Here is a 56046-nt window from a genome sequence, read left to right as displayed (position 1 = left end):
CGACGATGAACAGGATCAGCAACGGCAACAACAGCGCGCTGGAGGCAGCACCGGTATAAACCAGCGCTACGCCCGCCAGCGCGATCGACGTGACCACCCCACCCACGATCAGCATCGGTTTGCGTCCGACGCGGTCGATGATCGTCATCGCCACCATCGTCGCGACCAGATTGGCGACGCCGATCGCCACCGCCTGCACGTCTGCCGATAGCCCAACGAACCCGCCCGCCGCGAAAATGTCGTTCAGATAATAAAGGATCGCGTTGATGCCGGACAGCTGGTTGAACAGCCCGAGGCAGATCGCCAGCAGGATCGGCTTTCGATGCGAGGCCCAGCGTAAATGGCCGGTCGCAACTGCGTCGGTCGGGGCGTCGTCGATGCCGAACCGCGCCGCCGCCGCGCTCGCCTCGTCGCCGCGGCCCGCTGCGCGCAGCCAGCGCGGGCTTTGCGGTACGCCGATCAGCAGCAGAAGGAAGGCCATCGCCGGAACTGCCGCGACGGCCAGTTTCCAGCGCCACACGATCTCGGCCGCAGCGACCTGACCGACCGCGAAATTGCTGGCGTAGGCGATCAGGATGCCCAGCACGATGTTGAACTGGAACAGCCCGACCAGGAACCCGCGGCGCGCGGGCGGGCTGATCTCGGCGATATAGACCGGCACCAGCACCGACGACGCGCCGATCGCGATGCCGCCGATGAAGCGGAACGCGGCGAAGGCAGTCAGGCTGTCGGCCAGCGCACAGCCGACAGCCGACACCACGTAGAGCAACCCGATCGCACGCAGCACGCGCAGCGTCCCGAAGCGGTCGCCCGGCGCGCCGCTGAAGATCGCCCCCGCCAACGTGCCCCACAACGCCGCCGATACCGCCGCGCCAAGACCCGCCGCGCCCAGCGCGAAATTCTCGCGCAGCGCGTCGGTCACGCCGGAGATCACCGCGGTGTCGAACCCGAACAGCAGGCCGCCCAGCGCCATCGCGGCAACGGCGCGGGTATGCGCCAAGGTTGTCATGGGGGCGTCGTCACGCCGCGCGCGACCGGTTGCGGGCGAGGAAGGCGGCGTGCGGCTCGGCATGTTGCAGCGTCGCGCCGATCGCCGCGCGCATCCGGTCGAAGGTATCGGTCAGTTCGGCGGTACTGAACTGATCGGCCAGCGGGCTGTGCCGCGCGGGAAGGTCGCCGAACCCCGCATACATGCTGAGCCAACTGGGATCCTGAAACGTATCCCATTCATGCCGCACGAATTCGCCGCCTGCGCGCCATGCGTCGAGCCGGCCTTGTAACGTGCCGGGTAATTCCATCGTCCGCATCGCATCCCAGAACCGCTCGCCGAGTCGCTTGTTCGCGGCGTAATGGAGAACCAGGAAATCGCGGATGCGCTCGAACTCCAGGACCGATTGCTGATTGTAGGTCTTGGCCAGGCGCGGGTCCATGCCGCGGTCGGGGAACAGTTTCACCAGCCGCTCCAGCCCCGACTGGATCAGGACGATGCTGGTCGATTCCAGCGGTTCGAGGAAGCCCGACGACAACCCGATGCCGACGACGTTTCCTTCCCAGAATCGCTCGCGGTGGCCGGTGGTGAAACGCAGGCGATTGGGCTCGGCGAGGACTTCGCCCTCCACATTCTCGCGCAGCACCGTTTCGGCCTCATCGTCGCTGATGAACTCGGAGCAATAGACGTGGCCGTTGCCCACCCGGTGCTGCAGCGGGATAAGCCATTGCCAGCCCGCCGCGCGCGCGGTGGCGGTGGTCATCGGCTTGTGCGGTCCGGCCGCGCGGCACGGCAACGCGATCGCGCGGTCGCACGGCAGCCACCGCCGCCAGTCGCGATACGGCACCGCCATCGCTTCGCCGAGCAACAGGCTGCGGAAGCCCGAACAATCGATCCACAGATCGCCCTCGATCCGCCCGCCGTCGGCGGTGGTCACCGCGACCACCCGGCCGTGGCCGCCGTCGCGTTCGACATGGTCGATCCGGGCGTCGATATGCGCAACGCCATTGGCCATCGACAGACGGCGCAACATCGCCGCGAATTTCGATGCGTCGAAATGGACCGCGAAGTTGAATACGCCCAGGTCGTTCACCACGCGGTCGGGCGGCGGCAGGAACAAAGATCGCTCGGCCAGCTGAGTCGCAAGGCAATAATGCGACAGCGGATGTTCGTGCCCGGCTGCGCGCAGTTTCAGCCAGTAATGATGAAATGCGACGTCGCGCGCGGGAACGCCGTACAGGCCGAAGGGGTGAAAGAAACTTTTCCCCGCGCCCGCCCAATCGACGAAACGGATGCCGTACTTGATCGTCCCTTCGGTCGCGGCCAGCACCTCCGGCTCGCCCAGTTCGACCGCCTCGAAGAAGTCGCGGATCGCTGGGACCGTAGCTTCGCCCACCCCAACGGTTCCGATCGCCGAACTGTCGACGACGGTGATCGCGATCGGCAGATGGCGCAGCTTGCGCGCCAGATAGGCGGCGGACATCCACCCCGCCGTGCCGCCGCCGACGATCACGATCCGCCGGATGTTCCGTCCGATGTCCTGATCGTCGTGCTGATGTTCGGTCATGCTTCGTCCCCGGCGCGGTCGTGGCGTAAACCGGTCCCGGAAAAAAGTCCCGCTGCCATCAGGGAGGAGACGGCAGAGGGAGTAGGGGACCGTTCAGAACTTGGCGCGGACGCCCGCGATGAAGCGCCGTTCGTAGATATTCTCCCACGCGACCTGATCCTGGAAGGTCAGGTAATAGCGTTCGGTTTCCGCGGTCAGGTTCGACGCCTGGCCATAGATCGTGATGTTGGGCGTCACGTCGAACGCGATCGACGCATCGAGATAATTGGTCGGGCGTTGATACTGCGCCAGCCCGGTGATGCCCGCATAGTCCGACGACACCAGCCGCTTCGACCGGTAGTTGTACGCCACGCGCGCCTGCAGCCCATATTGTTCGTACCAGAGCGCGGCGTTCGCCTGATGCTTCGAGTTGTCACCGAACGGCTGATCCGCCCCGGACAGGTCCGTGCGCCCGGTGTCGCCCAGCGACAGCGTGTAATTGGCGTCGATGCCGAACCCGCCGAAGAAGCCGTTGACGCCGTAGTCGGCCAGCGCCTGCCGCGCCGACGCCTCGACGCCCTTCAGCGACCCGCCTTCGCCCTGAACGATCGTGTTGACCGGCACCGGGCGGCGGATCACCCCGTCATTGTCGGGAATGTCGTTGCGGATGACAGTCGCATTCTCGATGAACTTTTCGACCGACAGATAATAGGCGCCGACCGCGATCAGGCTGGATTGGCCGGTGTAATATTCGACGCTAGCCTCGACGTTATCCGCGCGCCACGGGTCAAGCTGCGGATTGCCCCGCGCGCTGGCGCCCGTCGCGGCGAAGATCGGCGTGCCGGTCCCCGTGGTGTTGATCGCGTAATTGACGTTCAGTCCGCCACCCCATTGCAGGAAATCGAGCAACGTCATCGTCTTGGCGAACGACGCACGGACGCGCAACTTGTCGGTCACGTCCAACGATGCGTTGAAGGCCGGCAGGAAGTCGGTGAAATCGCGGTCGACCACCACGTCGCCCGCATCCACCCCGGACACACCATAAGGCTGCGGCGCGCCGACGACGTTCTGGCGGACCGAGAATTTGGTGTTGACAATGCGGACGCCGCCATTCGCCTTGATCGGCATACCGCCGATTTCACCCTCGCCATTCACCTGCACATAGCCCGAGATCTGGCGCAGGTTGATCCCGAACGAATCCGCCGGGTTCACGTTGTTGCGGCTGCCGGGATAGAATTGGTTCTGAAACGCCTCCGAATTATCGAGCGCCTTTGGATCGAGCACGAACAGCGGCGGGGTGCCGGCGGCGGGCAGATTGAACTGCTTGATCAACCCGGCAAAGACCGGGTCGTTCGCCTGCCGGGTGTAGCCCGCGGTGTACGCAACGCCCTGAGCGTCGCGCACGCTGCACTTCGGATCGTTCAGATTGACGTCGAACGCCTTCCATTTGACCAGGCAGCCTGCGGACGGGTTCGCCGAATTGTCGGTGTTTCCGGCGTAGAAGGGCGACACGCGTTCGAACGTGAACTGTTCGACGCTGCGTTCGCCGTAGCGGCCACCCGCCTTGATCGACAGCTGATCGCTGGGCTTCCATTCCAGATCGCCGCGGAACGCCCACAGGTCACCATCCTGATAGACGTTGTTCTCAGACGAGATCGTCTTCAACCCATAGCGCGATACGTCCGCCGCCTGCGCCAGGAACGCCTGGGGGAAGGTGAAGACCGGCGCGCCGCTGCTGTAATCGACCGTCGCCTTTTGCGAATATACCGGATAGCCGGTCGGGTTGAAGCGCACGTCGCCGCCGAGCGACGCCGGGTAGTTGCCGGTTCCCTGATACCCCCATTGCGATCCGTCGGTCAGGCTGAACTGGAGATAGCCCTGATCGGATTTGCGGCTGGCCTTGCCGTAGATTCCGCGGACGGTCGCCTTCAGCGTCGAACTATTGTCCCAATCGAGCTGCAGATTGTAGTTCTGCGATTCCGATTTCGTGCGGAACGTTTCGGCATAACTGTCGAAATTGGCCAGGTCATAGGCATAGGTCTGGACGGTGTTCAGGTCGAAACCGCCCACCACCGCGCCGGTGTTGCGCGAACTGGTCGGCAGATACGGCGATGATTGCCAGTCGACCATCTGAAACTGGAAGCCCGCGGTGCGATCATATTGCGTCTGCTTCGTGTAGAAACCGTCGGCGGTCAGCTTCAGCGCATCGTTGATCTCGAACTGCAGCGATGCGTTCGCGCCGAAACGCTTGCGGCTGGTGATCTTGTTCCAGGCGGTGTGCGACTGCGGCGTGATGAACGCGTCGTTCGCATCGCCATCGCCGTTCACGTCGAACCCGACGATCTGCCCTGCGCCGTTGCGGACCGGGGTGCCGCGGCTGACGCCGTTGTTGCCGACCGCGAAGTCGCCGGAATTGGTGGCGCTGCCGCCCTCGTTGCGCAGCGCGACGCCGTAATCCTGGATGCCGCGATAGCTGTTCGACAGGTCGAGGTCGCTATACGCCGCCGACACTAGGATGCCGACGCGCCCGGAATTGTACGCGATCAGGCCGTTGGCGGACGGATTCCACTTCTTCGTTTTGTCGCCATATTGCGCTTCGACCGCGCCAGCCACGGTCAGGCCGTTCTTCAGGTCGAATGGGCGCCGCGTCAGCAGGTCGACGGTGCCCGACAGGCCCGCTTGTTGCAGCGAGGCGGTCGGCGATTTGAACACCGTCGCGCCGGAAAATAGCTGCGACGGGATGTCGGTGAAGTTCGGCTGCACGGTCGTGACCGAGTTGGCGCCCAGGAACTGTTCGCCATTCATCAGCGTCGTCACCTGCGGCAAACCGCGGATGTTGATCGCGCCTCCTTCGCCGGCCTCACGCCTGATCTGCACGCCCGCGATACGCTGCAGCGAATCGGAGATGGTGACGTCGGGCAGCTTGCCGATGTCCTGCGCGCTGATCGCCTCCACCACGCTGTCGGCGTTGCGCTTCACCTCGATCGAACGTGCCTGCGATGCGCGGATGCCCGTCACGACGATGTCGTCGGCGACCGCTTCCTGCGGCAATCCCTGTTGTTCATCGGCGGCAGGTGCGGCCTGCGCCAGTGCGGTGGTCGGCAGGATCGCCGCCGCGGATACCGCCGCAAGCAAAGTCGCCCGAATATGTCCCCGATCCATCATCGATCCTCTCCCTGCGCCGCGGACCCGGTCCTGTCACCGCACCCGCCACCGCGTTCACGCGGTTTATTTAAATCGAATTGTTTTATTCGAGTTTGGCCGACGGGTGTCAAGCTAAAACAGTCTCTGTCTGATCGGCCGGGTTGGCTCAGTCCACCGGCCGACACCGTGACGGCGGATGATACTGCAGGCCAGCAAAGGGGTTCACGCTCCGCACGAGCGATCTGCGGAACAGCAAGGACTGTTTTTTGTTCTAAGTGTCGATCCGCGCCGGATCGCGGGCGGTTGCACCCAAGAATGCGCGATCGCGACCGCGACGCTGACCGCCACGGATCATCGAGAGTGGATGCCGTGGCTGGTTCCGAGCCATGATTCCCAACCCCGATGGGGAGGGGCGGTATCGATCTAAGTCATTGAAAAATGGTGCTGCCGGTGAGGATTGAACTCACGACCTCAGCCTTACCAAGGATGCGCTCTACCACTGAGCTACGGCAGCACTCGCCTGTCGGCGGAAGCGGCCTAAGAGACGTCTGGGCGGCGATTGTCAAGGCGCGTCGGGTGCGCGATAGCGTGGGTATGAACGAAATCCCTGCGCCGAAGGACGATCGCGCCGCGCGGCTGGCGGCGCAATTGCGAGCCAACTTGCGAAAACGGAAGGCTCAGGCTCGGGGAGCCGATCAGCCCGCGCCGACGAAGCCGCCCAGCGCATAGGCCGCGTCGCCCGCCGCATACGCGCCGCCGACCGCCGCGACGCCGACCGCGGTCCATGCAGCGCCGACGATCAGGCGATGGGCGAGCATCTTGAAGTGAGCCATCTGCGATTATCCCCCTCCAGCACCGGGCCTATCGTCGCGTCGACCCTGGCGTGATAGGCATTGAGCCACGAAAGCTCGTCCGTGGTCAATAGGGCCGGATCGATCAGATCGCGGTCGATCGGGGCGAGCGTCAGCGTCTCGAACGCCAGCATTGTCGCTTCGCCGCCGGGAATGTCACGCTCGACGACCAGCAGCAGATTCTCGATCCGGATGCCGTAGTCGTCCGCCTTGTAGTAACCGGGTTCGTTGGACAGGATCATGCCCGCGCGCAGCGGTTCCTGCGGGCCGCCGCCGGGGTAGCTGGGCTTGGCGATCCGCGCGGGGCCTTCGTGGACCGACAGATAGCTGCCGACCCCGTGGCCGGTGCCGTGCGCGAAATCGAGCCCGGCCTGCCACAGCGGCAGTCGCGCGAGCGCGTCGAGCTGCTGCCCGGTCGTGCCCGATGGGAAGCAGGCGGTGGCGAGCGCGATATGCCCCTTCAGCACGCGGGTGAAGCGGTCGCGCATCTCCTGCGTGGGCGCGCCGATGGGTACGACGCGGGTCACGTCGGTGGTGCCGTCGGCGTATTGTCCGCCCGAATCGATCAGATAGAGCTGGCCTGGTTCGATCGGCGCGTTCGACTCTTCCGTGACGTGATAATGCGGGATCGCGCCGTGCGGGCCGGTGGCGGAGATGGCGTCGAACGACAGGTCCTTCAGCACGCCGGTTTCGAGGCGGAAGTCGTTCAGCTTCGCGGCGGCGGAGAGTTCGGTCTGGCCGCCCTTGGGCGCTTCGATCGAGACCCAGCGGAGGAAGCGCGTCAGCGCCGCGCCGTCGCGGATGCTGGCGGCCCTGTGGCCCGCAATCTCGGCGGGATTCTTTGTCGCCTTCGGGATGATCGTCGGGTCGCGAAGAGCCAGGACGGTGCCGCCGCCCGCCTCGATTGCCTGCGGGATCGCGGCGACCGACAGCGCGGGGTCGACCGCGATGCGCTTGCCCGCGAACTGGCCGAGCGTTAGCGCGAAAGCGGCGCGGTCGTGGACGCGGACCGCATTGCCGAGGTGCTGCGCGACCGCATGGGTCATCTTTTCGGGCGCGACGAACAGGTCGGCGGTGCCGTCGGCGTTGACCACCGTGTACGCCAGCGCGACGGGGGTGCGATCGACGTCGCCGCCGCGCACGTTCAGCAACCACGCGATCGAATCGAGTGCCGACAGCACGACCGCGTCGGCCTTCTGTTCGGCCAGCCAGTCGGCGACGTCGGCGCGCTTCTCGGCGGAGCGGCGTCCTGCGTTGGCATCGTCCTGTACGCTGAGCGTCGCGTCGGATGGCGCGGGGCGATCGGGCCACACCGCATCGACCGGGTTGGTGTCGACCGCGACCAGTGTCGCGCGCCTCGCCGCCAGCGCTTGTTCGGCCTCCGCCACCCACGCGCGGGTGTGGAGCCACGGGTCGTAGCCGATGCGCGCCCCGTCCTCGGCATGATCGCCGAGCCAGCCCGCGACGCTCGTCTCGGGCACGCCGACGAACTGCCAGTCGTCGCCCGACACCTGTTCGCGCACCTGCAGCGTATAGCGCCCGTCGGTAAAGATCGCAGCTTCGGCGGGCAGCACCACTGCGGTGCCCGCGGACCCCTGAAACCCGGTCAGCCACGCAAGCCGCTGCGCATAGGCGCCGACATATTCGCTCATATGTTCATCGGTCAGCGGCACGACGAAGCCGTCGAGCCGGTCGCGGGTCAGCTGATCGCGAAGCGCGGCGAGGCGGGCGGTGTGAGTCGACATCGAAAAGCGGTCCTGATTGGGGCGTTTGGTGGCGCAAGGTTAAGCCAAGGTAGGTCCAAGACGCCAGACCTGCGCGCGGTCGCGCCTAAATCCGTTCCGCCATATTCACCGCGTCCGCTGCGCGCAGGGCCGCCAGCACGCGCATCAGCTGGTGCGCGTCGTGCACCTCAAGGTCGATCGTGTTGGTGTGGAAGCCAGTGTCCCTCGTGTCCAGACGCAGGTTAATGATGTTGGCCTTGTGCTGGCCGATGATCGTCGCGAGGACGCCCAGCGCGCCGGGTTCGTTCTTCACCTCGACCGAGATGCGCGCGGTCGCGCCTTCGGTCTTGTCGCCCCATTGCACGTCGATCCAGTCGGTTTCCTCATCCGAGCGATCGGCCAAATCGGCTAGCGTGCGGCAGTCGATCGCGTGGACCTCGATCGAGGCGTCGGGGCGGCGCAGGCCCACGATGCGGTCGCCGGGGACCGCGTGGCAGCAATCGGCGAGCTGGTAGGCCACGCCGGGGGTAAGTCCCTTGATCGAGATCGCGCTGGATTGCGGCGGGGCGTGGGCGACATCGGCCCCCGCGCTGCCGGGCATCAGCGCCTCCATCACCTGCGCATCGGTCAGCGTGCGTCGGGCGATCGCGGTCATCAGCGCGGGCGGATCGGGCAGTTTCAGCCTCTTCAGCGCCTGCGCCAGCGCGTCGACGCCGATCTGCGCGGGCAGGCGGGTGACGATCTCGTCATAGATGTTGCGGCCGAGCGACAGCGTCTGATCGCGCTCGACATGGCGCAGGTGGCGGCGGATCGCGGCCAGCGCCTTGCCTGTGATCGCGAAGTTCAGCCAATTGGCTTGCGGGGTCTGCGCCTTCGACCGGAGCACCTGCACCTGGTCGCCGTTTTCGATCGTGGTGCGCAGCGGCACGACGCGGCCGTTGACCTTCGCGCCGACCGCCTGATCGCCGAGATCGGTGTGTACGGCATAGGCGAAGTCGATCGGGGTCGCGCCCTTCGGCAGCTGGATCAGTTCGCCCTTGGGGGTGAAGGCGAAGATGCGATCCTGATACATCGCCATGCGCGTGTGTTCGAGCAGTTCCTCGGGCGTGGCGGCGGTGTCGAGGATCTCGACCAGATCGGCGATCCAGCTATGCTGCGTTTCGGGCCGGATCTTCTGATCCTGTTTGTACGCCCAATGCGCGGCGAGCCCGAATTCGGCCTGCGCGTGGAGTTCGGGGGTGCGGATCTGGATTTCGACGCGCTGGTTCTCGGCGTGGATCACGCTGGTGTGGAGCGAGCGGTAGCCGTTGCGCTTGGGGGTGGAGATGTAATCCTTGAACCGCCCCGGCACCATCGGCCAGCGTTGGTGGATGATGCCGAGCGCGCGATAGCAATCCTCCTCGTTCGGTACGATCGCGCGGAACGCCATGATGTCGCTCAGCTGTTCGAAGCTGATGTGGCGTTCCTGCATCTTGCGCCAGATGCTGTACGGATGCTTTTCGCGACCGGAGATTTCGGCGTCGATACCGTGGCGGGCGAGAAGGAGTTTCAAGCCCGACCCGATCTTTGCGATCTTGTCGCCGCCGCCGCCGGTCTTCAGCTGTTCGAGGCGGCGATTGATCGATTCGAATGCTTCAGGTTCGAGTTGCGCGAAGGCGAGCGTCTGCATCTCCTTCATGAATTCGTACATGCCGATCCGCTCCGCCAAGGGCGCGTAGATATCCATCGTCTCGCGCGCGATCCGGCGGCGCTTGTCCTCCGATTTGATGAAGTGCAGCGTGCGCATATTGTGGAGGCGATCGGCGAGCTTCACGAGCAGGACGCGAATGTCGTCGGACATGGCGAGCAGGAATTTGCGGAGGTTCTCCGCGGCGCGCTCGTTTTCGGTCTGCGCCTCGATTTTCGATAGCTTCGTCACGCCGTCGACCAGCCGCGCGATGTTCGCACCGAACAGGCGTTCGATCTCCTCCGGGGTGGCGACGGTGTCCTCTACGGTATCGTGCAGGATCGCGGTGGCGATCGTTTCGTCGTCCAGGTGCAGGTCGGTCAGGATGCCCGCAACCTCGATCGGGTGGCTGAAATAGGGATCGCCCGATGCGCGCTTCTGCGTGCCGTGCGCGTTGACCGAAAACACATAGGCGCGGTTCAGCATCGCCTCGTCGGCGTCGGGATCGTAGTCGAGGACGCGATCGACGAGTTCGTATTGCCTCAGCACAGGGCCAAGATGGGGTGAGACCGTGTTGCCGTGCAACACAAATATCCCCCAGGCTGGTCGGCGTAGCGCCGCGGACACAAAAAAACCCTCCGCCGGCGGCCCCGGCGGAGGGATAGGGGATGCTTCGTGACGGCGCGGGCGGACCCGCGCACGCGATCAGTTCGCGTTGGGTTCGGTCGTGCCGCCCTTGGCCATCACGGTCTTGGCGACCTTGGCCTTCGCGTTGCACTGGTCAAGTGCGGCGGCGTCATAGGCCTTGCCGTTGGCGACGAAGCCGGTGAGCAGGCCGGCGTTGCGCGCGACGAGCTGACACGCGACCATGTCGCGCATCGGCGCATTGGTGGTGACGAACGAGCCGTCGCGGAAATTCCAGGCGGTGTCGCGCGTCATCAGCGTGGTCTTGGCAGGCGCGACCGCGGGGGTCGCGACATAGCCGGTCGACGGCGTCTGCGCAGGCGCGCCGGCAGCGGCGAGCAGGGCGGCGGACGTCAGGATTGCGGTGGTGATCGAACGAATCATGGAAACCTCCCGGGGATTAGGTTGCTGAACGCTACCTAGATGCTGCGATTGCGAGTTGCAACAGAAAACTCGCATTTGCGAGTTGCATTCGGCTACTTATATTTTATGCAGAGGCCGCGGCTGTTTCGCGGTAGAGTGGCGTGCGAGAGGTATGTTGATGGGTGAATTGCGTGAGCCGCTGCGGGAATGCAGCTTGCCGGCCGCACTCGAATCGATGGGCGAGCGGTGGTCGTTCCTGATCCTGCGCGCCGCGTTCAACGGCCTGAAGCATTTCGAGGAATTCCAGTCCGAACTGGGCATCGCGCGCAACATCCTGGCCAACCGGCTGGCGCGCTTCGTCGAACACGGACTGATGGAGCGGCAGGCGCTGGCCGAGGATCGCCGCAAGATCGCTTATTGCCTGACCGAAAAGGGCTATGCGCTGCTGCCGACGATGGTGGCGCTGCGGCAATGGGGTGAACGCTGGGAGACGGGCGTGCCCGCCTTCCCGATCCTGGTCGACGTGCGCGACAATCGCCCGGTGCAGCAGGTGTCAGTGCTGAGCCACGACGGGCGCGTGCTGAGCAAGATGGACCTGCACTGGGCGCTGCCGGGCGATGTAGCGGAGGATGCGCCGCACCAGCAGGCGGCGGAATAGCGTTCAGCCGGGCAGCATTTTCAGGAACGCGCGGACCGTTGGGTCGAGCGGCACGGGGCGGCCGGTCGGCAAATGGACGTTCACGCTGACCATCTCGATCACACAGCACAGGTGGCCCGCGGCGTTGGTCATCTCGAACCGCTTCGTGATGCTGCTGGTCCCGAGCCGTTCGACGCGGACGTAGGCGACCACCTCGTCGCCAAGGACGAAGGGTTTGAGGTAATCGACCTCGGCACGGCGGACGTGGAACTCGGTCTCACGCCACGTCGCGCCCAGCGCCGCGCCGATCCCGGTCCATTCCCAGAAATCGGTTACCGCGACGTCGGCATATTCGAGATAGCGCGAGTTGAAGACGACCTTCTGCCCGTCGATCTCGGCATAGCGGACGCGGAAGCGGGTGGAGAAGGCGAAGCCGGGGCGGGTCATCAGAACAGCAATTTCGCGCCGACTAGGGCGAGTGTCACCGCGAGGATTGGGGTCAGCACTTTGTCCGACACCCGCGAGGCGATCAGGCTGCCGATGATGATTCCGGGAATCGATCCGACCAGCAGCGACAGCAACAGCGAGAAATCGACCCCGCCCATCGACCAATGGCCGATCCCCGCGATCAGCGTCAGCGGGACGGCGTGCGCGATATCCGATCCGACGAGGCGGCTGATCGGCAGGCGGGGGTAGAGGACGAGCAGCGCGGTCATGCCGAGCGCGCCCGCCCCGACCGAGGTCAGCGACACCAGTACGCCGAGGATCGCGCCGAGCAGGACGGTCAGCGCGGCGATCCGGCGTTCGTCGATGGTGCGAAAGCTGGGGGCGAGCGCGTCGACGATACGCTGACGGAAGAAGATAGCGATGGCGGTCAGGATCAACGCGCCGCCGAGGACGGTGGCGATCGTGCTGCCGGTATCCTCCGACCGTTTCGTCGCATAGCTGAGCGCCAGCAACGTCAAGAGCGTGGCGGGGACGCTGCCCGTGGCGAGCCGTCGCACGACCCGCCAGTCTACCGTGCCGCGCCAGCCGTGGACCGCGGTCCCGGCGGTCTTCGTCGCCGACGCATAGAGCAGATCGGTGCCGACCGCGGTCACGGGGTGGAAGCCGAACACGAGCACCAGCAGCGGCGTCATCAGCGATCCGCCGCCCACGCCGGTCAGCCCGACGAGGATGCCGACGAACACGCCGGCCAGCGAATACAGCGGATTGATGATGCCGATCACGAAAACCCCCCAACCGGCGTCCTATCGGCGATTACGCCGAACGCCTAGTCGCGGCCCTCCGTGTCCCGATCACAAAACGCCCTGGGCTGGCGTGTTGACCCCCATACTGGCCAGATAGCGGCGCACGTTGCGCGCCGCCTGGCGCAGGCGTTGTTCGTTCTCGACCATCGCGATCCGCACGAAACCCTCGCCATTCTCGCCGTAACCGACGCCCGGCGCGACCGCGACCTTGGCGTGGGTCAGCAACTGCTTGGAAAATTCGAGGCTACCCAGATGCGCGAGCGCGGGCGGGAGCGGGGCCCAGGCGAACATCGACGCGCGGGGGCTGGGGATATCCCATCCGGCGCGAGCGAAGCTCTCGACCAGCACGTCGCGGCGCTTGTGATAGAGTTCGCGGTTCTTCGCCACGATGTCCTGCGGGCCGTTCAGCGCGGCGCAGGCGGCGGCCTGGATCGGGGTGAAAGCGCCGTAATCGAGGTACGACTTCACCCGCGTCATCGCCGCGATCAGCGTCTTGTTGCCGACCCCGAAGCCCATCCGCCACCCGGCCATCGAATACGTCTTGCTGAGCGACGTGAATTCGACCGCGACGTCCTTTGCGCCCTTCACCTGCAGGATCGAGGGCGTCGGTTTTCCGTCATAATAAAGTTCGGAATACGCGAGGTCGGAGATGATCCAGAGGCCGTGTTCTTTCGCGAACTCCACGACGCGTTCGTAGAAGGCGAGGTCGACCACTTCGGACGTGGGGTTCGACGGATAGCCCATCACCAGCACCGACGGGCGCGGGACGGTGAACGCCATCGCGCGTTCCAGGCTCTCGAAATACGCCTCGTCGGGCGTCGTCGGGACCGCGCGGATCGTGGCGCCGGCGATGATGAAGCCGAAGGTGTGGATCGGGTAGCTGGGGTTGGGCGCGAGCACGACGTCGCCCGGCGCGGTGATCGCGGTGGCGAGGCTGGCCAGCCCTTCCTTCGAGCCCATCGTCACGACGACTTCGGTCTCTGGATCGAGGTCGACCCCGAACCGGCGGCCGTAATAATTCGCCTGGGCCTTGCGGAGGCCCGGAATGCCCTTCGACTGCGAATAGCCGTGCGCGTCTGGTTTACGCGCGACCTCGACCAGTTTTTCGATGACGTGTTCGGGCGGGGGCAGGTCGGGATTGCCCATGCCGAGGTCGATGATGTCCTCCCCGCTCGCGCGCGCCGCCGCCCGCATCGCATTCACTTCGGCGATGACATAGGGCGGCAGGCGTTTGATGCGGTAGAAGTCGTCGGTCATGCGAGAGCTTGTAGCCTAGCCGTCATCCCCGCGAAAGCGGGGACCCATCTCCGGCGGGAACGAAAAATCGCGCCGGAGATGGGTCCCCGCTTTCGCGGGGATGACGGGAAAGGTAAAGCACGGACATGAACAAGCCGCCCGAAGCTCCCGCCGTCCCCGACCTTGCCGAGATGCAGCATTGGACGTGGGTGATGGGGCGCGCGCAGCAGATGATGATGGAGCAGGGGATGACCGCGCTCCAGCCGGGCGCGAACTCCTTCCCGGTGGTGCCGGGGTTCAACGATCCCGCGACGATCGCGCGGGTGCAGGATTTCTGGAGCGACAGCCTGACGTTGTGGCAGCGGTTCCTCGATCCCGCCGCGGCGAAGGACGAGGCGCCAGTCAGGGACAAACGCTTCAAGGCCGACGCATGGCGTGACTTGCCGGTGTTCGACCTGATCCGGCAGTCGTACCAGCTGATTTCCGACCATATGCTGAAAAGCGTCGAGGCGGTCGACGGGGTGGAGCCCAAGCAGAAGGAGCAATTGCGTTTCGCCACGCGGGCGTTCGTCGACGCGATGAGCCCGTCGAACTTCGCACTGACCAACCCCGAGGTGATCGAGAAGACGATCGCGACGCGCGGGGAGAACCTGCTCAAGGGCCTGCAGCATATGCTGTCCGACATCGGGCGCGGGCAATTGACGCATACGCCGGACGATGCGTTCGCGGTCGGGCGCAATCTGGCGACCACGCCGGGCAAGGTGGTGAAGCGGACGCCGCTGTACGAACTGATCCAGTACACACCGACGACCGAAACGGTGCTGGCCGTCCCGCTGGTGATCTTTCCGCCGTGGATCAACCGCTTCTACATCCTGGATCTGACGCCGGAGAAGAGCTTCATCCGCTGGTGCGTCGATCAGGGCATCACGGTGTTCATGGTGTCGTGGAAGTCCGCCGATGCGTCGATGGCGGACGTGATGTGGGACGATTACGTCGCCGCGCAGACCGAGGCGATCGATACCGTTCGCGACCTGCTGAGCGTGCCCGCGGTGCACACGATCGGTTATTGCGTGGCCGGGACGACGCTGGCCGCGACGCTGGCGGTGCTGGCCGCGGGCGGTGAGGCGGCGAAGGTGGCGAGCGCGACGTTCTTCACCGCACAGGTCGATTTCGCGGGCGCTGGCGAGCTGACTAATTTCATCGATGACGAACAGTTGAAGATGTTGGCGAAAATGTCGCCCGACGGGTTTCTCGACGGGCGGTACATGGCGATGACGTTCAACCTGCTGCGTGGGCGCGACCTGATCTGGAACTACGTCACCAGCAATTATTTGATGGGCAACGATTACGTCCCGTTCGACCTGCTGCACTGGAACGGCGACACGACCAATCTGCCCGCAAAATGGCATCTGTCGTACCTGACCGATCTGTATCGCGACAATCTGCTGGCGCAGCCCGGCGCGTTGTCGGTGAACGGGGTGGCGATCGACCTGACGAAAGTCGAGACGCCTTCCTATGTGCAGGCGGGGCGCGAGGATCATATCGCGCCGGTCGAAAGCGTGTGGAAGATGACCGAGCATTTCCGCGGGCCGATGCGGTTTGTGCTGGCGGGATCAGGGCATATCGCGGGCGTGGTCAATCCGCCCGCGGCGGGGAAATACCAGTACTGGACCAACGCATCGCCTGCGTCGTCGCTCGACGAATTCGTCGCTGGCGCGACCGAAACGAAGGGAAGCTGGTGGCCGGACTGGATCGGCTGGCTGCGCGATCGTTCGGATAAGACAGTGTCCGCGGCAGGCGCGCGCATACCGGGGACGGGCGCGCTCAAGGCGATCGAAGATGCGCCGGGAAGTTATGTGAAGGCGCGGTAAACCCACCGTAAACCTGTATTGCTGCATTGCACAAAAATGACGCTTGAAATCGAATCGCGCGTCTTATATTGTGCAGTGCAACAATACGGAGCCGTCACGAATGTCCGATTCACGAGTCACCGCCGAACCGGTCAAGGCCGCGACCCCGGTCGTTACGCCTGCCCCCGCCAAGGCTGACACGCCGATCGCGACGAAGGTCGAGACGGCCCAGCCTGCACGTGCCCCTGCGCCTGTCGTAGCGTCAGCCCCGAAGCCGGTGGCGACACCGGTTGCGGCCAAGCCTGCGTCGGCCGCAAAGGCCGTTCCCGTCAAGCCGGCGCGTGCGCTGGCCAAGAAGCCGGTCGCGAAGAAGCCGGCGTCATCGGTGAAGGCGGTTCGCCCGGCACCGAAGAAACTTGTCGCTGTGAAAGCGACCCCCGCCAAGCCGGCGAAAATCATAGCGACGAAGGAAACCAAGATGGCCGATACGATCAAGACGATGACCGACAAGACCCAGACCGTGATGGCCGAAGCCAACACCCGCGCGAAAGCGTCGATGGAGAAGGGCGCGAAGCTGTTCGAGGACATGAACGCGTTCAACAAGGGCAATCTGGAGGCGATGGTCGAATCGTCGAAGATCGCCGCCAACGGTGCGCAGGAAATCGCGAAGTACACCGCCGATTACGCGCGCACGACCGTCGAGAAGGCAAACGCCACGCTGCGTGACCTGGCGAGCGTGAAGTCGCCCACCGAATTCATGCAGAAGCAGAGCGAGATCGCGAAGCAGACGATGGATGCGATGGCGTCGGAAACCGCCAAGTTCACCGAAAACTATCTGAAGCTGGTCGGCGCGATCGTCCAGCCGTACCAGAACCGCTTTGCGGTCGCCGCCGAGAAGCTGAAGGTCGCGGCGTAAGCCAGACCCTTCGCATTTTCGCGAACCAAGAGGGGGCGGCCGGCGACGGTCGCCCCCTTTTTTCGTTGAGGTGCCTCCTCTTCGTCAGCGAAAACACGCGGTTCGGCCTTGCCCTCACCGCACGCCGTGCCATATTTGCGCTTCCCTATGCAGCGCCAAACGATCCTGATGGCCGAGCGCCGAGATGACGAACCCGACGGGCCGCCCGACGGCCCGGGCGTCGGTGTCGCCACCCGCACGCGCGCAAAGACCAAACAGCCGACGCCATACCGCGTGCTGATGCTGAACGACGATTACACGCCGATGGAGTTCGTCGTCCTGTGCCTGCAGCGCTTCTTCCGCATGGACATGGAGGCCGCGACACGCGTGATGCTGCACGTCCATCAGAAGGGCGTCGGGGTGTGCGGGACGTTCAGCTACGAAGTGGCGGAAACCAAGGTCAGCCAGGTGATCGACTTCGCGCGGCAGAACCAGCACCCGCTGCAATGTACGCTGGAGAAGGCGTAACTCTTTCTTTGACGCGCTCACGCGCGTGAGGCGGTGCGGCACTGCCGAAGCCTGACATACTACCTCGCCGCGGGCAACCAGCTCAAATCAAGCCCTTCGAACCGGTCGACGTAGTTCGCCGCGCGCGCCAGCCGGACCTCGTCGCGGAACAGCACGCGGCCGTTTTCGCGCCCGATCAGGCCGTCATCCTCCAACTGGCGCAGCATCCGGTTGACGTGGACCGCGGTCAATCCGGTGGCATCGCCGATTTCCTCCTGCGTTAAACCGAGCACGAAACTGCTGCCGATTTCCGGATCGAAACGCCGCATCCGATTGCGCAGTTCGAGCAGCAGCGACGCGACGCGGACCTTAGCCGAGGTGCGGCCGAGTCCGACCAGCCGATCGGTCAGCGACACCCGCTCCATCTGGTGCAGCACCATGATCGCCGCACCCAGCCGGGGATGCTCGGTCATCAGTTGCGCGAGCGCGCCGCATTCGAACGGGCAGACGGTGCAGTCGGTCAGCGCGACGATCGTTTCGGGCGACAGCGCATAGGCGATCGATGCGACGCCCATCATGTCGCCGGGAAACAGGAAGCGCAGGATCTGGCGGCTGCCGTCGTCGAGCAGCACGTAGCTCATCATCATCCCGCGTTTCAGGATGAAGAGTTCGCCGGCCCTGTCGTTTTCGCGCACGAGGATGCCGGTCCGGCGCAAGATGCGTTCGCGCTCTTCCAGTCGATGGATCGCATCGCGTTCTGTTGGCGTCAGGGCAACGAAATCGCCGAGGTGATCGGCGAAACAACTGGATGCCACGCTAACTCAACCCCCCGACCAAGCGGCTACGCTACAGTGTCCGCGCCTGCGCACGCATTAAAATCGATCAAGGTCGATCCGCCGCGGCCCTGCTTGGCGTCGCGGCCCTGCTTGGCGTGGCGTCGCGGGTCCGGTAGAGCGGCGCGCTTATGGACCGTATTCACATTCGCGGCGGAAACCGCCTGTCTGGCCAATTGCCGATCTCCGGCGCGAAGAACGCCGCGCTGGCATTGCTGCCGTGCGCGCTTTTGACCGACGAACCGGTTACGCTGCGCAACCTGCCGCGGCTGGCCGATGTCGACGGGTTCGGGCATTTGCTGAACCAGCTTGGCGCGTCGACCGCGATAGAGGGCACGCGACCGGAGGATTTCGGGCGCGTGATGACCATTCGCGCGGGGAAGCTGACCTCTACGGAAGCGCCGTACGACATCGTGCGGAAGATGCGCGCGTCGATCCTGGTGCTGGGGCCGATCCTGGCGCGCGCGGGCGAAGCGCGCGTGTCGCTGCCGGGCGGGTGTGCGATCGGCAACCGCCCGATCGACCTGCATCTGAAGGCGCTGGAAGCGATCGGCGCGGAGCTGGAGATGAGCGCGGGCTACGTCACCGCGCGTGCGCCCAATGTTTCAGGAGGGGGCGGGCGCTTGCCGGGCGGGCGCTACGCCTTCCCGATCGTGTCGGTCGGCGCGACCGAGAATGTCGTGATGGCGGCGGTGACCGCAAAAGGCTCCTCGCGGATCGACAACGCCGCGCGTGAGCCGGAAATCGTCGACCTGTGCCGCTGCCTGATCGCGATGGGCGCGCGGATCGAGGGCGTCGGGACCGAGACGCTGGAGATCGAGGGCGTCGACCGGCTGCACGGCGCGACCTATGCGGTGATGCCCGACCGGATCGAGGCGGGCAGTTATGCCTGCGCTGCGGCGATCACCGGCGGCGACCTGGAACTGACCGGCGTGTCGGCGGCGGACATGGGCGCGACGCTGGATGCGCTGCGCGAGGCGGGGGTCGCGATTGAGGAGGGCAAGAATTCGGTGCGGGTGTCGTCCGACGGCAAGCTGAAGCCGTTGACGCTGTCGACCGCGCCGTTTCCGGGCTTCGCGACCGACATGCAGGCGCAGTTCATGGCGATGCTCTGCCGGGCCGACGGGGCGAGCGTGTTGACCGAAACGATCTTCGAAAACCGTTACATGCACGTGCCCGAACTGGCGCGGATGGGGGCCGATATCCAGGTCCGCGGGCGCACTGCGGTGGTGCGCGGTGTCGATCATATGGTCGGCGCGCCGGTGATGGCGACCGACCTGCGCGCGTCGATGAGCCTGATCCTGGCGGGGCTGGCGGCGGACGGCGAGACGCAGGTGTCGCGCGTGTACCACCTGGACCGCGGTTATGAGCGGCTGGAGGAGAAACTGAGCGCGGTCGGGGCGGATATCGAGCGGGTCAGCGACGGTTGAGGTAGCTAATCCTCGCGTAAGTTCCTCCCCGGCCTTCGCCGGGGAGGTGCTTGTCGGGGTTAGAGGCTCTGCCCTGCAGCCACACCACTCGCCCAGGCCCATTGGAAGTTGTAGCCGCCGAGCCAACCCGTCACGTCGACCGCCTCGCCGATCGCGTGGAGGCCGGGGACGGTGCGCGCCTCCATCGTCTTCGATGACAGCGCATCGGTAGCGATCCCACCGACGGTGACCTCGGCCTTGGCGAAGCCTTCGCTGCCGTTGGGGGTGAAGCGCCAGTCGGAGAGCGTGCGTTCGATCTCGGCCAGCGCCTTATCGGTTGCCGCACCAAGCTCGCCGGGGAGCGCGAGTTTTTCCTCCAGCGCCTCGGCAAGACGCGCGGGCAATGGGAGCGCGCTGCGCAATCCGGCGCGCGGACGGGCGCGTTTGGCGATGCGGAGCCAGCCGTCCGCCACGCCGGGGAGGAAGTCGATCCCGATGCTCTCGCCGTGCCGCCAATAGGAAGACACCTGCAGGATCGCGGGGCCGGACAGGCCGCGGTGGGTGAACAGCGCGGCCTCGGCGAACGACGCCTTGCCCGCGCGTGCGACGACGGGGGTGGCGACGCCCGCGAGGTTGCGGAACAACGCCTCGTCGCCCGAGAGCGTCAGCGGAACGAGCGCGGGGCGCGGTTCGACCACCTTCAGGCCGAAGCGGCGTGCGAGGTCGTATGCGAAGCCGGTTGCGCCCATCTTCGGGATCGACGGTCCGCCGGTGGCGATCACCAGCGCAGGCGCGGTCAGCGTGCGATCGCCGTAGGTTACCGCGAAGCGGCCATCGGCGTGTGTCACGTCGCGGATCGGCTGGCCGAGGCGGAGCGATACGGTGTTCGGACATTCGTCGAGCAACATCGCGACGATCTGCTTCGCCGAGCCGTCGCAGAATAATTGCCCGAGCGTCTTTTCGTGCCAGGCGATGCGGTGGCGATCGACCAGCGCGATGAAATCCTGTGCGGTGTAGCGGCCGAGCGCGGACTTTGCGAAATGTGGGTTGGCGGAGATGTAGTTTGTCGGGCCTGCGCCGATGTTAGTGAAATTGCACCGCCCGCCGCCCGAGATCAGGATCTTCTTGCCCGGTTCGTCGGCATGGTCGAGCAACGCCACGCGCCGCCCGCGCTGTCCCGCGACTGCCGCGCACATCAGCCCCGCGCCGCCTGCGCCGAGCACGATTGCATCGAAATGTTCCGGGGTCGTCATTCGCGGCCCCTGCCACACGCGTCGGTGCCGCGCCATTCGGGTTGATCGCGATCAGGGTGAATGACGGGGAGCGATGCGCCGCGACGTTCGTTCGACGCGCATCACCTTCACCGCAAGCTAGGACGTATTTCCATGAGCGACGACGGACGCAATCCCGGAAACGGCGGCGAAACGCATCAACAGGCAGACGGTGACGCCACAGTTCTGACCACCAACCACGGCGTTCCGGTCAGCGACAATCAGAACTCGCTGCGGTCAGGCGCTCGGGGGCCTACACTGCTCGAGGATTTCGTGCTGCGCGAGAAGATCTTCCACTTCGATCACGAGCGTATCCCCGAGCGGATCGTCCACGCGCGGGGTTCGGGCGCACACGGCGTGTTCGAGGCGACCGACGATATCAGCGATCTGTCGCGCGCGGCGGTGTTCACCAAGGGCGAGAAGACCGAGGTCTTCGTGCGCTTTTCGACCGTCGCAGGCGGTGCGGGGTCGGTCGATACGCCGCGCGATGTGCGCGGCTTCGCGGTTAAATTCTACACGCGCGAAGGCAATTGGGATCTGGTCGGCAACAACATTCCGGTGTTCTTCATCCAGGACGCGATCAAGTTTCCCGATCTGGTCCATGCGGTGAAGATGGAGGCGAACAGCGGCTATCCGCAGGCGGGCAGCGCGCATGACACCTTCTGGGACTGGGCGTCGCTGATGCCCGAGACGACGCACATGCTGATGTGGGCGATGTCCGACCGAACGCTGCCGCGGTCGCTGCGGATGATGGAGGGGTTCGGGGTCCACACGTTCAAGCTGGTGAACGATGCGGGCAAGGTCAGTTTCGTGAAATTCCACTGGAAGCCGAAGCTGGGGCTGCAGTCGACGATATGGGACGAGGCGCTGAAGCTGCAGGCGGCGGACAACGACTATCATCGCCGCGACCTGTTCGAGGCGATCGACAGCGGCGATTTTCCGCGGTGGGAGCTGGGTATCCAGGTGTTCGACCAGAAGTTCGCCGACGCGCAGCCGTATGACGTGCTGGATGCGACAAAGCTGATCCCCGAAGACGACGTACCGGTGCGAATCATCGGCACGCTGATGCTGAACCGCAACGTCGACAATTTCTTCGCCGAAACCGAACAGGTCGCGTTCCTGCCGACCAACATCGTGCCGGGGATCGATTTCTCGAACGATCCTTTGCTGCAGGGGCGGCTGTTCAGCTATCTCGACACGCAGAAGTCGCGATTGGGGACGACGAACTTCCACCAGATTCCGGTCAATGCGCCGCGCTGCCCGTTCGGGAATTTCCAGCGCGACGGGATGATGCAGACGCAGGTGCCTAAAGGCCGGGCAAATTACGAGCCGAACAGTCTGGCCGAACACGGTGAGGATGGCGGGCCGCGCGAAAGTGTTGCGAAGGGTTTTGCGACGGTGAACGCGGCGACCGGGCCTGACGAGCAGGGCGACAAGCTGCGGGTGCGGGCTGAAACGTTTGCGGATCACTATAGCCAGGCGCGGCTGTTCTATCGTTCGCAGGACGCGCACGAACAGGCGCATATCGCGTCGTCGTTCGTGTTCGAATTGTCGAAGGTCGGGCTGCTGGATCAGGTGCCGCCGCGGATGGTCGCGAACCTGCGCAACGTCGATGAGGATCTGGCGAAGCGCGTCGCTGAAGGCCTCGGCATCGCCCTGCCGAAGAAGATGAAGGCGGCGAAGGAGCCGGTCGACATGACGCCATCCGACGCGCTGTCGATCCACAAGAACATGAAGGACACGCTGGAGGGCCGCGCGGTCGGCATCCTGATCGCTGATGGCTCAGACGCGGGCGAACTGGCGGCGGTGAAGAAAGCGGTCGAGGACGCGAAGGGCAAGGCGGTGATCGTCGCGCCGAAGGTCGGCGGCGCAAAGCTGTCCGATGGAAAGATGCAGAAGGCGGACGGGCAGTTGGCCGGATCGCCGAGCCAGATCTTCGACGCGGTGGCGATCGTATTATCGGCGGAAGGCTGCGCGGCGTTGCTGAAAGAGGGCGCCGCGGTGCAGTTCGCGATGGATGCGTTCGGGCATCTGAAGGCAATCGGCGCGAGCGATGCGGCCAAGCCTTTGCTGGACAAGGCGGGGGTTGAGCCGGACGATGGTGTGACGGGTTTGGGGAAAGAGTTCGTCGCGGCGGCGAAGAAGCGGTTCTATGATCGCGAGCCGGGGGTGCGGACGTTGGCGTAATTGAAAATCCTCCCCTGCCAGGGGAGGTGGCGCGCGTAGCGCGTCGGAGGGGTGACACCGTCTCGATAGCGCGACACCCCTCCGTCAGGCCTGCGGCCTGCCACCTCCCCTTGCAGGGGAGGATAACAAGACGGCCTCGTACCGTTCAAACCAGCGCCACCGCCTCGCGATCGACCTCCGCGGTTTCCTCCGCATAGGCGGCGCAATTGCCGGACCAATTCTGATACACGCGGCCGTTCGCGGCCTTGTACCAGCTTTTGCAATGCGGGTCGGCCCAGACGCTGCCCGACAGCAATTGCGCGATGCGATCGTTGAAGCGGCGCTGGCCGTCGGCGGTGACCTCCGCCACCTGCGCCTCGTCGGTCTCGATCGCGGCCAGCGCCTTCAGCATGTAGCCGACCTGCGCCTCGATCATGAAGCTGATCGAATTGTGCCCCAGGTTCGTGTTCGGACCATAGAGCATGAACATATTGGGGAAGCCGTGGACCATGATACCGAGATACGCCTCGGGTCCGTCCTTCCACGTTTCCTTGAGCGTCCTCCCCTCGGCCCCGACGACCTCCATCGACCAGTTCCATGCGGTCGTCTCGAACCCCGTCGCAAAGATCAGCACGTCGAGGTCGTGGAAACTGTCCGTTGTGCGCACGCCGGTCTGTTCGACCGCGACAATCCCGTTCGTCTCCAGCGTCACGTTGTCGCGCATCAAGGCGGGATAGAAATCGTCGGTGATCAGGATGCGCTTGCACCCGATCGGATAGTCGGGGATCAGCTTCGCGCGGAGCTCGGCGTCGGGCACCTGTTCCTCGAGATGGTCGAGCGCGGTGCGGGTGAAGGCGGCGCGGCCCTCCGGCGTGAACTGGAACGCCTGCCAGAAGAACGTGTCGGCATTGTCGAAGATCATCGCGCGTTGCTGTGCGCCCAGCCGCATCGCGACCGGCAGATTGGTCGCCATCAGCACCTTGGTTTCGTCGGTGACCGCCAGGTCGTTGCGCGGGATCACCCAATTGGCGGTGCGCTGGAACACGACCAGCGCGGCGGCGTCCTTCGCTACTTCGGGGATGAACTGCACGGCGCTCGCCGCCGACCCAATCACGCCGACGCGCTTGCCGGTCAGCTCGATCCCGTCGGGCCATTCCGCGGCGTGGAATTTTGCTCCTTTGAAGCTTTCGACGCCCGTGATGTCGGGCAACGTCGGCCGGCTGAGTTGGCCCAGCGCGGGGACGATCGCGTCGAACGTCTCCAGCGCGCCTTTCTCGGTTTCGACCGTCCAGTGCTTGGCGGCGGGGTCCCATGTCGCGCGGGTGACGCCTTCGTTCAGATGGAGCGACCCGCCAAGGTCAAACTGGTCGACCAGCGACTTCGTATAGGCGTGGATTTCCGGGCCGCGCGCGTAATTGTGGCTCCAGTTGTGATTGGGGGCGAAGCTGAACTGATAGAGGATCGCCGGCACGTCGCACGCGACGCCGGGGTAGCGGTTCGCGCGCCACGTCCCGCCGACCGAATCGGCATGTTCGTAGATCGTGACGTCGTGCCCCGCCTCGCGCGCCAGAATCGCGGCGCACAGCCCGCCCATCCCTGCGCCGATCACCGCGATGCGTTTGGCCATTCTCTCTCTCCATCACAGACGATCTTTGTCGTCCGCGGTGGAAAGGATGCCGCTTCGGACGGCGCGAGGGAAGGGGGTTTCTAAGTCGGTCGCGTTAAATCGCGGCCAGCGCGTTTTCCATGTCGGCGATAAGGTCGTCGGGGTCTTCGACGCCGATCGAGATGCGCACGAGATTGTCGGTGATGCCCAGCGCCTGCTTGCGCGCGTCGGCGACCGACAGATGCGTCATCGCCGCGGGGTGCGAGGCGAGCGTCTCGGTGCCGCCGAGACTCACCGCGAGTTTCGCGATCTTCAGCGCGTCGAGGAACCGGAACGCCTCCGCCTCCCCGCCCTTCAGGTAGAGCGAGAAGGTGGAGCCCGCGCCGGTGCAATGGCGGCGGTAGATGTCGGCCTGCCGTTCGTCGTCCCCGCCCTCCAGGAACCCGAGATAGCCGACGCGTTCGACCTTCGGATGCGTGCGGAGATATCCGCAGACCTTCGCCGCATTCTCGCCCGCGCGGCTCATGCGCAGTTCGAGCGTCTCGAGCGAGCGCAGCAGCATCCACGCAGTGTTGGGGTCGCAGATCGTGCCGATCGTGTTGCGCATCAGCCGGATCGTGTTGATGTGCTCCTTCGACCCCAGCACCCCGCCCGCGACCAGATCGCTGTGCCCGCCGGCATATTTGGTCAAAGAATAGACGACGATGTCCGCGCCATGCTTCAGCGGCTGGAGCCAGACCGGGCCGAGGAAGGTGTTGTCGATCGCGATCGGCGGCTTGTTCTCACCGAAGATCGCGTCGCGGCTGGCGGCGACCGCCTGCACGTCGACCAGGGCGTTGGTCGGGTTGGCGGGGCTTTCGAGATAGATCAACGCGACGTTGCCGGTCGCGGCCTTTGTCATCACCGCGTCGATCTCCTCGCGCGTCGCACCCGCCGGGAAGTCGATGTAATTGACCCCGAACTTGCCGAGGATGCGCGCGATCAGCGTTTCGGTCGCCGCATACAGCGGGCCGGAATGGACGATCGTGTCGCCGGGTTTCACCATCGCGAGGAATAAGGTCGCGATCGCCGACATGCCGGACGAGAAGGTCAGCGCGTCCTCGGCATCCTCCCACACGCCCAGGCGGTCTTCGAGGATTTCTTGGTTCGGGCCGTTGAAGCGCGAATAAACCAGCCCCTCCGCGCCGCCGGGGCGCTTGCCGGTCACGCCCTCGAAATGGCGCTTCCCCGCGGCGGCGTTGGGGAAGACGAAGGTGGAGGTCAGGAAGATCGGGGGTTTCAGCGATCCTTCCGACAGCGCGGGATCGAAGCCGTGGCCCATCATCAGCGTCGATGGCTTCAGCTTGCGCCCGCCGATCGCGTCGACCTCCGGCTTGGGCGAATGGCGCGCTTCGATTCCGGTCAGTTCGGCTTCGGTGGGACGGGTCACTTGGTTGCTCCTGATACTTTCGTGCGGTCGTAGGGCACGAAATTACCGAAGCGGCAAGGGGCGGACGGGATCGACAGCCCCGGAGTCACGACGCGGAACCGGTCTCCGCGGCAGATGCTGCCGCCGAACACCTCGATCACCAACGTGTCCATCGGTCGCATGCGCGTGCATGCGCCGATCGGCTCGGTGCGCCAGATGCGACGGCCCGATTCGCGGTACAGGATGACGCGGTCGGCGGTGATCGTCAGCGATCGGTTCTGGGTGACGGGGACGCAGCGCTTGGCTGGGCCGGGCGTGCGGCCTTCCAGCGGATCGCGCGCTGACGCGGTGGTCGTCACCGCCAGCAGCAACGCCGCGAGGGTGCGGCGCATCGTCAGTTCGCGCGATAGGGGACGAAGTCGCCGAGCGCGCAGCTGCCGGTCGGGAAGCGTGCGATGCGGTCGACGGTCTGCGCGATGTCGCCGCGGCATGAGCGGCCGGTGTATTGCCGCGTCACCAGCGTGTCACCGCGCGCGACGCCTTCGCAGCCCGGCGCATCGTTGACGTACATCAGCTTGCGGCTGGCGCGGTACACCAGTTTCGATCCGATCCCCTTCATCGCCAGCGACTGGCGCGACAGCGGCAGGCAGGACATCGGCTTGCCGGGGGTCAGGCCCGCGACGGCCTTCTGGAATTCGGCGGCATCCTTGGCGGCGCGATCCTGCGCGCGGGTCGATCGATCGGCGGCGGTCGCGCCGGTCATCGAGAGGATTGCTGCCGCACCCGCGGCGAGCATGAACAGGGGTTTACGCATATCGGTCACTCCTTCACCCCCACGCGGCCAGCATAACAGAATCAGCCGCGGAAATCATCCTTGCCCTGCCGCAGCCGCGCGAGCGTCGCGGCGTCGGGCGCGCGGAGGAAGGGGTTGGTCGCCAGTTCCTCGCCGATCGTCGTCGGGACGGTCGGTTCGTTTGCCGCGCGCGCCGCATCGACGCGCGCCACCCGGTCGCGGATCGCCAAATTGTCGGGTTCGGCGACGAGTGCGTAGCGGCCGTTCGACTGGGTATATTCGTGGCCGCAATATACCTGCGTATGCTCTGGCAGTGCGGCGAAACGGGTCATGTTGGCGTGCATCTGCGTGGCATCGCCCTCGAACAACCGTCCACAGCCCATCGCGAACAGCGTGTCGCCGGTGAAGATCGCGGCGTCGTCGGCGAAATGGAACGCGATGTGCCCCGCGGTATGGCTCGGCACTTCCATGACCGTCGCCGAATGATCGCCGAGTCGCACGGTATCGCCCTCAGCCAAACCCTGATCCAGTCCGACGATCTTGGCGCGTTCCGCTTCTGGACCGATCACCTTCGCACCCGTTGCCGTGACAACCCCGGCATTGCCGCCGGTGTGGTCGGGATGCCAGTGGGTGATCCAGATCGCGCCGATCGACCAGCCGCACGCGGCGGCGGCGTCTAACACCGGCTGCGCCTCGCCCGGATCGACGACCATCGTCTCACCCGACGCCGAATCATGCACCAGCCAGCTGTAATTGTCGCTCAGCACGGTGACGCGGACGATCTCCAGCGGCATCACCATTCGCCGGTGTTGGGCATCGACGCCCACGGCTCGGCAGGGTCGAGCACGCCGTCCTGCAGCAGCTCGATCGAGATGCCGTCGGGGGTGCGAACGAACGCCATATGGCCGTCGCGCGGCGGGCGGTTGATCGTGAACCCGGCATCCATGATCCGCTGGCAGGTGGCGTAAATGTCGTCGACGCGGTAGGCCAAGTGACCGAAATTGCGCCCGCCGGTGTAGCTTTCGGGATCCCAATTATAGGTCAGTTCGACCTCGGCCTGCGCGCGTTCGCCGGGGGCGGCCATGTCTTCGGGCGCGGCCAGGAAAATCAGCGTGAAGCGGCCCTTCTCGCTCTCCATCCGACGGACTTCCTTCAGCCCGACGAGTTCGAGGAAGGCGATCGTGGCGTCGGGATCGGTGACGCGGATCATGGTGTGGAGGTATTTCACGGGCGGCTGCTCCTGATGGTTTGACGGGACAACGCGCTCAGGCCGCGAAGGCTTCGGGCGACAGCGCATAAAGCACCGCCGCGCTGGCGCTGGCCGCCGCCTCCAGCCCGCGCGCCTCGGGTACGATCTGGTCGAGATAGAAGGCGACGCTGGCGCGCTTCATCTGCGCGAAGGCCGTGTCGCCGGTCGCGGCGCGGCCCTGCCGCTCCATCAGCCAGCCGCAGGCGGCGACCGACAGCATCGTCAGGAACGGATAGCTTGCCGCGAGCCGGTCGTCCGCGTCGGCGGTGGCGAGGCGGCGGCCGACGCCCTCGCACGCGTGGATCAGCGCACGGAGCTGTTCGTGCTCAGCCTCGGCGCGCATATCGGCGATCAGCGTGGCGAAGGCGGCGCCGTTCGACAGGCCCAGCTTTCGCCCGACGAGGTCGGCGGCCTGGATACCGTTGGTGCCTTCGTAGATCGGGGTGATCCGCGCATCGCGGAAGAACTGCGCGGCGCCCGTCTCCTCGATATAGCCCATTCCGCCGTGGATCTGGATGCCGATCGACGCGACTTCGTTGCCCAGATCGGTGCCGTGCGCCTTGGCGAGCGGGGTCATGATCTCAAGCCGGTCCTTTGCGTCGGCATCGCCCAGCGCGACGCGATCGACCTGCGCGCAGGCGTAATAGACCAGCGCCCGCGCGGCCTGCGTCTGCGCCTTCATCCTTAGCAGCATCCGGCGCACGTCGGGATGTTCGACGATCGCGACGGGGGTGCGATCGGGCGATCCGGCGCGCGCCGACTGGATGCGTTCGCGGGCGTATTCGACCGCCTTCTGCGTCGCGCCCTCCGCCACCTGCACGCCCTGCAGTCCGACGTTGAGACGGGCATTGTTCATCATCGTGAACATCGCGCGCATGCCCCCGTTCACCGGGCCGATCAGCTCACCGACGCAATCATCGTGATCGCCGAAGCTGAGGACACAGGTGGGGGAGGCGTGGAGCCCCATCTTGTGTTCGATCGACACGACGCGGAGGTCGTTCGGCGTGCCGTCGAGCCGGACCTTGGGGACCAGGAACAATGATATGCCGCGCGTCCCCTCGGGCGCGTCGGGAGTCCGCGCCAGGACGAGGTGGATGATGTTGTCCGCCATGTCGTGATCGCCGAAGCTGATGTAGATCTTCGTGCCGCGGATCGACCATTTGTCGCCCTCCAGCGGGGTCGCGATCGTGCGCAATGCGCCGACGTCGCTGCCCGCCTGCGGTTCGGTCAGGTTCATCGTGCCGGTCCATTCGCCGGTCGCGAGCTTCGGCAGATACTCGGCCTGCTGTTTGGGCGTGCCGTGATGGATCAAAGATTCGATCGCGCCGACGGTCAGCGTGGGGGCCAGTGCAAAGCCCATGTTCGCAGCCCCCAGCGTCTCCAGCACCGCGGCGGCGACCGCGAACGGCAGGCCCTGACCGCCGAATTCCTCCGCCACGCCGATGCCGCCCCAGCCGCCGTCGACATAGGCCTTGTACGCCGCGCCATAGCCGTCGGGCATGACCACGCCTTCCGGGGTCCATTTCGCGCCGACGGTATCGCCCGCGCGCGCCAGTGGCGCCCATTCGCCGCTCGCGAGATCGCCGATCCCCTCCAGCACCGCGTCGATCACGTCGGGGGTCGCGCTGGCGAAGCGATCGGTCGCGGCGAGTTCGTCGATGCGGACGATCTGATCGAGCACGAAACGCTGCTCGGTGACTGCGGGGGTGAAGGGCATTTCTCTCTCCTGATCGCACCCGCTATAGCCGCGCGCGATGCATGCTCAACACCCCGGTGTCCGCCCTTACGGCGCGGCCGCGATCGCGGAGGCCGCGGCGTTGATCGCGAGCGGTGGGATCGTCGCGGTGCCGACCGAGACGGTGTACGGGCTGGCGGCGGACGCCCGCGATTCGGCGGCGGTGGCGCGGATTTACGCCGCCAAGGGTCGTCCGAGCTTCAATCCGCTGATCGTGCATGTGCTGGGCCTGCCGGCGGCGGAACTGATCGCGGTGTTCGACGCCGCGGCGCGCGATCTGGCGGCCCGGTTCTGGCCGGGGCCGTTGACGCTGGTGTTGCCGTTGCGGGCGGAGGCGGGGATCGCATCGCTGGTGACGGCGGGGTTGGGGACGATCGCGGTGCGCGTACCTGCTGGGCGGGCGATGCGCGATCTGCTGACGGCGACGGGCGCGCCGCTTGCCGCACCGTCGGCCAATGCGAGCAACGCGATCAGCCCGACGCGGGCGGAGCATGTGGTGCGCAGTCTGGGGGATCGGGTTTCGCTGATTATCGACGACGGCGCGTGTGCGGCAGGACTGGAATCGACGATCGTAATGGGCGAAGAGATTTTAAGGCCCGGTCCGATCACGCTCGAACAGCTTTTCCCCGGCGAAGGCCGGGGCCTAGTTACGACGCAGCCCAACACTGGGCCCCGGCCTTCGCCGGGGAGCGTGCTGTCGCCGGGGCAGCTTGAGAGCCACTATTCGCCGACCAAGCCGCTCCGCTTGGACGCGACTTCACCCAATAGCGACGAATGGCTGATCGGCTTCGGCCCCGTCTCAGGCGACGAGACCCTTTCCCCCACGGGCGACCCTGTCGAAGCCGCCGCGAACCTGTTCGACGCGCTCCACCGCGCCGACGCCGGACCGAAGCCGCGGATCGCGGTCGCCCCGGTGCCGGAGGATGGCGTCGGCGCGGCGATCAACGATCGCCTGCGCCGCGCCGCGTATTAGTTCATTTTACGACCGTCGCGCCGTTGTTCACGACGTCGGCCTTCTGCGTTTCGGTCAGCGCGTCGGCGTTCACGTCCGAATCGTCGATCGCCTCGGCGCGGTCTTCGCCGTTTTCGCGAACCTGTTCGGCCTGATCCTCAAGATTGTCAGCCGTGGCCTCCATCTGGTCGGCGCGGTTCTCGGCCGATTCCTCGACACGGCTCGCCAATTTGTCGTCACCCTGCCCGCCGCACGCAGCGAGCGGAGCCGATAGCAGCGCGAGCGCCGACAATGCGATGATGGGCTTCATGGGAAATAATCCTTGAAAAAAGCGACCGGATCGAGGGCGATCCGGTCGCGTCGTAACTGGCGATAAGGCGAGTGGTTCCCGCGTCAGGCGGTCACCGCGGCCTTCGATCGTGCGGCGAACGACTTGCGCAGCTTCTGCAGCTTGGGCGGGATGATCGCCATGCAATAGGGGTTGGAGCGGCCCGAAACCTCCCAATAATCCTGATGATAATCCTCCGCTGGATACCATTCGCTCATCGGCTCGATCGTCGTGACGATCGGCTTCGTGCTGTCGGCCTGCGCGCGTTCCAGCGCTGCGCGCATCTCGGCCTCTTGCGCCTCGTCCGCAGGGAACATCGCCGAGCGATATTGCGTGCCGACGTCGTTGCCCTGCCGGTTCAGTTGCGTCGGATCGTGCGTGGCGAAGAAGATGTCGAGCAGGTCGCCGAGGTTCAGCTGTTCGGGATCGTATCCGATGCGGATCGCCTCGGCATGGCCGGTGTCGCCGCCGCAGACCTGTTTGTAGGTCGGGTTCGGAATCGCGCCGCCGATATAGCCGCTCTCGACGGTTTCGACGCCGATCACGTCCTTGAAGATGGCTTCGGTGCACCAGAAGCAGCCGCCGGCGAGCGTCACATAGTCGGTCATGGGGAGTCTCCTTTGCACCCCATGTAGGTAGCCGCTAACGCGGCCAAAAGGAGTTGTTGCGATGAAGGTGATGGTCACGGGCGGGGCGGGCTATATCGGCAGCCACGCGGTTCTGGCGCTGCTGGATGCGGGGCACGAGGTGGTCGTGATCGACAATCTCGTCACCGGATTCGACTGGGCGGTCGACTCCCGCGCCACGCTGATCGAGCTGGCGGTCGAAGACCCCGCGGTGCGCGACGTGCTGCGCGAGCATGACGTGAAGGCGATCATGCATTTCGCCGGGTCGGTCGTGGTGCCCGAATCGGTGACCGATCCGCTCAAATATTATCGCAACAACACCGCCGCCTCGCGCAGCCTGATCGAGAGCGCGGTGGCGGCGGGGGTGGCGCATTTCATCTTTTCGTCAACCGCGGCGACCTACGGCACGCCGGACAAGGTGCCGATCGCGGAGGGTGATCCGACGCTGCCGATCAACCCCTATGGCATGTCGAAGCTGATGACCGAGGCGATGTTGCGCGATGTCGCGGCGGCGCATCCGATCAACTACGCCTGCCTGCGTTATTTCAACGTGGCGGGGGCCGACCCCGCGGGACGCAGCGGCCAATCCACGGTCGGCGCCACGCACCTCATCAAGATTGCGGTCGAGGCGGCGACGGGCAAGCGCTCGTCGGTCGGCGTGTTCGGCACCGATTTCCCGACCCGCGACGGGACGGGGGTGCGCGACTATATCCACGTTTCCGATCTGGCCGACGCGCATGTCGCGGCGCTGGAATTGCTGGCGGCCGGGCCGGAGCAGAGCCACATCCTGAACGCAGGCTATGGCCGCGGGTTTTCGGTGCTGGAGGTGCTCGACGCGGTCGATCGGGTGACGAACCTGACGATCGAACGCAAGCTGGAGGGACGCCGCGCGGGCGATCCGGCCGAACTGGTGGCGGACAACGCCGCGATCCTGGCCGCGCTGCCGTGGCGGCCGAAGCGCGCCGATCTCGACGGGATCGTGCGCGATGCGCTGGCGTGGGAGCGCAAGCTTGTGGAGATGGGCAAGTGAGGTTGCGCTCGCTGCTGTTCGTGCCGGGCGACCGGCCCGAACGGATGGAGAAGGCGCTCGCGATGGGGGCGGATGCGTTGATCCTCGACCTGGAGGATGCGGTCGCGCCGTCGAAGAAGCCCGAGGCGCGAGGCGCAGTGCGCGCGTTCCTGTCGGCAAAGCGCGACGTGGCGCTGTTCGTCCGCGTGAACCCGATCGATTCGGATGAAGCCGCGGCGGATATCGATGCGCTGACCGGGGCGGGGTTCGACGGGATCGTGCTGCCCAAGGCCGAGGGGCAGGCGTCGGTCGATGCGCTGACCGCGCGCTTGCCGGGGGATTATCGCGTGCTGCCCGTGGCGAGCGAAACGCCGCGCGCGGTGTTCGAGTTGGGGACGTACAAGGGCGACCGGCTGGTGGGGCTGACGTGGGGCGCGGAGGATCTGCCCGCGGCGATCGGCGCATCGTCCAGCCGCGAGGAGGACGGCAGCTACACCGATCCGTACAAGGTCGTCCGTGCGCTGACCCTGTTCGGCGCGCACGCCGCGGGCGTGCCCGCGATCGAGACCGTGTGGCCCGATTTCCGCGATCTGGACGGGTTGGCGGCCTATGTCGCGCGCGGGCGGCGCGACGGCTTTACCGGCATGATGGCGATCCATCCGACGCAGGTGGCGGTCATCAACGCGGCATTCTCCCCTTCCGAAGCGGAGAGCGCACACGCCCGTGCGGTGGTCGCGGCTTTCGCGGCCAATCCGGGCGCGGGGGCGTTGCAACTCGACGGGCGGATGATCGACGCGCCGCACCTGAAGGCGGCGCAGCGGCTGTTGGCGTTGGCTACTTAAGCGCGTTCGCGCGCCATCAGTTCGTCGATGTCGAGCCCGAGCAGGTCGATATGGTCGCGGATGCGGGGCCATTGGCCGTTCACGAAGCTGTCGCGTTCGGCGATGCGCAGTTTCTCCGCCGCGCCGGGCAGGACGAACATCCCGACACCGCGGCGGACCTCGACATAGCCGTCGTCCTGGAAGCTCTGATAGGCCTTGGCGACGGTCAATGGGTTCGCGCCATGTTCGGCGGCGAGCGCGCGGACCGAGGGCAATTGGTCACCCGCACGATATTCGCCGCGCAGGATCGCGGCGGCGATGCCGCCGCGAAGCCGGATGTAGACCGGGCTGTCCTCGCTGCTGAGACCTGTCATGCTGCCTTAATACAGCAACGGTGCGCCCCGTCGAGTCCCTACACCGTCCATTTTCGGACAGTCGTGGCCAAATCGGGACGCGGACGTTCGTCCAGCGGCCTGCTTGGCGTGCCGATGAACACGAACCCCGCGATTCGTTCGGGCGCGTGGCCGAACGCGTCGCGCACTGCATCCGAATAGGCCGCCCAGCCGGTCAGCCAGCCGCCCGCGAAACCCGCGGCATGGACCGAGTGGAGCAGGTTCATGCACGCCGCGCCCGCCGACAATTCCTGTTCCCACAGCGGGATGTGGCTTTCGGGCTTGGGTGAAGACAGAACGATCACCAGTGCGGGGGCTTGCCGCGCGAATTGCTCCATCGCCTCGATCTCCAGCCGCTTCGCATCAGGCCTTTCCGCGCGATACGCATCGGTCAGCAACGCGGCGAGCGCGTCGCGCTGATCGGCTTCGACGATCACAAAGCGCCATGGGGTGAGCTTGCCGTGATCGGGCGTACGCGCCGCGATGGCGCACAGTTCGCGCAGCTTTGCGAAATCTGGCCCGGGTGCGACGAGATCGCGCGGCTTGCCCGAGCGGCGTGTGGCGAGCAGCGAGAGCGGCGTCGAGGGATCGTTGAACATGTGATCAGCCCTTAGCGACGCACCTGCGGCATTTACACCCGCTCCAATGCCGCTAGTCTCACCCGCAACCAATTCGCCCGGCCATATTCAAAGGCAACAGGCGGAGAGTATCAGGGAGCGTACGTACACATGGTGGACACCCCGACCGCGGACACCCCGCGCGAGCCGGATATTTCGCACGTCAATCCCGCCAGCGAGGCCACCTGGTTCGGCCATCCGCGGCAACTCGCGCGGCTGTTCACGACGGAGATGTGGGAGCGGTTCGGCTTCTACGGGATGCGCGCGCTGCTGACGCTGTATCTCACCAAGCATTTCATCTTCGGCGATCGTGAGGCGACTGGGCTGTATGGCGGGTTCACCGCGCTGGTGTATCTGACCCCGCTGATCGGCGGGTATCTGGCGGATCAGTATCTGGGTTCGAAACGCGCGGTGAAGTTCGGCGCGATCGTCATGGCGGTCGGCTATTTCACGCTGTGCTTCGGCGGCGAGGTGTCGAAGCCCTATGCCGAGATTTCGGGCCAACGGTACGAAGTGCAGTTGGAGGAGCGGGGCGGCGTCGAGACGCGCTATGTGATCGACGGCACGCAGCGCTTGGCGATCAAGGGCAATGACGACGGTACGGTGTCGTTGCTCGACGGGTCGGGCGCGGTGGCGCGCACGGTCGAGAAGGGCGGGTTCGAGAGCCGCGCCGATCGCAGTCCGTTCTTCGTCGCGCTGATGCTGGTGGCATTAAGCCTCGTTTCGGTCGGGAACGGGTTCTTCAAACCCAACATCTCGACGATGGTCGGCACGCTCTACGCCGAGGGGGACCGGCGGCGTGATTCCGGGTTCACGATCTTCTACATGGGAATCAACCTCGGCTCGCTGTTCTCGCAGCTTTTGTGCCCATTCCTCGCCGATGCGGTGGGCTGGTGGGCGGGCTTCGGGCTCGCCGCCTTCGGGATGCTGCTGTCGTGGTCGCTGATCCAGTTCGACGGCGGCAGGCTGAACGGTATCGGCGAGCCGCCCGTGGACAAGGCGAACCGGTCGATCCCGATCTACCTCGGCGCGCTGGCCGCGGTGCCGGTGCTGTATTTCCTGTTCACGAACCTGATGAACGCGCCCGAGCAGGTGCCCGGATCGGGCATCATCGGGTACGTCGCGTCGCTGTCGCTGATGGGGAAACTGCTGTTCGGCACGTTCCTGATCTCGGTCCCCGGCATCCTGATCTGGTCGGCGAAGGTCGGCGATCGCCGTGAATTTCAGATGATGTGCGCGGCGATGATCCTGATTGTGTTCAACGTCGTGTTCTGGACGTTGTTCGAACAGGCCGGGTCGTCGCTGACCTTGTTCGCCGATCGCAACACCGATCTGTCGATCTTTGGGCTGTTCAGCATCTCGGCGGGGCAGACGCAGTTCTTCAACGCGTTCTTCATCGTCGCGCTGGCGCCGGTCATGTCGGTGCTGTGGACGAAGCTGGCGGCGAAGGGCATCGAACCGTCGATCCCGATCAAGTTCGGCATCGCGCTGATCGGGGTCGGGCTCGGCTTCCTGTTCCTCGTCTGGGGCGCGACGATGGTCGGCCCGTCGTTCAAAGTCGCGATCTGGTGGCTGGCCGGGCTGTATTTCATCCATTCGTTCGCCGAACTCTGCATCTCGCCGGTCGGCCTCAGCATGATCACCAAGCTGTCGATCGCGCGGATCGTCGGGCTGATGATGGGCGTGTGGTTCCTGTCGATCTCGGTCGCGCAATATGTCGCGGGCGTCGTCGCGCAGGTGGCGAGTGTCGAGACGGTCGGCGGGCAGGTGACGAACCTGAAGGTCAGCCTTGAAACGTATTCGGGCGTGTTCTGGACGATCGGGCTGGTGTCGGCGGGAATCGGGCTGTTCCTGCTGTTGATCTCGCCGCTGATCAAACGCTGGATGCACGGGGTGCAATAAGGGAAGGTAGATCATGGGAAATGTGATGCTGGCCGCGGTCGCCTTTGTCGGCACGCATTTCCTGTTGTCGCATCCGCTGCGCGCGCCGCTGGTGGCGCGAGTGGGGGCCACGGGATTCCTCGGCCTCTACAGCGTGGTGGCGTTCGCGACGCTGATCTGGCTCGGACTCGCCTATCGCGCCGCGCCGGAGCAGCCGCAGCTGTGGGCGGTCGGCGACGGATTGTGGGTGGTCGGCACGCTGATCATGCTGGTGGCGAGCGTGCTGCTGCTGGGCTCGCTGATCCGCAATCCCGCGATGCCTGATCCGACCGGTGCCACGAAAGCGGTGCCGGAGGCGCGCGGCGTGTTCGCGATCACGCGGCATCCGATGATGTGGGCGTTCGCTTTGTGGGGCGTCGTGCATATCCTGGTTTATCCCGAGCCGTCGAACGTCACCGTGTCGGTCGCGATCATCGTACTCGCTTTGGTCGGGGCGCATATGCAGGACCGGAAGAAACGCGCGCTGCAACCCGATTTCTGGCCCGAATGGGAACGCCGGACGAGCTACCTCCCGTTCGCCGCGATCGCATCGGGCCGCGCGAAGCTGGGCGGGTTCGGGATGCATGCGCTGGCGGGCGGGCTGGTCGTGTGGCTGGCGGCGACATGGGCGCATATTCCGCTCAGTGGCTGGCCCGCGGGCATCTGGCGCTGGATCGGCTGACCTGCCAAAGGCTCGCCAAACAGGAGAGCTGCGATGACTGACCGCGCCCGAGAAATCGCCACCCGCGTCGAGGCGTTCGTTCGCGACGTCGTTGCGCCGTACGAGCGCGATCCGCGGTGCGGCGCGCATGGACCGTCGGACGATCTGGTGGTCGAGCTTCGCGGCAAGGCGCGCGCGGCGGGCGTGCTGACCCCGCATATCCTGTCGGACGGCGAGCATCTGCACCACCGCGAGGTCGCGCTCGTGCTGCAGGCGTCAGGGCTGTCGCCGCTCGGCCCGGTCGCGGTCAACGTCGCCGCGCCTGACGAGGGCAATATGTACCTGCTGGGGAAGGTCGCCAGCCCCGAACAACGCGCGCGCTTCCTCGATCCGTTGGTCAGCGGTGAGGCTCGATCGGCGTTCTTCATGACCGAACCGGCGAGCGAGGGCGGGGCCGGGTCGGACCCGTCGATGATGCAGACGACCGCGCGGCGCGACGGCAACCATTGGGTGATCGACGGGCGCAAGGCGTTCATCACCGGCGCGGAGGGCGCGAAGGTCGGCATCGTCATGGCGAAGGCCGATGAGGGCGCGTCGATGTTCCTGGTCGATCTGCCGGACGCCTATGAGCAAGGGGCGATCCGCATCGAACGCGTGCTCGACACGATCGATTCGTCGATGCCGGGCGGCCATGCCGTCGTCGCGATAGAAGGGCTTCGCGTCACCGCCGACCAGATGCTCGGCAACCCTGGCGACGGGTTCAAGCTGGCGCAGATTCGCCTCGCGCCCGCGCGGCTGACGCATTGCATGCGCTGGCTCGGTTCGTGCGTCCGCGCGAACGAGATCGCGACCGATTACGCCTGCCGCCGCCATGCGTTCGGCAAGCCGCTGGTCGATCATGAGGGCGTCGGGTTCATGCTGGCGGAGAACCTCATCGATCTGAAACAGGCCGAACTGATGATCGACTGGTGCGCAGGCGTGCTGGACACCGGGGCGCTGGGCACGGTCGAAAGCTCGATGGCGAAGGTCGCGGTCAGCGAGGCGCTGATGCGGATCGCCGACCGCTGTGTCCAGGTGATGGGCGGGGCCGGGGTGACCGGCGACACCATCGTCGAACAGGTGTTCCGCGAAATTCGGGCCTTCCGTATCTACGACGGCCCGACCGAGGTCCACAAATGGAGCCTGGCCAAGAAGGTGAAGCGCGACTGGAAGGCGGCGCAGGAGGGGGCATAGAAAGCCCGTGTCGTCCCCGCGAAAGCGGGGATCCATGGCCTGCGCTTTGCACATAACGCGGCGTTCGTTTTTGGCGATCGATCGCCATGGGTCCCCGCTTTCGCGGGGATGACGGCTAGTTTTTCGCGGGCATGACCGCGAACTGCGCCAGTGCCTTGGCTGCGGATTGCCCGGCGGGGCCGACCGGGGCGAGGCGGGCGGCTTCGGTCCACGCGGCCTTCGCCCGCGCTTCGTCGCCCGCCAGCGCGGCGATATTGCCTGCTTCCAGTTGAACCGACGCATCGTCGGGGGCGAGGCGGAGTGCCTGCGCGATGTCGGCCGTCGCCCGTGCCTGATCGTTCATCCGCCGCGAGAGCGTTGCCGACAGCAGCCAGCCAAGCGGGTCGTCCGACGCGTTGGCGGTAGCGGCGTCGAGATCGACCCGCGCGCCCTTCAGGTCGTTAGTCGCAACCAGCGCGCGGGCGCGGTCAAGTTGCGCCTCGCCACGCTCGAGCCCGCCCAGCGTCCCCGCCGCCAGCGCCGCGTCCAGAGCGGTGCGCGCCTTGGCGGGTTGCTGCCCCGCCAGCCACGCATTGCCGGCCTGCGCCCAGTAGCTCGCCGCCGCGGTGTCCTTCGCCAGTTCGGCGGCCCGCGCCGCGGCCTCGAACGCGCCCGCCGCCTCGGGATAGCGCGCCTGCGCGGCGAGCGCGATGCCGCGGCACTGCTGCGCCGCGTGCGCGCCGCCCGCCAGCGCCCAGCGTTCCGCCGCGCGTTCTGCCGCGACGGGATCGCCCTGAGCCTGCTTCGCGCACGCTTCGGTGTCGACGGCGGCGGCCTGCAGCGCCAGCGCGAACAGGATCACGCCAGCACCTCGCCGATCGCGCGCAGGATCAGCGCGATGTCGGATGGCCGCGACAGCCGGTGGTCGCCGTCCTTGACCAGCAGGGTCTGGACGTTGGCGGACCGGATCAGCTCGGCCAGCCGAGGCGCGCGATGCCACGGCACGTCGGCGTCGCGCTGTCCCTGGATCAGCCGCACCGGACAATCGATCGCGAGTTCACCGAACATCACGCGATTGGCCTCTCCCGACGACCAGAAGCGGCTGGTATAGACCGTCGGCTCCGGGCCGTACGCGTTGGCCCGCGTGATCCGCCCGTCCTGCAGCAGCCGCATCTTTTCGTCCTGCGAGAACCCCCAGTCGGTGAAATCGGGCGCAGGCGCGATGCCGACCAGACCCGCGATGCGATCGGTGCGCTTCAGTGCCGCCAGCAGCATGATCCACCCGCCCATCGACGATCCGACCAGCACCACCGGGCCAGTAACCGCATGGTCGATCATCGCCAGCGTATCGTCACGCCAGTCGGCGAGCGTCTGATCCTCGAACACGCCTTCGCTCGCGCCGCAGCCGCCATAATCGAAACGCAGGAAGGCGCGCCCCTCGGCCTTCGCCCACTCCTCGATCGCGACCGCCTTCGTGCCCGTCATGTCGGAGGCGTAGCCGGGCAGGAAGACGATCGTTGGGCCGGCGCCCTCGGTCAGGTGATAGGCGAGGCGGGGGCGGGCGGGTACGTTCATACGACCCGAGTTACGCGCGTCGGATCAGAACCGCCAGTCTGTCTCCTTTGGCGTCTTCGAACATATCGACCTGAGCGCGCGCCACTGCTGCGCGTCGATCGTCGGGCGGTACGTCGCCGTGCGGTCGACCGCGGCGGCGAAGCGTTGCGCGCGATCGGCCGAGACGGGGTGCGACGCGACATAGGCGAACAGGCGTTCGGCCTTCCCCGCCCGACCGCCAAGCCGGGTGAAGAAGCCCGCGGTCGCGGCGGGAGACACCTTCGCCTCCTGCATCAGCTGGAGCGCGAAGGCGTCGGCGTCCGATTCGGCCTTTCGTGAATAGGAGGAGGCGAGCAAAGCGTTGGTGTAGCCGCCGACATGCCCCTCCATCCCGCCGAGCAGAACCGACAGGCCGATCTGGCGGAGCAGCGACTCCATCACGTCGCGGTGGCGGACATGGCCGATCTCATGCCCTATCACCCCCGCCACCTCGTCGGGCGAGCGCGCCGCCTTGAGGAGTCCGTCGAACAGCACGATCCGCCCGCCCGGCAACGTCACCGCGTTGACGATCGGAATCCGTACCACGCTGACCTCTAGTGTCGGGTCATAGGGATCGATCCGCTCGACCATCGCGGCCAGCGCGGCGTCACCGGCAGGCGTGGCGCATCCCTTGCGCCCGAAATCGCCGACCATCACGTCGCCGAGACGTTTCTCGACCGAGGCGGGGATGGCGCGCGCGACCAAAGGCGGGGTGTTGAGGAAAGCGACGACGACCATCGCGGCGACCGCGGCGAAGGCGGCGGTCGCTGGCCACAGGCCGATGCGGTCGATGACGCCGCCGTAGCGCTGCTGTCCCGGCAGGTGGTCGGCGAGGTCGCCGGGCACGCCTTCGGGGAAGCCGATCCGCCAGCCGGGGTGGCGCTTTAGTCCCCATGTCGGCGCACCGCCGGCGGGGTCATGCGCAATCAGGTCCGTGAAGGCGAACGGGCCGGTGGTGCGCTCGCCCTCGACCAGCGTGAAGGTCGCGCCGTCGGCGACCAGCACCGGACGGCGACGGTACGCGACCTCGCCGTCCTGATGCCAGATTGGATAGCCTTCAGAATGCGCCGACATCGAACGCATCCAGCAGACCCTCGCCCTGGCCCGGCTTACGCGAGGTCGAGCGGGTCAGATCGTCGAGATGGATGTCGCCGAACGCCTCCATGTGCCGCACGAAGAACGCCCAGTTGCGATACGGGATGAAGATGTAGCCGACGCCGAACGTGACCAGCACGAGTCCGATGTTGCCAAGGTACAGCCTGATCCAGTCCATCGTACGCGCGTTGAACGCAAAGCTCAGCCGCCCCAGCGTCAGTGTGCCGACGGCCTCACGGTAATAAGCCGCATAGAAGATCATCGCGATCAGCCCGAGCACGCCGAAGAAAAGGATATAGGCCAGCGCCGCAACGATCACGATCGCGACCAGCGTTCCGCCGGTCGGCGGCGTACTGGGATTGAAGCCCCCACCTGCACTAAATCCCGCGAACGCCAGGCCGATAGCAAAAAAGCCGATGAACAAGATGATCGGCGCGAGGTAGAACAGCATATAGCGCGGAAAGATCGGCTGCCATTTCGCATCGGCGGCGAACGGCATCGGGCCGAAGCTCATCCGCCCCCAGCGCCGGTTCCAGAGCGTCGTCATCGACCACGGCACCATCAGCCCGGCGGCGAACATCCCCACGATCGTGCGCCAGAAATACTGCCAGCCGTAAGCGAAGCCCTGATCGTCGCTGCCGCCGCGGATGCCGTGCCAGAAGGTGCGGCTGAGCCGGTAGCGCAGCGCACGGAAGATCGCGACGCCGACCAGATAGATCAGCAGCAGGTAAACGGTCGCGCCGATCAGTCCCGCCCATCCCGGATGGCCGCGCAACAAAATGCCCTGCAGGATCAGGTTCAGCACGCCGAACGGCACGACAAACAAGGCGAAGGCGATCAGATAGCCGATGAACAGCTCCAGCCCCGTCCCGGTCCAGTCGAGCCGGTCGTCGATGAAGCGCGTACGGCTCCACAGATAGCGGCGCACGCGCGTCTTCGCCCAGAAATGGTAGATGCCCAGCGTGACGATCGTCAGCAACAGGTTGGTGAAGGCGATCGGCGCGAATTCACGCCAGTCGCCGTAGAAACCGAAGGCGGCGTCGCCCCCGGCCGTGTCGTCGTTCATGAAAAGTCCCCCGCCGCGAATGGAGCGTAATCCTCGCGGCGGGTCAATCGCTTAGATGACGTATTCGACCGTCGTCATCTCGAGATGCGCGGCGCGGTGCGCGTTGCGTTTGGCGACCAGATCGCGGTGCAGCGCCATCACTGTATCGCTGCCGCGGGTCTTGAATGCGAACGGCAGGACCGCGTGGATCATGCAGCCGATGCCGCCCGCGACCAACGTCGCGCCGAAGCGCGAGGCGACACCGAAATGCTCGGCATAGCTCTCCCCGACCGAGGCGGGGTGATCGAGGAACAGACGGCGGAACATGCGGGTCTCCGTGAAGGCTGCGGAGGCGGAGACTATCAGTTTTGGCCGCTCTTGCCACCCAGCGCCGCGACCATATCGGCTGCCAGCAAGCTGAGTGTATCGTCGCGCGCGCCCATCACGACGATGCGGTCGCCGGGGCGCGCCTGCGCCACCAGATGCGCGGCGGCGGCGGCGCGGTCGGGGATGTGGCGCGCGTGACGGCCCGCCAGCGTCACGTCGGCGACGATGTCCGCGCTGGTGACCTCGCGGTTGACCGTGCCGCCCTGATAGACCGGATCGGGCAGGGCCAGCACGTCGTCGGGCGCTAATTTCGCGGCGAACATTGTGACGAGCTCGGATCGCATGACCTTCAGCGGGCCATAACCGTGCGGCTGGAACAGCAGCAGCAAACGGCCGGGAAAGGCGTGGAGCGTGTCGAGCGTGGCGGCGATCTTGTCCGGGTTGTGCCCGAAATCGTCGATCACCGCGACGCCTGCGGCTTGACCGACCAGATCGAAACGGCGGCGCAGGCCGGTGAAGCGCGCGATTCCTGCAACCGCTTCGTCGAGTGGTATGCCCGCCGCGACCGCCGCGCCGATCGCGGCGAGCGCATTCGACACGTTGTGGCGGCCGGGGACCGACAGCCGTACATGGCGCTCGCCGAGCGTGAAGGCGACCGCAAACGGTTCCTCGACGATATCGGTCGCGCGCAGATCGGCCTCGCGGTCCAGCGCGAAGGTGATCAGCCGGTCCTTCGGCAGCGTCATCGCCAGCCGCGCGGCGTCGGGATTGTCGAGGTTGATGACCGCGGTCGTGGCCTTGGCGATGAAATCGGCGAACAGCGCGTTCAGTTCGTCGAGCGATTTATGATCGAGGCTGACGTTGTTCAGCACCGCGATCCGCGGCGAATACAGCGCGATCGATCCGTCGCTTTCGTCGACCTCGCTGACGTAAGCCTCGCCTGCGCCGACCAGCGCGCTGGCGAAGGGGCGGTCGGGCGCGGCGAAATCCTTCATCACCGCGCCGTTCATCACGGTCGGATCGCGGCCCGCATCGTGCAGGATGCGCGCGATCATGCCGGTGACGGTCGATTTGCCGCTCGTTCCGGCCACGCCGATCGGCAGGACGCTGGCGTTGAACAAAGCGGCGTTCAGCTCGGCGCGAGTCATTCTCGCGCAGCCGAGTGTATCGGCGGCGATCATGTCGGGCACGCTCGCTTCGACCGCGGCGGAGGCGACGACGATCTGCTCGCGCGCCACGATCCCGCTGCCGTCCTGCGGGTGGAGCGCAATGCCCTTCGCTGCGAGATCGTCGAATTTGGCGGGAACACGCCCCTGATCCAGTCCGCGGTCCGACCCTGCGACGGTCGCGCCGCGCCCGGCGAGGATCATGGCGAGCGGCATCATCCCCGATCCGCCGATCCCGACGAAAAAGAAGCTGTGGTCCGAAAGGTTGCCGATCTGCATCGCGCGGCGCTATCGACGGTTTCGCACAGAGGCAAGATTGGGGTGGGAATGAAGATCGGCGTCGTCGCCCCCGCCAGCCGCGGCAATCGCGCCGCCGAACCGCCGGTCAGCGCGTTCGCGGCGATCGCCTATCCCGGCGTCGATCTGGTGATCCATCCGCAATGTTGGGCCGAGGACGGGCATTTTGCCGGGTCGGACGCGGCCCGCGCGGCTGCATTCCTCGAATTCGCCAACGATTCCGCCTTCGATGCGATCTGGTTCCTGCGCGGCGGCTATGGATCGAACCGCATCCTGCCGATCATCCTGCCGCAACTGGGGCCAGCGGCGCGGCACAAGACCTATGTCGGTTATTCGGACATGGGGTTCATCTTGGGCGCGCTCTATGCGCGGCGCATCGGCCGGCCCGCGCACGGGCCGATGGCGAGCGACATCCGGCGGCAGGGCGGCGATCAGACCGTCGCGCGCGCGCTCGGGTGGATGGCGCGCGGCGACCGGCAGGGGCTGGAACCGGGGCTGGACGGACGCCCCGCCGCGGCGTTCAACCTTTCCATCCTGGGCGCGCTGATCGGCACGCCGTATCTGCCCGACCTGACCGACCACGTGCTGCTGATCGAGGACGTGTCCGAGCCGATGTACAATATCGACCGCTTGCTCTGGCACATGGCGCACGCGACGCAGTTGAAGGGCATCGCCGGCCTGCGGCTGGGTGCGGTCAACGATGTGCAGGCGAACGAACCGGAATGGGGCGAGCCGCTGGAGACGATGATCGTGCGCTGGTGCCGCGAAATGGGCGTGCCGTATCTGGGCCGGGCCGAGATCGGCCATACCCAGACTAATCGCGTGGTGCCGTTCGGGGTCGCCTGAACCAGCGGCTCAATCCTGGCGGTGGATCGTGGCGGCGCGGGTCTTGGCCGCCGCCCACCACCATGCGAGCGCCCAGAGCGTCCCGAAACTCCATCCGGCCAGCACGTCGGATGGCCAGTGGACGCCCAGATACACGCGGCTCATCCCGATCGCGCCGACCAGCAGCACCGCGACCGCGATGACGAAATTGCGTGTCGACCGGCCGCGGACGACCTGGCTCAGCAGCCCGGCGATGGTGAGATAGACGATCGCCGAATTGGCGGCGTGTCCGCTGGGGAAGCTGTTGCCAGACGCGACGACGATATGGTCGACGATGTCGGGCCGCGCGCGCGCGAATTCGACCTTCAGCGCCTGCACGATGGTCGATCCGCTGATCGTCGCGATCACCATCAGCAACGCGGTGATCCACAGACGGCGCAACAGCAGCAGCGCCGCGGTCGCGACGGTGACCATCGTCAGCACCGTGCCGCCGCCCAGAGCGGTGATGTCGATCATCGACTTGCGGACCCACGGCGGCCCTGCGCCATGCACGCCGATGATGATTCGCTGATCGAACGCGAACGGCCAGCGATCGATGACGAAGCCCAGCAGCAACATCAGCGCGATCGCGACCGCGCCGATCCCCGCCGCCCACAGCAGATGGGGCGGCCGCGCGACGCCAGCGGGCGTCGCTTCCTCATGATCCATGAGTGGCGTGGTGGGTCCGCCGGGGCTCGAACCCGGGACCTCTCGATTAAAAGTCGCTTGCTCTACCAACTGAGCTACGGACCCCCGACCAGCCGTGCGCGACTAGGGACGCTACGCTTCCGGGTCAACCGCGCAAGCAATTGTCGTGCGGAAAGCCCGCTAAGCGGATCGCGCCAGTCGGGTACAAGTTCCACCAATGGTGCGAGAACGAAAGCGCGTTCGTTCAGCGCGGCGTGCGGGATGGTCAGGCCGCGGCCGGCCCAGATGCCGCCGCTCCACGCGATGATGTCGAGGTCGATCACGCGCTGCCCCCAGCGGATGCCGCGGCGGCGGCCGAACGCGCGTTCGATCCGCTTCAGCCGCGCCAGCATCGCGGGCGGCGAATCGCGGCTCTCGACCACCGCGACCGCATTGGCGAAGCGCCGGATCGACGGGCCGAGCGGCGCGCTGGCGACGATTCGCGACTGGGCGACCGCGCGCAGTTCGGCAAGCGCGGCGCGCACCTCCTCCACTGGCGAACCGTGGCGGCCGCGGCGGTTGCTGCCCAAGGCGATGACATAGTTTTGCGTCGTCACGCATCTGCGCCTACCCGAGCGCGATGAATTTCGCACCCTCGCCGATCCCCGACACCGAACCGCCACACGATTGCCCGCGCTGCCCGCGCCTGGTCGCGTTTCGCGAGTCGCTTCGCAGCGAGTTTCCGGGCTGGTGGAACGCGCCCGTCCCGGCGTTCGGCAATCCACAGGCGTGGCTCGGCATCATCGGCCTAGCGCCCGGCAAGCACGGTGCGAACCGTACCGGGCGGCCTTTCACCGGCGACTATGCGGGCGACCTGCTGTTCGCGACGCTGTTGAAATTCGGGCTGGCGACCGGCGTGTACGAGGGCAAGCCCGACGACACGCTGCGGTTGGACGGTGCGATCATCCTCAATTCGGTGAAATGCCTGCCGCCGCAGAACAAGCCGACGCCGGAGGAAATCCGCACCTGCCGCCCGTTCCTCGACACGCAGGTCGCCGCGCTGCCCAACGCGCGGGTGTTCATCGCGCTCGGCCAGATCGCGCATCAATCGGCGGTGAAGGTATTGGGCGGGCGGCTGCCGAAGGCGCAGTTCGGGCACCTGGCCGAACACCGCATGCCCGACGGCCGCATCCTGATCGATAGTTACCATTGCTCGCGCTACAACACCAACACCGGGCGGCTGACCGCGGAGATGTTCGAGGCGGTGTTCGCTCGGGCAGTGGAACTGCGACCGTGCTGAACATTACTCGCCGCGCAATTTCGTCCACAGCCAGCGCCAGAAGCGCGCCTCCGCCAGCATCAGCCGAGCGATCAGCGGCGGGACGTTCAGTCGGCGCAGCGCGGCTTCGTCCGGGGTCTTCGAAAAGGTGATTTTCAGCACCGCGACCAGCGCCAATCCTTCGGCGAGCACGAGTAGCGCAAGGCCAGGATAGCGCAGCCACGTCACCGAACCGATCAGACTTTCCCGATCGTCGGGCACGATCGACGCCGCCACCCACAATCCGGCGCAGACGATCCCGATGGTCCGCACCGCAAGCGCGCCTGTCGTTAGTTGTCGTCGATAACACAACACGAACATGGCCGGCAGGAACACGCACCAGTCGAAGAGCGTCACCGCCTCCATCTGAAGCGCGTCGGTTCGCCAATCGATCATCGAACGAAGGTTAAGCGACGCCGCAAGCGCGACAGGCAACAGCAGATAGAACCAGTGTTGACGAGCCGTTGCCCTCAGGCGGTCGACCGCAAAGTGATCCTGGATCGTCACACGTCCTCCACAAGTCGTCCGTAAAGGTCCGGGCGGCGGTCGCGGAAGAAGCCGAAGGCGGCGCGGTGGCGTTTGACGCGGGCGAGGTCGATCGTCGCGGTGATGACCCCTTCTTCCTCGCGGTCGAGTTCGGCGATGATATCACCGCGTTCGTCCGTTATGAACGACGTACCGTAAAAGGTCTGGCCATGCTCCACGCCGATCCGGTTCGCGGCGACGACGGGAACGACGTTGGATACCGCGTGCCCGACCATCGCGCGCCGCCACAGCCGCGCGGTGTCGAGGCTGGTGTCGTGCGGCTCGCTGCCGATCGCGGTCGGGTAGAACAGGACTTCGGCTCCCATCAGCATCATCGCGCGCGCGGTTTCGGGATACCATTGGTCCCAGCAGACGCCGACGCCCAACGTGGTGCGGTCCGGGCCGGGCCATACCTTGAACCCGGTGTTGCCGGGGCGGAAGTAGAATTTCTCCTCATAGCCGGGCCCGTCGGGGATGTGGCTCTTCCGATAGACGCCCGCGATCTCGCCGTCCGGACCGATCATCGCCAGGCTGTTGTAATGGTGCGGGCCGTCGGCTTCGAAGAAGCTCGTCGGGATCCAAACCTTCAGCGCCTCGGCCAGCGCCTGCATCGCCAGCACCGCTTTGTGTTCGCGCACCGGCGCGGCGTTGGCGAACAGGCCTTCGTCCTCGACCCGGCAGAAATATTCGCCCTCGAACAATTCGGGCGGCAGGATGACGCGCGCGCCCTGCGCCGCGGCTTCGCGCACCAGCCGCGACACGTTGGCGATGTTGCGGTCGATATCGGTGGTGAAGCCAAGTTGCAGCGCAGCGACGGTAATTTCGGTCATGCGCGCACCCTTACGCCGGAATCTGCTGGCTGATGCAGTGGAAACTGCCGCCGCCGGTCAGGATCGCGTCGGCGCGCAGCCCGATGACCTGCCGGTCGGGGAACAACGCCTGGAACTCCTTCACCGCGACATCGTCGTCGGGCGCGCCGTACAGCGGGACGACGACGCTCGCATTGCCGATGTAGAAGTTCATGTAGCTGGCGGGCACGATCTCCTCGTCGCGCAGCACGCGGCCGGGGGAGGGGACCGGGACGACGGTGACGCCGAAACCGCGCGCGCGTTCGGCGGCGCGGGCATAGACCTGCCAGTTCGGGTCGTTCTCGCCCCCGACCGGGATCGCGAGGCGCCCTTCGCCGACGAAGCGCGCGAGGTTGTCGACATGGCCGTCGGTGTGATCGTTGAGCAATCCCTCGCCCAGCCACAACACGCGGTCGAGCGCGAGGTCTTCGTCCAGCCGCCGCTCGATCTCGGCCTTCGACAACGCCGGGTTGCGGTTTGGGTGGAGCAGGCATTGTTCGGTCGTCACGATCAGCCCGGTGCCGTCGCCATCGATCGCGCCGCCCTCCAGCACCCAGTCGTGCGTAACCAGTCGCTTGCCGCGCGCTTCGGCCAGGCGGCGGCCGATATCGTTGTCGCCGGGCAGATCGTATTTCCCGCCCCAGCCGTTGAAACCGAAATCATGCGCCACGCCGTCGCCCGACACGATCGGCCCGGTATCGCGCAGCCAGATGTCACCGAACGGCTCGACCACCAGTTGCGCGAACGGGGCCAGGCGGCGCGCGGCGTCGGCGGCTTCGTCATCCGCGGCGACCAGCAGCACGGTCTCGCCGCGGCCATCGGCATGGACCGCTCGCGCGAATGCGGCGACTTCCGAACGGGCTTCGGCGAGATCTTCGGCCCATAATTCGGGGTGGCTGGGAAAGCCGATCCACAACGCCTTGTGCGGCGCCCATTCGGGCTTCGGGGGGCGGGTCATCGCGGGAGCCTTCCGGTTCGATTCTGCCTGAGTTGCGGCTGTTTGGCAGCGGTGCGGCAGGGGTGCAAGCACGGCGCTTGGCGAGGCGGCGCAGGCGCTGTAACGTTCTGGAAACAGGGGGGTGAATCATGAAGGCGTTTATTTGCGCGGGGGCGGCGTTGTGGCTGGTGGGCGCGGCTGACGGGGCCTTGGCCGATCCGTCGGTGGAGGCCGTCGCATTCGGCGGTCGCGAATACATTCAGGACATGAGCCTGTCGCCCGACGGGACGAAAGTGGCGATGATCCAGCCGGTGGGTGCGCGGGGCAGCGCGGTCGCCATCGCCGACCTGATGACGAGCGGTGCGCCCAAGGTCATCATGACGGCCTCCGGCGATCCGGAACGATTGACCGGTTGCCGCTGGTCGACCTCCAGCCGTCTGGTCTGCCGTCTGTACATCGTGCGATCCGACAGCGGCCTCCGGCTGGCGTTCACCCGCATGGTGGCGATCAACACGGACGGCAGCGGACTGAAGATGCTTACCGAGCGCACGAACAGCCGTGCGCTGGGTGTCGCGCAGAACGGCGGGACCGTCATCGACTGGACCGGCGGCAAGGAGGGCAGCGCATCGGTGCTGATGACTCGGGTCCATGTACCCGAAGAAACGATCGGGACGAATCTGGGCAAGTCCAAGACTGGATTGGGCGTCGACCGGCTCGACACGGTGACGCTGGCGCGCAGCGTCGTCGAACAGCCGCGCAAGGGCGCGGTCGAATATATCTCCGACGGTCTTGGCGACGTTCGCGTGATGGGCACGATCGGGACCACCTCCAGCGGCTATTCCGGTAGCGAGGTCAGCTACTTCTATCGCAAGCCGACCGATCGGGGCTGGTCGCCGCTCGGCACGCTGTCGCTGACCGGGGTCGGGAGCCGCGGCTTCAATCCCTATGCGGTCGATTCCAAATCGAACCAGGTTTACGGTTTCGACGATTCGAACGGGCGCAGCGCCTTGTGGCGTATCGCGCTGGACGGCACGCTGAAACGCGAGATGGTGGTGTCACGACCGGACGTCGATGTCGACGGACTGATCCAGATCGGGCGGCAGAACCGGGTGGTCGGGGCAAGCTGGGCCACCGAGCGGCGCGAGGCGACGTTCTTCGATCCAGAACTGAAGGCGCTCAGCGCGTCGCTGGGGCGCGCGCTGCCGTTGAAGCCGCTGGTGCGGTTCGTCGACGCCAGCGCGGACGAAAAGCGGCTGCTGATGTTCGCCGGAAGCGATAACGATGCGGGCCGCTACTACGTGTTCGATAAAGGAACGCGGAAGCTGGAGGAGGTGCTGCCGGTTCGTCCGCACGCCGACCGGCTGAAGCTGGCGACGATGAAACCGGTCAGCTTTCCCGCCGCCGATGGCACGATGATCCCGGGCTATCTGACCGTCCCTGCGGGCGGCAACGGAAAGGGTCTGCCCGCGATCGTCATGCCGCACGGCGGCCCCGGCGCGCGTGACGAATGGGGCTTCGACTGGCTGGCGCAATATTTCGCGGCGAAGGGCTTTGCCGTGCTGCAGCCCAATTTCCGCGGTTCTTCCGGCTATGGCGAGGCGTGGTTCCAGAAGAACGGGTTCCAATCGTGGCGCACCGCGATCGGCGACGTGAACGACGGTGGACGCTGGTTGCTGTCGCAGGGGATTGCGGCGCCCGGCAAGCTGGGCATCGTCGGGTGGTCCTACGGCGGCTATGCCGCGCTGCAATCGTCGGTGCTCGACCCCGACCTATTCAAGGGCATCGTGGCGATCGCGCCGGTCACCGATCTGGATACGTTGCGCAACGATTCGCGCAATTACAGCAACTTCGTGAACGTCGATCGCTTCATCGGCAGCGGCGCGCACGTGAAAGAGGGATCGCCCGCGCGCAACGTCGACCGGATCAAGGCGCCGGTGTTGCTGTTTCACGGCGATCTCGACCTGAATGTCGCGGTCGGCCAGTCGCGGCTAATGGCGGACCGGCTGAAGGATGCCGGGCGGAAAGTGGAATATGTCGAATACAGGGGGCTGGACCACCAGCTCGACGATTCGAACGCGCGCATCGCGATGCTGGACAAGGCTGACGCGTTTTTGAAGGCCGCGCTGAAGTAGGATGTGAAAAAGGGCGGCTCCCCGGGGGAGCCGCCCTTTTTCTTTTCCGGGACCGCGACCCGGCAAAGCCGTGTCGTCGAGCGGCGCTCTAGCGCCGTTGGCCGTTCGCGCTGAGTGTTGGCTGGGCTTAGCTGCGCTAAGCCCTCGCCTCAGCGCGAATTAACGCGAGTAAAATTCAACCACGAGGTTCGGTTCCATCTTCACCGGATAGGGCACTTCGTCGAGCGAAGGCACACGGACGAAGGTGATCTTCGCGGCGCCGTCGGGGGCGACGTAGTCGGGGATTTCGCGCTCGGCCAGGCTCTGCGCTTCCATCACCAGCGCCATTTCCTGCGCCTTCGATCCCAGCGTGATCTCGTCGCCGACGAAGCAGCGGCGCGAGGCGATGTTGCACTTCACGCCGTTGACGCGGACGTGGCCGTGGCTGACCAGCTGGCGCGCGGCCCACACGGTCGGCGCGAACTTCGCGCGGTACACGATCATGTCCAGGCGCTGCTCGAGCAGGCCGATAAGATTCTGGCCGGTGTCGCCCTTCATCCGGGCGGCCTCGGTGTAGCAGGCGCGGAACTGCTTTTCGGTCACGTCGCCGTAATAGCCCTTCAGCTTCTGCTTGGCGCGCAGCTGAATGCCGAAGTCGGAAACCTTGCCCTTGCGGCGCTGGCCGTGCTGGCCGGGGCCATATTCACGCTTGTTGACCGGGCTCTTCGGACGACCCCAGATGTTCTCGCCCATCCGGCGGTCGAGCTTGTACTTGGCGCTATGGCGCTTCGACATATGTATTCCTTGCAAGTGCTAACAACGGTATTCCCGGTCTCGCGCTGCTTCAGAAAAAATCCGGGCAGGCCGCCTGCTTCACCGGGGTGCAGGGGCATTGCGAAGCGGCGCGCCTAGCCGCGTGACCTGTATGAGTCAAGCTGGACAGCCGCCGCTGGGCTCGCCAGAGCGCACGCCTATGAACATCCTTCCCGGACCAGATTGCACCACGATGGCGGAGGTTCGCGCGGGCGTCGACCAGGTCGACCGCGAGCTGATCGCGCTGCTGCGTCGCCGCTTCGACTATATGGACGCCGCTGCGCGGATCAAACCGATGCGCGGCGCGGTGCGTGACGAGGCGCGCAAGGCGCAGGTGATCGCCAACGCCCGCGATGGCGCGAACGCTGCGGGCCTGCCCGCGGATGCGATTGCGGAATTGTGGGACGACCTGGTCGAGGCGTCGATCGCCTATGAACTGGCCGCGTTCGACCGCCGCTAACCGCTTTTTAGGCACGTCGCGCCATACCCGCCTTCGCGAAAGGATTCGGGAATGGCGGGAATGGAGCGTGTTGCGGAGACGCTGATCGTCGGCGGCGGCCCAGCGGGCACGGCGGTGCTGACCGCGGCGTCGAAGAACGGGGCGCTTGAAAGGCTCGCGCGAGGTCTGGTGATCGTCGAGCGCGACGCGGCGCTCGGCGGCGGGCGGCTGGGACGCTATGCGATCACATCGGATTCGACTGCGCAGACCTTCCTGACCGCGGTCGCAAACAATCCCCATCCGGAACTCGCCGCGCTGGCCGACGCGCCCGCGGGGCAGGCGGTGGCGGCGTATCGCGATGCGCTCGGCGTACCGCTTGCGACGGTCGGGCCGCTGTTGCGCGATACCGGCGCGGCGCTGCACCGGGTGGCCGAACGCCACGGTGCGACGGTGCTGACGGGGCATGAGGTGCAGGCGATCCGCCGCGACGGCGACGGCCTGTGGCGTGCGCGCGTCGTCGACCTGGCGACCGGCGAGAGCCATCAGCGTATCGCGCGCAACATCGTCCTCGCGACCGGCGGGCACCAGCCGCTCGACCGGCTGGTGACGCAACGCGTCGCGGGCGAGCGGCTGATAGATCTGGCGGGCGATCGCCTGCTGCAATCGGATCAGGTGCTGACGCTCGGTGGATTCGAGCAGGTCGCCGATCTGTTGTCGGCCAAACGCGCGCCGCGGATCGCGGTGATCGGCGGGTCGACCAGCGCGCTGACGACGGTCGCGCTGCTGCTGAAGGGCAACCCCGCCTTGCCGCTTGGCGCGGGCGCGATCACCTTGCTTCACCGTCGTCCGCTCAGGCCGTTCTACTATTCGGTCGAGGCGGCGCACGCCGAGGGGTTCACCGATTTCGGCGCGGACGACATCTGCCCGGTGTCGGGGTTCGTCTATCGCCTCGCAGGTTTCCGGCTCGAGGCGCGCGATCTGGTGCTCAGGATGCTCGGCATCGATGGCCGCGCGCCCGATCCGCGCGTCGCGTTGCACCGGATCGATGGCGACGACGCGAGCGCGCGCCGAATCGTTGGCGAGGCCGATCTGGTGATCGCCGCGCTCGGTTATCGCCCGCGTGCGCTGACGGTGGAGCGGGTCGACGGCACGCCGCTGGCGCTCGCGGCCGACGCGGGCAAGCCGATGGTCGACAAGCATTGCCGCGTGGTCGATGCGGGCGGCGCGGCGGTGCCGGGACTTTACGGCATCGGGCTCGCCGCTGGGTTCGTGCCGTGGGGCAAGCTTGGCGGGGAGGCGAGCTTCGTCGGGCAGGCCAACGGCCTGTGGCTGTGGCAGAACGACGTCGGGCTGATGATCGTCGACCAGTTGATCTGCGAACGCGCGCGCGCCGCCGCATGACTAAACCGGTGATCAGTGTCATCATGGCGGCCTACAATGGCGCCGCACTGATCCGCGAGACGTTGGCCAGCCTGTCGGCGCAAACGTTCGGCGATTTCGAGGTCATCGTGGTCGATGACCGGTCGACCGACGACACGCTGGCGGTGCTGGCGGCATGGCCCGACCCGCGCGTCCGGGTGATCGCACTGGCCGAGAACGGCGGGCCGGTGCGCGCGCGCAATCGCGCCTTCGCCGAGGCGCGCGGGCGATATATCGCCGCGCTAGACCAGGACGATCTGTGCCGCCCCGAGCGGTTCGCACGGCAGGTCGCCTATCTCGATGTGCATCCTGATTGCGTGCTGATCGGCAGCGCCACCGCGGTGCTGGAGGACGTCGCGGTCGGCCCGTCGGCCTATCCGGTCCACACCACGCCCGCGTTGCTGCGCTGGCTGACGATGATCGAAAACCCGCTCGTCTGGTCGTCGGTGATGATCCGCGCCGCCGCGGCGCGCGCGCTCGATCCGTTCACACGCCCCGACATCCTCTACGCCGAGGATTTCGACCTCTATCACCGCATCGCCGCGATCGGAGAGATCGCCCGGCTCGACGACGATCTTTTGGTCTATCGCCGTCATGCGGGCGGCGCGTCGCAACGCTATGAGACGATCATGCTGGCCAGCGCGACACGCGTGCTGGCAGAGGCCTATACGCCGGTGTTCGCCGACAAGGCCACGGATGCCGCGGCGTGCGTGGTCCACCACCTGATGCACCGCCAGCCCGCCGCCGATCGCGCTACGCTCGCGCGGCTGGGGCAGGCGCTGGTGCGATTGCAGGAGGCGCATTTCATGGGACATGCCTGCGATGCGAACGACGTGCGGCTGATCCGCTGGGAAACCGCGCGGCGCTGGTCGGCGGTGTCGCGCGCATCCTTGCGCGAAGGAACGATCACGCTCCCGGATGCGCTCGCGGTACGCCCGCCGCATCTGGGCCTCGGGCATGCAGGAATCGATGAACTGGTCTGGGCGCGGCTGATCGGTCGCGCGCGCGGCCTCAGGCGACGTTACACCTTCGCGGCGTAGATCATCCGGTCCTGTCCGAGCCGGGCGAAGACCTCGTCCAGATCGCGCTCGCCGACCGCGAAACAGCCTTGGCTCCGCCCCAGCACGCCGCGCTCACGCACGATCTCGGGGTTCGCATACCAGGCCGCATGGACGACGATCGCGCGCTGCAGCGCATTGTTGTTGGTGTGGTCCAGCCCGATCAACCGCTGCGACCGGCCGTGCTTGCCGACATAATAATCGACCGAACGATACGCGCCTTCGCTGGTTGCGTTCGATCCGTCGCGGTTCGAGAAACGCTGCAGCCAGCCAGTGTGTTCGGGGTCCGATCCGCTGCCGTGCGACACGAGCATCGAACTGCTTTTCCCGCTGACCAGATCGATGAAATGGAAGCGCGCCTGTGACGACGGCGCGGCAAAATCGGCGATGACGATGCGGTCGCGCTTGATCCCCTGGTGCGAATGCGCGTCGAGCGCGGCCATCGCGCGGCGCATGAGATCGGGGCGAACGACCCGCGGCGAGGTGCGCGCGGTCGCATAGGGCTTGGGATAGGGCGCGGGACGAACCGGACGCAGATCCTCCGCGGTCAGCGGCTTGTGCCTCGTCTCGGGGTCGCGCATCGCGGCGGCCAGCGCGTCGGGCAGAATCATCGATCCCGCCAGCAGCCCCCCGGTCTTGATGATAGCGCGCCGGGTGCGCGTGTCGTGCGATATGCTCATGGCTTTCCTGGGAACCCCTCCCCGTTGGATTAATCATATAGCACGTCGGGAATGAAAATTCCGCAATCAGTTCCACTGCTTATCGCGCAAAACCGGCCATCCGCCGCGCGATTGGAACGACTCGTCGAAATCGTACCGCCGTGGCACTAAAAGCGACTCGCCGCGTTATTCTGGTTAACGAATTGCGACTGCGGCCTTTCTGGTCTGCATCGATTTCGATCGGAGGACGCCATGCCGCAACGCTCAACCTTCGCCATGACGTTGCCCGCGATTGCGGCGGCGCTGGCCCTGTCGCCGACGCTCGCACATGCGGAGGATGGTGGCGCGACCGTCTTCAACGCCGCCGCCTCGCTGACGCCGGGGCGTTATGTGTGGGAGGCTGACGCCGCCGCCGGACCGGTCGCGATCCTCATCAGCATCCCAGACCAGCGGATGTACGTCTATCGCGGCGATGCGCTGGTCGCGGCGTCGACCGTATCGACCGGCAAGGACGGCAACGACACGCCTGTCGGCATCTTCACGATATTACAGAAGA

The 56046-nt window shown here is 66.2% G+C and carries 55 protein-coding genes and 2 tRNA genes (2 of these 57 only partly in view); 19 read left to right on the top strand and 38 right to left on the bottom strand.

Annotated elements, in window-relative coordinates; translation table 11 throughout:
* The 8 genes from M0208_RS08535 to M0208_RS08500 form a co-directional block, all read right to left on the bottom strand.
* Positions 1-1009, bottom strand: the 5' portion of a protein-coding gene (locus M0208_RS08535; protein WP_258891284.1) for a sugar porter family MFS transporter. It extends 302 nt beyond the left edge of the window; 1009 of the gene's 1311 nt are visible here — the first part of the coding sequence; it begins with the start codon at positions 1007-1009; its stop codon lies off the left edge, out of view.
* Positions 1010-1019: 10 nt separating this feature from the next.
* The gene (locus M0208_RS08530; RefSeq protein WP_258891283.1) at positions 1020-2555 is read right to left on the bottom strand and encodes a tryptophan halogenase family protein; all 1536 of its coding nucleotides are present in this window, start codon (positions 2553-2555) and stop codon (positions 1020-1022) included.
* Between the two features lie 93 nt (positions 2556-2648).
* On the bottom strand, positions 2649-5699 hold the full coding sequence (locus M0208_RS08525) for a TonB-dependent receptor (protein WP_258891282.1): 3051 nt from the start codon (positions 5697-5699) through the stop codon (positions 2649-2651).
* Positions 5700-6117: 418 nt separating this feature from the next.
* Positions 6118-6192, bottom strand: a tRNA-Thr gene (locus M0208_RS08520).
* Between the two features lie 181 nt (positions 6193-6373).
* Positions 6374-6511 carry a hypothetical protein gene (locus M0208_RS08515; protein ID WP_258891281.1) on the bottom strand — a complete coding sequence of 46 codons (138 nt, stop codon included), beginning with the start codon at positions 6509-6511 and terminating at the stop codon, positions 6374-6376.
* Positions 6478-8274 carry an aminopeptidase P family protein gene (locus M0208_RS08510; protein ID WP_258891280.1) on the bottom strand — a complete coding sequence of 599 codons (1797 nt, stop codon included), beginning with the start codon at positions 8272-8274 and terminating at the stop codon, positions 6478-6480. Before M0208_RS08510 ends, M0208_RS08515 begins: the two co-directional genes overlap by 34 nt.
* A gap of 85 nt (positions 8275-8359) precedes the next feature.
* Positions 8360-10468 (bottom strand): bifunctional (p)ppGpp synthetase/guanosine-3',5'-bis(diphosphate) 3'-pyrophosphohydrolase, encoded by a 2109-nt coding sequence (locus M0208_RS08505; protein WP_258891279.1) that lies wholly within the window; start codon positions 10466-10468, stop codon positions 8360-8362.
* Positions 10469-10624: 156 nt separating this feature from the next.
* Positions 10625-10987, bottom strand: a complete 363-nt coding sequence (locus M0208_RS08500; RefSeq protein ID WP_258891278.1) for a CC_3452 family protein — start codon at positions 10985-10987, stop codon at positions 10625-10627.
* 157 nt (positions 10988-11144) lie between these two features.
* On the opposite strand from M0208_RS08500, the gene M0208_RS08495 reads away from it, so the two are divergent.
* Positions 11145-11624 (top strand): helix-turn-helix domain-containing protein, encoded by a 480-nt coding sequence (locus tag M0208_RS08495; RefSeq protein ID WP_258891277.1) that lies wholly within the window; start codon positions 11145-11147, stop codon positions 11622-11624.
* 3 nt (positions 11625-11627) lie between these two features.
* Here the strand turns inward: M0208_RS08495 and M0208_RS08490 are convergent, their stop codons facing one another.
* From M0208_RS08490 to M0208_RS08480, 3 genes are all read right to left on the bottom strand, one after another.
* On the bottom strand, positions 11628-12050 hold the full coding sequence (locus M0208_RS08490) for a thioesterase family protein (protein WP_258891276.1): 423 nt from the start codon (positions 12048-12050) through the stop codon (positions 11628-11630).
* A complete protein-coding gene (locus tag M0208_RS08485) occupies positions 12050-12823 on the bottom strand; it encodes a sulfite exporter TauE/SafE family protein (protein ID WP_258893201.1) in 774 nt (257 codons plus the stop codon). The genes M0208_RS08490 and M0208_RS08485 overlap by 1 nt, the downstream gene beginning before the upstream one ends.
* A 78-nt stretch (positions 12824-12901) precedes the next feature.
* Positions 12902-14110 (bottom strand): LL-diaminopimelate aminotransferase, encoded by a 1209-nt coding sequence (locus M0208_RS08480; RefSeq protein ID WP_258891275.1) that lies wholly within the window; start codon positions 14108-14110, stop codon positions 12902-12904.
* 125 nt (positions 14111-14235) lie between these two features.
* Here M0208_RS08480 and M0208_RS08475 point away from each other — a divergent pair, with 125 nt between their 5' ends.
* The 3 genes from M0208_RS08475 (at position 14236) to clpS (ending at position 17362) form a co-directional block, all read left to right on the top strand.
* A complete protein-coding gene (locus M0208_RS08475) occupies positions 14236-15960 on the top strand; it encodes an alpha/beta hydrolase (protein WP_258891274.1) in 1725 nt (574 codons plus the stop codon).
* A gap of 100 nt (positions 15961-16060) precedes the next feature.
* Positions 16061-16855, top strand: coding sequence for a phasin family protein (gene phaP / locus M0208_RS08470; protein ID WP_258891273.1), 795 nt, complete (start codon positions 16061-16063; stop codon positions 16853-16855).
* Between the two features lie 168 nt (positions 16856-17023).
* Positions 17024-17362, top strand: a complete 339-nt coding sequence (gene clpS, locus M0208_RS08465; protein WP_258891272.1) for an ATP-dependent Clp protease adapter ClpS — start codon at positions 17024-17026, stop codon at positions 17360-17362.
* Positions 17363-17421: 59 nt separating this feature from the next.
* On the opposite strand, the gene M0208_RS08460 is transcribed toward clpS, so the two are convergent.
* Entirely contained in the window at positions 17422-18156 is a 735-nt protein-coding gene (locus M0208_RS08460) for a Crp/Fnr family transcriptional regulator (protein ID WP_258891271.1), read from the bottom strand.
* A gap of 149 nt (positions 18157-18305) precedes the next feature.
* Here M0208_RS08460 and murA point away from each other — a divergent pair, with 149 nt between their 5' ends.
* Complete coding sequence (gene murA, locus M0208_RS08455; RefSeq protein WP_258891270.1) at positions 18306-19604, top strand: UDP-N-acetylglucosamine 1-carboxyvinyltransferase; 1299 nt, start codon at positions 18306-18308, stop codon at positions 19602-19604.
* A gap of 59 nt (positions 19605-19663) precedes the next feature.
* Here murA and M0208_RS08450 read toward each other — a convergent pair whose 3' ends face one another.
* Positions 19664-20836 (bottom strand): NAD(P)/FAD-dependent oxidoreductase, encoded by a 1173-nt coding sequence (locus tag M0208_RS08450; RefSeq protein WP_258891269.1) that lies wholly within the window; start codon positions 20834-20836, stop codon positions 19664-19666.
* A 132-nt stretch (positions 20837-20968) separates the two neighbouring features.
* On the opposite strand from M0208_RS08450, the gene M0208_RS08445 reads away from it, so the two are divergent.
* Complete coding sequence (locus M0208_RS08445) at positions 20969-23041, top strand: catalase (RefSeq protein ID WP_258891268.1); 2073 nt, start codon at positions 20969-20971, stop codon at positions 23039-23041.
* Positions 23042-23186: 145 nt separating this feature from the next.
* Here the strand turns inward: M0208_RS08445 and M0208_RS08440 are convergent, their stop codons facing one another.
* From M0208_RS08440 to M0208_RS08410, 7 genes are all read right to left on the bottom strand, one after another.
* Positions 23187-24647, bottom strand: a complete 1461-nt coding sequence (locus M0208_RS08440) for an NAD(P)/FAD-dependent oxidoreductase (protein WP_258891267.1) — start codon at positions 24645-24647, stop codon at positions 23187-23189.
* A gap of 94 nt (positions 24648-24741) precedes the next feature.
* Complete coding sequence (locus M0208_RS08435) at positions 24742-26055, bottom strand: cystathionine gamma-synthase family protein (RefSeq protein ID WP_258891266.1); 1314 nt, start codon at positions 26053-26055, stop codon at positions 24742-24744.
* On the bottom strand, positions 26052-26426 hold the full coding sequence (locus M0208_RS08430; RefSeq protein WP_258891265.1) for a hypothetical protein: 375 nt from the start codon (positions 26424-26426) through the stop codon (positions 26052-26054). Before M0208_RS08430 ends, M0208_RS08435 begins: the two co-directional genes overlap by 4 nt.
* Positions 26427-26428: 2 nt before the next feature.
* Positions 26429-26848, bottom strand: a complete 420-nt coding sequence (locus M0208_RS08425) for a hypothetical protein (RefSeq protein ID WP_258891264.1) — start codon at positions 26846-26848, stop codon at positions 26429-26431.
* 41 nt (positions 26849-26889) lie between these two features.
* A complete protein-coding gene (gloB, locus tag M0208_RS08420; RefSeq protein ID WP_258893200.1) occupies positions 26890-27621 on the bottom strand; it encodes a hydroxyacylglutathione hydrolase in 732 nt (243 codons plus the stop codon).
* Positions 27621-28055 carry a VOC family protein gene (locus tag M0208_RS08415; RefSeq protein WP_258891263.1) on the bottom strand — a complete coding sequence of 145 codons (435 nt, stop codon included), beginning with the start codon at positions 28053-28055 and terminating at the stop codon, positions 27621-27623. Before M0208_RS08415 ends, gloB begins: the two co-directional genes overlap by 1 nt.
* Before the next feature lie 37 nt (positions 28056-28092).
* Positions 28093-29793 (bottom strand): acyl-CoA dehydrogenase, encoded by a 1701-nt coding sequence (locus M0208_RS08410; RefSeq protein WP_258891262.1) that lies wholly within the window; start codon positions 29791-29793, stop codon positions 28093-28095.
* A gap of 37 nt (positions 29794-29830) precedes the next feature.
* On the opposite strand from M0208_RS08410, the gene M0208_RS08405 reads away from it, so the two are divergent.
* Positions 29831-30784 carry an L-threonylcarbamoyladenylate synthase gene (locus M0208_RS08405; protein ID WP_258891261.1) on the top strand — a complete coding sequence of 318 codons (954 nt, stop codon included), beginning with the start codon at positions 29831-29833 and terminating at the stop codon, positions 30782-30784.
* Position 30785: 1 nt separating this feature from the next.
* On the opposite strand, the gene M0208_RS08400 is transcribed toward M0208_RS08405, so the two are convergent.
* Both M0208_RS08400 and msrA read right to left on the bottom strand, forming a co-directional pair.
* Entirely contained in the window at positions 30786-31073 is a 288-nt protein-coding gene (locus M0208_RS08400) for a hypothetical protein (RefSeq protein WP_258891260.1), read from the bottom strand.
* An 83-nt stretch (positions 31074-31156) separates the two neighbouring features.
* Positions 31157-31699, bottom strand: a complete 543-nt coding sequence (gene msrA, locus M0208_RS08395; protein ID WP_258891259.1) for a peptide-methionine (S)-S-oxide reductase MsrA — start codon at positions 31697-31699, stop codon at positions 31157-31159.
* Between the two features lie 61 nt (positions 31700-31760).
* Between msrA and galE the strand changes: the two genes are divergently transcribed.
* Both galE and M0208_RS08385 read left to right on the top strand, forming a co-directional pair.
* Entirely contained in the window at positions 31761-32747 is a 987-nt protein-coding gene (galE, locus tag M0208_RS08390) for a UDP-glucose 4-epimerase GalE (RefSeq protein ID WP_258891258.1), read from the top strand.
* Positions 32744-33568: a CoA ester lyase gene (locus M0208_RS08385; protein ID WP_258891257.1), complete on the top strand. Its 825-nt coding sequence runs from the start codon at positions 32744-32746 to the stop codon at positions 33566-33568. Before galE ends, M0208_RS08385 begins: the two co-directional genes overlap by 4 nt.
* On the opposite strand, the gene M0208_RS08380 is transcribed toward M0208_RS08385, so the two are convergent.
* On the bottom strand, positions 33565-33921 hold the full coding sequence (locus tag M0208_RS08380; protein WP_258891256.1) for a GntR family transcriptional regulator: 357 nt from the start codon (positions 33919-33921) through the stop codon (positions 33565-33567). The two genes, M0208_RS08385 and M0208_RS08380, sit on opposite strands and share 4 nt — an antisense overlap.
* Positions 33922-33959: 38 nt before the next feature.
* Positions 33960-34538, bottom strand: a complete 579-nt coding sequence (locus tag M0208_RS08375; protein ID WP_258891255.1) for a nitroreductase — start codon at positions 34536-34538, stop codon at positions 33960-33962.
* Between the two features lie 129 nt (positions 34539-34667).
* On the opposite strand from M0208_RS08375, the gene M0208_RS08370 reads away from it, so the two are divergent.
* Genes M0208_RS08370 through M0208_RS08360 form a run of 3 tightly spaced genes read left to right on the top strand, consistent with a single transcriptional unit; the run spans position 34668 to position 38370 of the window.
* Entirely contained in the window at positions 34668-36458 is a 1791-nt protein-coding gene (locus tag M0208_RS08370) for a peptide MFS transporter (RefSeq protein ID WP_258891254.1), read from the top strand.
* Between the two features lie 13 nt (positions 36459-36471).
* Positions 36472-37158: an NnrU family protein gene (locus M0208_RS08365; RefSeq protein WP_258891253.1), complete on the top strand. Its 687-nt coding sequence runs from the start codon at positions 36472-36474 to the stop codon at positions 37156-37158.
* 33 nt (positions 37159-37191) lie between these two features.
* The gene (locus tag M0208_RS08360) at positions 37192-38370 is read left to right on the top strand and encodes an acyl-CoA dehydrogenase family protein (RefSeq protein ID WP_258891252.1); all 1179 of its coding nucleotides are present in this window, start codon (positions 37192-37194) and stop codon (positions 38368-38370) included.
* Between the two features lie 115 nt (positions 38371-38485).
* On the opposite strand, the gene M0208_RS08355 is transcribed toward M0208_RS08360, so the two are convergent.
* The 6 genes from M0208_RS08355 to M0208_RS08330 are packed head-to-tail and all read right to left on the bottom strand — an operon-like array spanning position 38486 to position 43854.
* Entirely contained in the window at positions 38486-39211 is a 726-nt protein-coding gene (locus M0208_RS08355) for a hypothetical protein (protein ID WP_309546993.1), read from the bottom strand.
* Positions 39208-39924, bottom strand: coding sequence for an alpha/beta fold hydrolase (locus M0208_RS08350; protein ID WP_258891251.1), 717 nt, complete (start codon positions 39922-39924; stop codon positions 39208-39210). The genes M0208_RS08355 and M0208_RS08350 overlap by 4 nt, the downstream gene beginning before the upstream one ends.
* Positions 39925-39948: 24 nt before the next feature.
* Positions 39949-41016, bottom strand: a complete 1068-nt coding sequence (locus tag M0208_RS08345; protein WP_258891250.1) for a M48 family metallopeptidase — start codon at positions 41014-41016, stop codon at positions 39949-39951.
* Positions 41000-42103 (bottom strand): YjgN family protein, encoded by a 1104-nt coding sequence (locus tag M0208_RS08340; protein ID WP_258891249.1) that lies wholly within the window; start codon positions 42101-42103, stop codon positions 41000-41002. The genes M0208_RS08345 and M0208_RS08340 overlap by 17 nt, the downstream gene beginning before the upstream one ends.
* A gap of 51 nt (positions 42104-42154) precedes the next feature.
* Complete coding sequence (locus M0208_RS08335; RefSeq protein ID WP_258891248.1) at positions 42155-42409, bottom strand: DUF6356 family protein; 255 nt, start codon at positions 42407-42409, stop codon at positions 42155-42157.
* Positions 42410-42444: 35 nt separating this feature from the next.
* A complete protein-coding gene (locus tag M0208_RS08330; protein ID WP_258891247.1) occupies positions 42445-43854 on the bottom strand; it encodes a glutamate ligase domain-containing protein in 1410 nt (469 codons plus the stop codon).
* A 48-nt stretch (positions 43855-43902) separates the two neighbouring features.
* Here M0208_RS08330 and M0208_RS08325 point away from each other — a divergent pair, with 48 nt between their 5' ends.
* Positions 43903-44718: an LD-carboxypeptidase gene (locus M0208_RS08325; RefSeq protein WP_258891246.1), complete on the top strand. Its 816-nt coding sequence runs from the start codon at positions 43903-43905 to the stop codon at positions 44716-44718.
* A 9-nt stretch (positions 44719-44727) separates the two neighbouring features.
* Here M0208_RS08325 and M0208_RS08320 read toward each other — a convergent pair whose 3' ends face one another.
* The 3 genes from M0208_RS08320 to folK form a co-directional block, all read right to left on the bottom strand.
* A complete protein-coding gene (locus M0208_RS08320) occupies positions 44728-45405 on the bottom strand; it encodes a phosphatase PAP2 family protein (RefSeq protein WP_258891245.1) in 678 nt (225 codons plus the stop codon).
* A gap of 8 nt (positions 45406-45413) precedes the next feature.
* Positions 45414-45489: transfer RNA gene (locus M0208_RS08315), tRNA-Lys, on the bottom strand.
* Positions 45480-45980 (bottom strand): 2-amino-4-hydroxy-6-hydroxymethyldihydropteridine diphosphokinase, encoded by a 501-nt coding sequence (folK, locus tag M0208_RS08310; protein ID WP_258891244.1) that lies wholly within the window; start codon positions 45978-45980, stop codon positions 45480-45482. Before folK ends, M0208_RS08315 begins: the two co-directional genes overlap by 10 nt.
* Positions 45981-46003: 23 nt before the next feature.
* Between folK and M0208_RS08305 the strand changes: the two genes are divergently transcribed.
* A complete protein-coding gene (locus M0208_RS08305) occupies positions 46004-46663 on the top strand; it encodes a uracil-DNA glycosylase (protein WP_258891243.1) in 660 nt (219 codons plus the stop codon).
* A 3-nt stretch (positions 46664-46666) separates the two neighbouring features.
* Here M0208_RS08305 and M0208_RS08300 read toward each other — a convergent pair whose 3' ends face one another.
* The 3 genes from M0208_RS08300 to M0208_RS08290 all read right to left on the bottom strand — a co-directional run bounded on the left by M0208_RS08300 (position 46667) and on the right by M0208_RS08290 (position 49012).
* On the bottom strand, positions 46667-47077 hold the full coding sequence (locus M0208_RS08300; protein ID WP_258891242.1) for a hypothetical protein: 411 nt from the start codon (positions 47075-47077) through the stop codon (positions 46667-46669).
* 107 nt (positions 47078-47184) lie between these two features.
* The gene (gene aguB, locus M0208_RS08295) at positions 47185-48036 is read right to left on the bottom strand and encodes an N-carbamoylputrescine amidase (protein ID WP_258891241.1); all 852 of its coding nucleotides are present in this window, start codon (positions 48034-48036) and stop codon (positions 47185-47187) included.
* A gap of 10 nt (positions 48037-48046) precedes the next feature.
* A complete protein-coding gene (locus M0208_RS08290; RefSeq protein ID WP_258891240.1) occupies positions 48047-49012 on the bottom strand; it encodes an agmatine deiminase family protein in 966 nt (321 codons plus the stop codon).
* A 128-nt stretch (positions 49013-49140) separates the two neighbouring features.
* Here M0208_RS08290 and M0208_RS08285 point away from each other — a divergent pair, with 128 nt between their 5' ends.
* Complete coding sequence (locus M0208_RS08285; RefSeq protein WP_258891239.1) at positions 49141-51123, top strand: S9 family peptidase; 1983 nt, start codon at positions 49141-49143, stop codon at positions 51121-51123.
* A gap of 159 nt (positions 51124-51282) precedes the next feature.
* Here the strand turns inward: M0208_RS08285 and rpsD are convergent, their stop codons facing one another.
* On the bottom strand, positions 51283-51897 hold the full coding sequence (rpsD, locus tag M0208_RS08280) for a 30S ribosomal protein S4 (RefSeq protein ID WP_258891238.1): 615 nt from the start codon (positions 51895-51897) through the stop codon (positions 51283-51285).
* A 178-nt stretch (positions 51898-52075) separates the two neighbouring features.
* On the opposite strand from rpsD, the gene M0208_RS08275 reads away from it, so the two are divergent.
* From M0208_RS08275 to M0208_RS08265, 3 genes are read left to right on the top strand one after another with little or no spacing between them, the layout of a single operon-like run.
* The gene (locus M0208_RS08275; protein ID WP_258891237.1) at positions 52076-52375 is read left to right on the top strand and encodes a chorismate mutase; all 300 of its coding nucleotides are present in this window, start codon (positions 52076-52078) and stop codon (positions 52373-52375) included.
* 51 nt (positions 52376-52426) lie between these two features.
* Complete coding sequence (locus M0208_RS08270; RefSeq protein WP_258891236.1) at positions 52427-53755, top strand: FAD/NAD(P)-binding protein; 1329 nt, start codon at positions 52427-52429, stop codon at positions 53753-53755.
* Entirely contained in the window at positions 53752-54813 is a 1062-nt protein-coding gene (locus M0208_RS08265) for a glycosyltransferase family A protein (RefSeq protein ID WP_258891235.1), read from the top strand. The genes M0208_RS08270 and M0208_RS08265 overlap by 4 nt, the downstream gene beginning before the upstream one ends.
* On the opposite strand, the gene M0208_RS08260 is transcribed toward M0208_RS08265, so the two are convergent.
* Positions 54795-55511, bottom strand: coding sequence for a murein L,D-transpeptidase catalytic domain family protein (locus M0208_RS08260; protein WP_258891234.1), 717 nt, complete (start codon positions 55509-55511; stop codon positions 54795-54797). The genes M0208_RS08265 and M0208_RS08260 overlap by 19 nt on opposite strands.
* 231 nt (positions 55512-55742) lie before the next feature.
* Between M0208_RS08260 and M0208_RS08255 the strand changes: the two genes are divergently transcribed.
* Positions 55743-56046, top strand: partial view of a L,D-transpeptidase family protein gene (locus M0208_RS08255; RefSeq protein WP_258891233.1) — the beginning only. 308 nt of this gene lie beyond the right edge of the window; 304 of the gene's 612 nt are visible here — the first part of the coding sequence; its start codon is at positions 55743-55745; its stop codon lies off the right edge, out of view.

Source organism: Sphingomonas sp. SUN019, from assembly GCF_024758705.1.
Classification (GTDB): domain Bacteria; phylum Pseudomonadota; class Alphaproteobacteria; order Sphingomonadales; family Sphingomonadaceae; genus Sphingomonas.
Note: the sequence above shows the minus strand (reverse complement) of the source record. Positions and strands in the feature narration are given on the sequence as shown.

Bases quoted from the DNA above. Each gene is read 5' to 3' on its own strand.
- M0208_RS08530 (WP_258891283.1), bottom strand. From the start codon at position 2,555: ATGACCGAACATCAGCACGACGATCAGGACATCGGACGGAACATCCGG.
- M0208_RS08525 (WP_258891282.1), bottom strand. From the start codon at position 5,699: ATGATGGATCGGGGACATATTCGGGCGACTTTGCTTGCGGCGGTATCC.
- M0208_RS08515 (WP_258891281.1), bottom strand. From the start codon at position 6,511: ATGGCTCACTTCAAGATGCTCGCCCATCGCCTGATCGTCGGCGCTGCA.
- M0208_RS08510 (WP_258891280.1), bottom strand. From the start codon at position 8,274: ATGTCGACTCACACCGCCCGCCTCGCCGCGCTTCGCGATCAGCTGACC.
- M0208_RS08500 (WP_258891278.1), bottom strand. From the start codon at position 10,987: ATGATTCGTTCGATCACCACCGCAATCCTGACGTCCGCCGCCCTGCTC.
- M0208_RS08495 (WP_258891277.1), top strand. From the start codon at position 11,145: ATGGGTGAATTGCGTGAGCCGCTGCGGGAATGCAGCTTGCCGGCCGCA.
- M0208_RS08490 (WP_258891276.1), bottom strand. From the start codon at position 12,050: ATGACCCGCCCCGGCTTCGCCTTCTCCACCCGCTTCCGCGTCCGCTAT.
- M0208_RS08480 (WP_258891275.1), bottom strand. From the start codon at position 14,110: ATGACCGACGACTTCTACCGCATCAAACGCCTGCCGCCCTATGTCATC.
- M0208_RS08475 (WP_258891274.1), top strand. From the start codon at position 14,236: ATGAACAAGCCGCCCGAAGCTCCCGCCGTCCCCGACCTTGCCGAGATG.
- phaP (WP_258891273.1), top strand. From the start codon at position 16,061: ATGTCCGATTCACGAGTCACCGCCGAACCGGTCAAGGCCGCGACCCCG.
- clpS (WP_258891272.1), top strand. From the start codon at position 17,024: ATGGCCGAGCGCCGAGATGACGAACCCGACGGGCCGCCCGACGGCCCG.
- murA (WP_258891270.1), top strand. From the start codon at position 18,306: ATGGACCGTATTCACATTCGCGGCGGAAACCGCCTGTCTGGCCAATTG.
- M0208_RS08450 (WP_258891269.1), bottom strand. From the start codon at position 20,836: ATGACGACCCCGGAACATTTCGATGCAATCGTGCTCGGCGCAGGCGGC.
- M0208_RS08445 (WP_258891268.1), top strand. From the start codon at position 20,969: ATGAGCGACGACGGACGCAATCCCGGAAACGGCGGCGAAACGCATCAA.
- M0208_RS08440 (WP_258891267.1), bottom strand. From the start codon at position 24,647: ATGGCCAAACGCATCGCGGTGATCGGCGCAGGGATGGGCGGGCTGTGC.
- M0208_RS08430 (WP_258891265.1), bottom strand. From the start codon at position 26,426: ATGCGCCGCACCCTCGCGGCGTTGCTGCTGGCGGTGACGACCACCGCG.
- M0208_RS08425 (WP_258891264.1), bottom strand. From the start codon at position 26,848: ATGCGTAAACCCCTGTTCATGCTCGCCGCGGGTGCGGCAGCAATCCTC.
- gloB (WP_258893200.1), bottom strand. From the start codon at position 27,621: ATGCCGCTGGAGATCGTCCGCGTCACCGTGCTGAGCGACAATTACAGC.
- M0208_RS08410 (WP_258891262.1), bottom strand. From the start codon at position 29,793: ATGCCCTTCACCCCCGCAGTCACCGAGCAGCGTTTCGTGCTCGATCAG.
- M0208_RS08405 (WP_258891261.1), top strand. From the start codon at position 29,831: ATGCATGCTCAACACCCCGGTGTCCGCCCTTACGGCGCGGCCGCGATC.
- M0208_RS08400 (WP_258891260.1), bottom strand. From the start codon at position 31,073: ATGAAGCCCATCATCGCATTGTCGGCGCTCGCGCTGCTATCGGCTCCG.
- msrA (WP_258891259.1), bottom strand. From the start codon at position 31,699: ATGACCGACTATGTGACGCTCGCCGGCGGCTGCTTCTGGTGCACCGAA.
- galE (WP_258891258.1), top strand. From the start codon at position 31,761: ATGAAGGTGATGGTCACGGGCGGGGCGGGCTATATCGGCAGCCACGCG.
- M0208_RS08380 (WP_258891256.1), bottom strand. From the start codon at position 33,921: ATGACAGGTCTCAGCAGCGAGGACAGCCCGGTCTACATCCGGCTTCGC.
- M0208_RS08375 (WP_258891255.1), bottom strand. From the start codon at position 34,538: ATGTTCAACGATCCCTCGACGCCGCTCTCGCTGCTCGCCACACGCCGC.
- M0208_RS08370 (WP_258891254.1), top strand. From the start codon at position 34,668: ATGGTGGACACCCCGACCGCGGACACCCCGCGCGAGCCGGATATTTCG.
- M0208_RS08365 (WP_258891253.1), top strand. From the start codon at position 36,472: ATGGGAAATGTGATGCTGGCCGCGGTCGCCTTTGTCGGCACGCATTTC.
- M0208_RS08360 (WP_258891252.1), top strand. From the start codon at position 37,192: ATGACTGACCGCGCCCGAGAAATCGCCACCCGCGTCGAGGCGTTCGTT.
- M0208_RS08350 (WP_258891251.1), bottom strand. From the start codon at position 39,924: ATGAACGTACCCGCCCGCCCCCGCCTCGCCTATCACCTGACCGAGGGC.
- M0208_RS08345 (WP_258891250.1), bottom strand. From the start codon at position 41,016: ATGTCGGCGCATTCTGAAGGCTATCCAATCTGGCATCAGGACGGCGAG.
- M0208_RS08340 (WP_258891249.1), bottom strand. From the start codon at position 42,103: ATGAACGACGACACGGCCGGGGGCGACGCCGCCTTCGGTTTCTACGGC.
- M0208_RS08335 (WP_258891248.1), bottom strand. From the start codon at position 42,409: ATGTTCCGCCGTCTGTTCCTCGATCACCCCGCCTCGGTCGGGGAGAGC.
- M0208_RS08330 (WP_258891247.1), bottom strand. From the start codon at position 43,854: ATGCAGATCGGCAACCTTTCGGACCACAGCTTCTTTTTCGTCGGGATC.
- M0208_RS08325 (WP_258891246.1), top strand. From the start codon at position 43,903: ATGAAGATCGGCGTCGTCGCCCCCGCCAGCCGCGGCAATCGCGCCGCC.
- M0208_RS08320 (WP_258891245.1), bottom strand. From the start codon at position 45,405: ATGGATCATGAGGAAGCGACGCCCGCTGGCGTCGCGCGGCCGCCCCAT.
- M0208_RS08305 (WP_258891243.1), top strand. From the start codon at position 46,004: ATGAATTTCGCACCCTCGCCGATCCCCGACACCGAACCGCCACACGAT.
- M0208_RS08300 (WP_258891242.1), bottom strand. From the start codon at position 47,077: ATGATCGATTGGCGAACCGACGCGCTTCAGATGGAGGCGGTGACGCTC.
- aguB (WP_258891241.1), bottom strand. From the start codon at position 48,036: ATGACCGAAATTACCGTCGCTGCGCTGCAACTTGGCTTCACCACCGAT.
- M0208_RS08290 (WP_258891240.1), bottom strand. From the start codon at position 49,012: ATGACCCGCCCCCCGAAGCCCGAATGGGCGCCGCACAAGGCGTTGTGG.
- M0208_RS08285 (WP_258891239.1), top strand. From the start codon at position 49,141: ATGAAGGCGTTTATTTGCGCGGGGGCGGCGTTGTGGCTGGTGGGCGCG.
- rpsD (WP_258891238.1), bottom strand. From the start codon at position 51,897: ATGTCGAAGCGCCATAGCGCCAAGTACAAGCTCGACCGCCGGATGGGC.
- M0208_RS08275 (WP_258891237.1), top strand. From the start codon at position 52,076: ATGAACATCCTTCCCGGACCAGATTGCACCACGATGGCGGAGGTTCGC.
- M0208_RS08270 (WP_258891236.1), top strand. From the start codon at position 52,427: ATGGCGGGAATGGAGCGTGTTGCGGAGACGCTGATCGTCGGCGGCGGC.
- M0208_RS08265 (WP_258891235.1), top strand. From the start codon at position 53,752: ATGACTAAACCGGTGATCAGTGTCATCATGGCGGCCTACAATGGCGCC.
- M0208_RS08260 (WP_258891234.1), bottom strand. From the start codon at position 55,511: ATGAGCATATCGCACGACACGCGCACCCGGCGCGCTATCATCAAGACC.